The sequence below is a fragment of the Comamonas trifloxystrobinivorans genome, assembly GCF_043359985.1.
Classification (GTDB): domain Bacteria; phylum Pseudomonadota; class Gammaproteobacteria; order Burkholderiales; family Burkholderiaceae_C; genus Comamonas; species Comamonas trifloxystrobinivorans.
Genome location: NZ_JBHZGV010000004.1, coordinates 112534 through 167182, shown reverse-complemented (window position 1 = coordinate 167182; position 54649 = coordinate 112534). Strand labels below are relative to the sequence as shown.

The 54649-nt window shown below is 59.9% G+C and carries 56 protein-coding genes (2 of these 56 running past the window's edge); 26 read left to right on the top strand and 30 right to left on the bottom strand.

Annotated elements, in window-relative coordinates; genetic code table 11:
- Nucleotides 1-300: the 3' end of a flavin reductase family protein gene (locus ACFIQF_RS05645; RefSeq protein ID WP_393940944.1), read on the top strand. The gene continues 315 nt to the left of window position 1, outside the view; the window shows 300 of its 615 coding nt (coding positions 316-615); its start codon lies beyond the left edge, outside the window; its stop codon occupies nt 298-300.
- 32 nt (nt 301-332) lie between these two features.
- Here ACFIQF_RS05645 and ACFIQF_RS05640 read toward each other — a convergent pair whose 3' ends face one another.
- The 9 genes from ACFIQF_RS05640 to mnmG form a co-directional block, all read right to left on the bottom strand.
- Nucleotides 333-1076: an SDR family NAD(P)-dependent oxidoreductase gene (locus ACFIQF_RS05640; protein ID WP_393940942.1), complete on the bottom strand. Its 744-nt coding sequence runs from the start codon at nt 1074-1076 to the stop codon at nt 333-335.
- Nucleotides 1077-1206: 130 nt separating this feature from the next.
- Entirely contained in the window at nt 1207-1836 is a 630-nt protein-coding gene (locus ACFIQF_RS05635) for an N-acetyltransferase (protein ID WP_393940941.1), read from the bottom strand.
- A gap of 224 nt (nt 1837-2060) precedes the next feature.
- On the bottom strand, nt 2061-3104 hold the full coding sequence (locus ACFIQF_RS05630; protein WP_393940940.1) for a peptidoglycan-binding protein: 1044 nt from the start codon (nt 3102-3104) through the stop codon (nt 2061-2063).
- A 208-nt stretch (nt 3105-3312) separates the two neighbouring features.
- On the bottom strand, nt 3313-4230 hold the full coding sequence (locus tag ACFIQF_RS05625) for a ParB/RepB/Spo0J family partition protein (protein ID WP_393940938.1): 918 nt from the start codon (nt 4228-4230) through the stop codon (nt 3313-3315).
- A gap of 3 nt (nt 4231-4233) precedes the next feature.
- On the bottom strand, nt 4234-4791 hold the full coding sequence (locus tag ACFIQF_RS05620; RefSeq protein WP_393940936.1) for an RBBP9/YdeN family alpha/beta hydrolase: 558 nt from the start codon (nt 4789-4791) through the stop codon (nt 4234-4236).
- A gap of 205 nt (nt 4792-4996) precedes the next feature.
- Nucleotides 4997-5770: a ParA family protein gene (locus tag ACFIQF_RS05615; RefSeq protein WP_393940934.1), complete on the bottom strand. Its 774-nt coding sequence runs from the start codon at nt 5768-5770 to the stop codon at nt 4997-4999.
- An 18-nt stretch (nt 5771-5788) separates the two neighbouring features.
- Nucleotides 5789-6403 (bottom strand): LysE family translocator, encoded by a 615-nt coding sequence (locus ACFIQF_RS05610; protein ID WP_393940933.1) that lies wholly within the window; start codon nt 6401-6403, stop codon nt 5789-5791.
- A 148-nt stretch (nt 6404-6551) separates the two neighbouring features.
- Entirely contained in the window at nt 6552-7211 is a 660-nt protein-coding gene (rsmG, locus tag ACFIQF_RS05605; protein ID WP_393940931.1) for a 16S rRNA (guanine(527)-N(7))-methyltransferase RsmG, read from the bottom strand.
- Nucleotides 7208-9187 (bottom strand): tRNA uridine-5-carboxymethylaminomethyl(34) synthesis enzyme MnmG, encoded by a 1980-nt coding sequence (gene mnmG / locus ACFIQF_RS05600; RefSeq protein WP_393940929.1) that lies wholly within the window; start codon nt 9185-9187, stop codon nt 7208-7210. Before mnmG ends, rsmG begins: the two co-directional genes overlap by 4 nt.
- Nucleotides 9188-9430: 243 nt before the next feature.
- Between mnmG and gstA the strand changes: the two genes are divergently transcribed.
- The 3 genes from gstA (at nt 9431) to cueR (ending at nt 10908) form a co-directional block, all read left to right on the top strand.
- Nucleotides 9431-10033, top strand: a complete 603-nt coding sequence (gene gstA / locus ACFIQF_RS05595) for a glutathione transferase GstA (protein ID WP_393940928.1) — start codon at nt 9431-9433, stop codon at nt 10031-10033.
- 183 nt (nt 10034-10216) lie between these two features.
- Nucleotides 10217-10411: a heavy-metal-associated domain-containing protein gene (locus tag ACFIQF_RS05590; protein WP_393940926.1), complete on the top strand. Its 195-nt coding sequence runs from the start codon at nt 10217-10219 to the stop codon at nt 10409-10411.
- A 2-nt stretch (nt 10412-10413) separates the two neighbouring features.
- Complete coding sequence (gene cueR / locus ACFIQF_RS05585) at nt 10414-10908, top strand: Cu(I)-responsive transcriptional regulator (RefSeq protein ID WP_393940925.1); 495 nt, start codon at nt 10414-10416, stop codon at nt 10906-10908.
- A 69-nt stretch (nt 10909-10977) separates the two neighbouring features.
- On the opposite strand, the gene ACFIQF_RS05580 is transcribed toward cueR, so the two are convergent.
- Nucleotides 10978-12090 (bottom strand): recombination-associated protein RdgC, encoded by a 1113-nt coding sequence (locus ACFIQF_RS05580; protein ID WP_393940923.1) that lies wholly within the window; start codon nt 12088-12090, stop codon nt 10978-10980.
- A 281-nt stretch (nt 12091-12371) separates the two neighbouring features.
- Here ACFIQF_RS05580 and ACFIQF_RS05575 point away from each other — a divergent pair, with 281 nt between their 5' ends.
- The 3 genes from ACFIQF_RS05575 to ACFIQF_RS05565 all read left to right on the top strand — a co-directional run bounded on the left by ACFIQF_RS05575 (nt 12372) and on the right by ACFIQF_RS05565 (nt 14416).
- Nucleotides 12372-12890 (top strand): Spy/CpxP family protein refolding chaperone, encoded by a 519-nt coding sequence (locus ACFIQF_RS05575; RefSeq protein WP_393940921.1) that lies wholly within the window; start codon nt 12372-12374, stop codon nt 12888-12890.
- A gap of 156 nt (nt 12891-13046) precedes the next feature.
- Nucleotides 13047-13610 carry an acyloxyacyl hydrolase gene (locus ACFIQF_RS05570; protein WP_393940920.1) on the top strand — a complete coding sequence of 188 codons (564 nt, stop codon included), beginning with the start codon at nt 13047-13049 and terminating at the stop codon, nt 13608-13610.
- Between the two features lie 344 nt (nt 13611-13954).
- Nucleotides 13955-14416 (top strand): hypothetical protein, encoded by a 462-nt coding sequence (locus ACFIQF_RS05565; RefSeq protein WP_393940918.1) that lies wholly within the window; start codon nt 13955-13957, stop codon nt 14414-14416.
- A gap of 2280 nt (nt 14417-16696) precedes the next feature.
- Here ACFIQF_RS05565 and ACFIQF_RS05560 read toward each other — a convergent pair.
- The 3 genes from ACFIQF_RS05560 to ACFIQF_RS05550 all read right to left on the bottom strand — a co-directional run bounded on the left by ACFIQF_RS05560 (nt 16697) and on the right by ACFIQF_RS05550 (nt 18426).
- Nucleotides 16697-17059, bottom strand: coding sequence for an HPF/RaiA family ribosome-associated protein (locus tag ACFIQF_RS05560; protein WP_393940916.1), 363 nt, complete (start codon nt 17057-17059; stop codon nt 16697-16699).
- A 168-nt stretch (nt 17060-17227) separates the two neighbouring features.
- Nucleotides 17228-17824, bottom strand: a complete 597-nt coding sequence (locus ACFIQF_RS05555; protein WP_393940914.1) for a GNAT family N-acetyltransferase — start codon at nt 17822-17824, stop codon at nt 17228-17230.
- A gap of 131 nt (nt 17825-17955) precedes the next feature.
- A complete protein-coding gene (locus ACFIQF_RS05550) occupies nt 17956-18426 on the bottom strand; it encodes an FKBP-type peptidyl-prolyl cis-trans isomerase (protein WP_393940913.1) in 471 nt (156 codons plus the stop codon).
- A gap of 215 nt (nt 18427-18641) precedes the next feature.
- On the opposite strand from ACFIQF_RS05550, the gene ACFIQF_RS05545 reads away from it, so the two are divergent.
- Together ACFIQF_RS05545 and ACFIQF_RS05540 are read left to right on the top strand one after the other, a co-directional pair.
- Nucleotides 18642-19430, top strand: a complete 789-nt coding sequence (locus ACFIQF_RS05545) for a 3-hydroxybutyrate dehydrogenase (RefSeq protein ID WP_393940911.1) — start codon at nt 18642-18644, stop codon at nt 19428-19430.
- A 249-nt stretch (nt 19431-19679) separates the two neighbouring features.
- Nucleotides 19680-22382, top strand: coding sequence for a penicillin-binding protein 1A (locus ACFIQF_RS05540; RefSeq protein WP_393940910.1), 2703 nt, complete (start codon nt 19680-19682; stop codon nt 22380-22382).
- Between the two features lie 24 nt (nt 22383-22406).
- Here the strand turns inward: ACFIQF_RS05540 and ACFIQF_RS05535 are convergent, their stop codons facing one another.
- The gene (locus ACFIQF_RS05535; protein ID WP_393940908.1) at nt 22407-23105 is read right to left on the bottom strand and encodes a GntR family transcriptional regulator; all 699 of its coding nucleotides are present in this window, start codon (nt 23103-23105) and stop codon (nt 22407-22409) included.
- Nucleotides 23106-23217: 112 nt separating this feature from the next.
- Here ACFIQF_RS05535 and ACFIQF_RS05530 point away from each other — a divergent pair, with 112 nt between their 5' ends.
- The 12 genes from ACFIQF_RS05530 (at nt 23218) to ACFIQF_RS05475 (ending at nt 34642) form a co-directional block, all read left to right on the top strand.
- On the top strand, nt 23218-23973 hold the full coding sequence (locus ACFIQF_RS05530) for an SDR family NAD(P)-dependent oxidoreductase (protein WP_393940907.1): 756 nt from the start codon (nt 23218-23220) through the stop codon (nt 23971-23973).
- A 43-nt stretch (nt 23974-24016) separates the two neighbouring features.
- The gene (locus ACFIQF_RS05525; protein ID WP_393940906.1) at nt 24017-25228 is read left to right on the top strand and encodes an ABC transporter substrate-binding protein; all 1212 of its coding nucleotides are present in this window, start codon (nt 24017-24019) and stop codon (nt 25226-25228) included.
- 20 nt (nt 25229-25248) lie between these two features.
- Complete coding sequence (locus ACFIQF_RS05520; RefSeq protein WP_393940904.1) at nt 25249-26214, top strand: branched-chain amino acid ABC transporter permease; 966 nt, start codon at nt 25249-25251, stop codon at nt 26212-26214.
- A 28-nt stretch (nt 26215-26242) separates the two neighbouring features.
- Nucleotides 26243-27151: a branched-chain amino acid ABC transporter permease gene (locus tag ACFIQF_RS05515; protein ID WP_393940902.1), complete on the top strand. Its 909-nt coding sequence runs from the start codon at nt 26243-26245 to the stop codon at nt 27149-27151.
- A 15-nt stretch (nt 27152-27166) separates the two neighbouring features.
- A complete protein-coding gene (locus ACFIQF_RS05510; protein ID WP_393940900.1) occupies nt 27167-27970 on the top strand; it encodes an ABC transporter ATP-binding protein in 804 nt (267 codons plus the stop codon).
- 1 nt (nt 27971) lies between these two features.
- Entirely contained in the window at nt 27972-28691 is a 720-nt protein-coding gene (locus ACFIQF_RS05505) for an ABC transporter ATP-binding protein (protein WP_393940899.1), read from the top strand.
- Nucleotides 28692-28703: 12 nt separating this feature from the next.
- Complete coding sequence (locus tag ACFIQF_RS05500) at nt 28704-29471, top strand: SDR family NAD(P)-dependent oxidoreductase (RefSeq protein ID WP_393940897.1); 768 nt, start codon at nt 28704-28706, stop codon at nt 29469-29471.
- Nucleotides 29472-29483: 12 nt separating this feature from the next.
- On the top strand, nt 29484-31214 hold the full coding sequence (locus ACFIQF_RS05495; RefSeq protein WP_393940895.1) for an FAD-dependent oxidoreductase: 1731 nt from the start codon (nt 29484-29486) through the stop codon (nt 31212-31214).
- A 39-nt stretch (nt 31215-31253) separates the two neighbouring features.
- Nucleotides 31254-31859 (top strand): glutathione S-transferase, encoded by a 606-nt coding sequence (locus tag ACFIQF_RS05490; RefSeq protein ID WP_393940893.1) that lies wholly within the window; start codon nt 31254-31256, stop codon nt 31857-31859.
- A 583-nt stretch (nt 31860-32442) separates the two neighbouring features.
- Nucleotides 32443-33198 carry an ABC transporter substrate-binding protein gene (locus tag ACFIQF_RS05485; RefSeq protein WP_393940892.1) on the top strand — a complete coding sequence of 252 codons (756 nt, stop codon included), beginning with the start codon at nt 32443-32445 and terminating at the stop codon, nt 33196-33198.
- Between the two features lie 65 nt (nt 33199-33263).
- The gene (locus ACFIQF_RS05480; protein WP_393940890.1) at nt 33264-33914 is read left to right on the top strand and encodes an amino acid ABC transporter permease; all 651 of its coding nucleotides are present in this window, start codon (nt 33264-33266) and stop codon (nt 33912-33914) included.
- Nucleotides 33911-34642: an amino acid ABC transporter ATP-binding protein gene (locus ACFIQF_RS05475; protein WP_393940889.1), complete on the top strand. Its 732-nt coding sequence runs from the start codon at nt 33911-33913 to the stop codon at nt 34640-34642. The genes ACFIQF_RS05480 and ACFIQF_RS05475 overlap by 4 nt, the downstream gene beginning before the upstream one ends.
- Before the next feature lie 118 nt (nt 34643-34760).
- Here ACFIQF_RS05475 and ACFIQF_RS05470 read toward each other — a convergent pair whose 3' ends face one another.
- Together ACFIQF_RS05470 and ACFIQF_RS05465 are read right to left on the bottom strand one after the other, a co-directional pair.
- Nucleotides 34761-35603 (bottom strand): siderophore-interacting protein, encoded by an 843-nt coding sequence (locus ACFIQF_RS05470; protein WP_393940888.1) that lies wholly within the window; start codon nt 35601-35603, stop codon nt 34761-34763.
- 155 nt (nt 35604-35758) lie between these two features.
- Entirely contained in the window at nt 35759-36154 is a 396-nt protein-coding gene (locus tag ACFIQF_RS05465) for a GFA family protein (protein ID WP_393940886.1), read from the bottom strand.
- Nucleotides 36155-36222: 68 nt separating this feature from the next.
- On the opposite strand from ACFIQF_RS05465, the gene ACFIQF_RS05460 reads away from it, so the two are divergent.
- A complete protein-coding gene (locus tag ACFIQF_RS05460; RefSeq protein WP_393940884.1) occupies nt 36223-36384 on the top strand; it encodes a type II toxin-antitoxin system VapB family antitoxin in 162 nt (53 codons plus the stop codon).
- A 59-nt stretch (nt 36385-36443) separates the two neighbouring features.
- Here the strand turns inward: ACFIQF_RS05460 and ACFIQF_RS05455 are convergent, their stop codons facing one another.
- The 5 genes from ACFIQF_RS05455 to ACFIQF_RS05435 all read right to left on the bottom strand — a co-directional run bounded on the left by ACFIQF_RS05455 (nt 36444) and on the right by ACFIQF_RS05435 (nt 43117).
- Nucleotides 36444-37691 carry a hypothetical protein gene (locus ACFIQF_RS05455; RefSeq protein WP_393940883.1) on the bottom strand — a complete coding sequence of 416 codons (1248 nt, stop codon included), beginning with the start codon at nt 37689-37691 and terminating at the stop codon, nt 36444-36446.
- Between the two features lie 120 nt (nt 37692-37811).
- Nucleotides 37812-39527, bottom strand: coding sequence for an NAD(P)-binding protein (locus ACFIQF_RS05450; RefSeq protein ID WP_393940881.1), 1716 nt, complete (start codon nt 39525-39527; stop codon nt 37812-37814).
- Between the two features lies 1 nt (nt 39528).
- The gene (locus ACFIQF_RS05445; protein WP_393941194.1) at nt 39529-41016 is read right to left on the bottom strand and encodes a polyamine aminopropyltransferase; all 1488 of its coding nucleotides are present in this window, start codon (nt 41014-41016) and stop codon (nt 39529-39531) included.
- Between the two features lie 217 nt (nt 41017-41233).
- Nucleotides 41234-41455 carry a DUF350 domain-containing protein gene (locus ACFIQF_RS05440; protein WP_393940880.1) on the bottom strand — a complete coding sequence of 74 codons (222 nt, stop codon included), beginning with the start codon at nt 41453-41455 and terminating at the stop codon, nt 41234-41236.
- Nucleotides 41456-41557: 102 nt separating this feature from the next.
- Nucleotides 41558-43117 (bottom strand): DUF4178 domain-containing protein, encoded by a 1560-nt coding sequence (locus tag ACFIQF_RS05435; RefSeq protein ID WP_393940879.1) that lies wholly within the window; start codon nt 43115-43117, stop codon nt 41558-41560.
- Nucleotides 43118-43308: 191 nt separating this feature from the next.
- Between ACFIQF_RS05435 and ACFIQF_RS05430 the strand changes: the two genes are divergently transcribed.
- From ACFIQF_RS05430 to ACFIQF_RS05420, 3 genes are all read left to right on the top strand, one after another.
- A complete protein-coding gene (locus ACFIQF_RS05430) occupies nt 43309-43572 on the top strand; it encodes a DUF2061 domain-containing protein (protein ID WP_393940877.1) in 264 nt (87 codons plus the stop codon).
- 109 nt (nt 43573-43681) lie between these two features.
- Complete coding sequence (locus tag ACFIQF_RS05425) at nt 43682-44209, top strand: DUF4184 family protein (RefSeq protein WP_393940876.1); 528 nt, start codon at nt 43682-43684, stop codon at nt 44207-44209.
- Between the two features lie 89 nt (nt 44210-44298).
- Nucleotides 44299-44586, top strand: a complete 288-nt coding sequence (locus ACFIQF_RS05420; protein WP_393940874.1) for a hypothetical protein — start codon at nt 44299-44301, stop codon at nt 44584-44586.
- A 248-nt stretch (nt 44587-44834) separates the two neighbouring features.
- On the opposite strand, the gene ACFIQF_RS05415 is transcribed toward ACFIQF_RS05420, so the two are convergent.
- The 9 genes from ACFIQF_RS05415 to ACFIQF_RS05375 form a co-directional block, all read right to left on the bottom strand.
- Nucleotides 44835-45821, bottom strand: coding sequence for a 2-hydroxyacid dehydrogenase (locus ACFIQF_RS05415; RefSeq protein ID WP_393940872.1), 987 nt, complete (start codon nt 45819-45821; stop codon nt 44835-44837).
- Between the two features lie 14 nt (nt 45822-45835).
- Complete coding sequence (locus tag ACFIQF_RS05410) at nt 45836-46786, bottom strand: sugar kinase (protein WP_393940871.1); 951 nt, start codon at nt 46784-46786, stop codon at nt 45836-45838.
- Between the two features lie 30 nt (nt 46787-46816).
- Nucleotides 46817-47623, bottom strand: a complete 807-nt coding sequence (locus ACFIQF_RS05405; protein WP_393940869.1) for a sugar phosphate isomerase/epimerase family protein — start codon at nt 47621-47623, stop codon at nt 46817-46819.
- Between the two features lie 81 nt (nt 47624-47704).
- Nucleotides 47705-48460, bottom strand: coding sequence for an amino acid ABC transporter ATP-binding protein (locus tag ACFIQF_RS05400; protein ID WP_393940867.1), 756 nt, complete (start codon nt 48458-48460; stop codon nt 47705-47707).
- 52 nt (nt 48461-48512) lie between these two features.
- Complete coding sequence (locus ACFIQF_RS05395) at nt 48513-49304, bottom strand: transporter substrate-binding domain-containing protein (RefSeq protein WP_393940866.1); 792 nt, start codon at nt 49302-49304, stop codon at nt 48513-48515.
- A gap of 48 nt (nt 49305-49352) precedes the next feature.
- Nucleotides 49353-50006 (bottom strand): amino acid ABC transporter permease, encoded by a 654-nt coding sequence (locus ACFIQF_RS05390; RefSeq protein ID WP_393940864.1) that lies wholly within the window; start codon nt 50004-50006, stop codon nt 49353-49355.
- A gap of 26 nt (nt 50007-50032) precedes the next feature.
- On the bottom strand, nt 50033-50704 hold the full coding sequence (locus ACFIQF_RS05385) for an amino acid ABC transporter permease (protein WP_393940863.1): 672 nt from the start codon (nt 50702-50704) through the stop codon (nt 50033-50035).
- 116 nt (nt 50705-50820) lie between these two features.
- Nucleotides 50821-51906 (bottom strand): LacI family DNA-binding transcriptional regulator, encoded by a 1086-nt coding sequence (locus ACFIQF_RS05380; protein ID WP_393940862.1) that lies wholly within the window; start codon nt 51904-51906, stop codon nt 50821-50823.
- A 262-nt stretch (nt 51907-52168) separates the two neighbouring features.
- Complete coding sequence (locus tag ACFIQF_RS05375; protein WP_393940860.1) at nt 52169-53125, bottom strand: LysR family transcriptional regulator; 957 nt, start codon at nt 53123-53125, stop codon at nt 52169-52171.
- Nucleotides 53126-53520: 395 nt separating this feature from the next.
- Here ACFIQF_RS05375 and ACFIQF_RS05370 point away from each other — a divergent pair, with 395 nt between their 5' ends.
- Nucleotides 53521-54649: the 5' portion of an IPTL-CTERM sorting domain-containing protein gene (locus ACFIQF_RS05370; protein WP_393940858.1), read on the top strand. 2180 nt of this gene lie beyond the right edge of the window; 1129 of the gene's 3309 nt are visible here — the first part of the coding sequence; its start codon is at nt 53521-53523; the stop codon falls past the right edge of the window.

Genomic DNA, 54649 nt, shown 5'->3' with positions numbered 1-54649 from the left:
GACCTGGCGGGCCTCGCCACCGAACCCTCGGTAGCCGTGAAACCACCGCGTGTGCAAGCCAGCCTGGTGAGCATGGAATGCAAGCTCTCGCAAATTCTGCAATTGCAAGCGGCAGACGGCACACAGGTGCCCACTTGGCTGGTGCTGGGCGAGGTGGTGATGGTGCACATTGACGAGCGCTTGCTCAAAGACGGCATCTACCAGACCGCAGCGGGCCAACCGCTGTTGCGTGGCGGCGGCCCGGGCGACTATTTCAGCATCAGCGAAGCGCACAAGTTCGTGATGATGCGGCCGCGCTGAAGACGGCAGCTGCACGCTTGTTGGAGCGACGTTCAGGTAAGGTTCAAGCCGCCGTCGGACAGCAGCACTTCGCCCGTCAAATAGTCCGATGCCAACAGCATCGAAACGGCCTGCGCAATGTCTTGCGGGCTGGCGGCGCGGCGCATCGGCGAACGCTCACGCCACAGCTCTTGCGCTGCCGTCCAATCGGCTGTCAAAGGCGTGTCCACCAAACCGGGCGCCACCGCATTCACGCGAATGGCAGGCGCCAACGCGAGAGCTTGCAAACGCGTGACGTGGTTGAGCGCCGCTTTGGTGGCAGCGTACGGAATGGAAGCGCCTTTGGGCCGCACGCCTGCATGTGAGCTGACGTTGATGACGCAGGCCGGTTTACCGCTGGCAGCAGAAGCGCGCAAAGCCGATTCGGCAGCAGCCACCAAGCGGAACGGTGCCACCACATTCACCTCATACAGCTCGTGCCAGATCTCCGGCACCGCAGCAGCCATATCGGCATGCGCAATCACGCGGCTGATGCCGGCGTTGTTCACCAGCGCATCGAGGCGGCCCCAGGCAGCCACAGCCTCTTGCACCAGGCGCACACGCTCGGCCTCCACCGCCAGATCGGCTTGCACATAGACTGCCTGGCCCAGCTCAAGCGCCAAGGCCTGGCCCGTTTCTGCCGAGCTGCGCGAGTGCAGCACAACCCGGTAACCATCGCGTACCAGGCGGCGCGCAATGCCCTCGCCAATGCCTGAGGTAGAACCCGTGACCAGGGCGACAGGAGAAGTTGCAGACATGCTGAGCCCATGCGCCAGTAGTGAAACAGGCCGCCAGCCTAAAGCGCAATCCAGCCCGCTGTCCAGCACCAGGGTTGCTGTACGACCAACCGTGGTGACAGTGGCAGCGTGGCACTAAGGCGCTGATGGATCAGTCGATCTGCATGCGCGTGGCAGCAGCAAAACTGCCCAGACTCCAGCCCTTGCCGAGCAGGAACATGCGGGTGTTCAAATGGTCCAGCACCTCGGGCTCGACGGAGCTGCCGAGGTAGCGCATTTTCTTGTCGGTGATATCGACATAGCCCAGCCGGTAATCCGGTGCGAGCTTGTGCCACAAGGCGTGGGCGCCCGGCGATTGGCGCGCCCCGGTGACCAGGCACAGCCCGGCATCGAGCGCCCAGCGGTAGATGCACGAGGCCAAGCCACGGCGCTGGTAGGCCACGTCAAATTTCGAGTGGGGGCCGCGGATGATGCGGTCGGCGCGCTTGTCCAGCTCGATCAGGCGGCTGAACACGGTAAAGCCTGCAATGCGGTGCTCTTGCAGATCTTCGACGTAAACATAAAACTCGCCATCGGCCGCGCGGTAGCGGATGGCAAAACGCGGGTCCGACAGCGGGATCTCGGGAATCCCGTACAGGCGGTCGCCCGGGGTGTTGATGCGATCGTGGATGGAGGCGCATTCGCCTTCCAACTGTTTGGGTGGAATCGGGCTCACATCGATGCGCAACTCCACCGGTCGGTACAACCAGGATGCCCAAAAAGGCAGCATGGCGGTTTGCATGGCTTTCTCTCCTTGCCCGACCTGGCAGTGGTCGGTCAGCGTGAACAAAGCCCATAAGGTTAGCCCAGCACCTATATCGCACGCATAGGGTGCGATATGCCAATGGCTGCAAAACGCAGCAGAAAAGCCTCCAGCACGATTTTCTGCAATGGCTAATGCACCAGTGGCCTGGGCATGAAAAAACCCGCCGTAGCGGGTTTTGCAGCGAGCACTGAGCGCCGTGCTTATTCGGACAGCTGGCGCATCGTGGCCTGGTCCAGGCGGCCAGTGACCGGCAGGCCCTGGTCTTGCTGGAAAGTGCGCAGCGCGTTTTGCGTGCGAGGGCCGGCAGCGCCGTCGGGTGTGCCCACATCAAAGCCCAGCTCGTTGAGGCGCTGTTGGGCTTGCTTCATGCTCATGCGCACATTGCCCGATTTGGCACCGGGTGCCGAGGTCTGGCTGGGTGCAGCGGCGCCGTCCACGCTCAGGCGGCCACCACCGCCCAGGCCTTGGCCCTTGACCGACTGCGCCTTGTAGTTGCGCAGTGCTCGCACCATCTGGTTGTAGGCATCGACGAACGCAGCCGACACCACCTTGCCTTGCGAGGTGTTGGAGTAACCACCCATGCTGGCACCGGCCGAGCCACCGAAGAGCGAGCCAAAGCCGCCCCAGTCGGTGTTGCTGGCGTTACCGGTGGAAGAAGACACTTGCACGCCCGAGCGGTTGTCCACCAGGGTCAGCATGGCTGAGGCCTCGCGTGTCTTGCTGCTGGCCGCCACGTTACCGATGGCGCTGCCACCGCGGCCGCCCAGAATGCCGCCCAAGGCGGCACCAAAGCCACCGGCGTTGTCTTCGCTGAAGGTCACCTCAGGCGAGAGGCCGTAGTCCGAAGCCACGACCTGGCCCTTGCCGAAATTGCTGCCCTTGCGCATTTCGCCGTTGTCCATCATGGCGCGCTCGCGAGTCATGGCGTTCATGCCGGCGGCGCTGCGCTCTACCACCACAAAGCAGTTCGATTGCTGGATCAGCACGCGCAGCAGGTTGGCCGTGGGAGGCAGACGGTATTCGTTGCGCAAAATGGTGTACCAGCCCGCTTGCTGGTTCTCGACCAGCGAGACGGTGCCCACGGGAGAGTCACATTTTTCCAGCTGGCCATTCTCGCCCTGGCTGCTGCCGCCAGCTGCGCCCCCGGTTACGGTGTTGTTGGTGCCGCCGCCCAGCTTCATGCCAGTCGATTCGCAGCCTGCCAAAGCCAGAACGGCCAAAGCCGCCAGTGCCAGTTTTTTCATGTTTGCTCTCCCGCAAGTTTCAATGACTTTTCAACCTAGAAAGCCCAGGAGCACGGCCTGGGCTTCTTCCACAAAAATTTATGGGTTGGCTATCAACGATTGTAGAAACTTAAACATCTACCGCCATTGATATGGCTCCGATTCAGGGGTAAATCCGGATTATTTGTTGCAATAACAACAACTTTCCCCATCCCTGTGCTGGTTTGCATTATCCGCGTAATTTATCAATCAATCCATTGAGTGCATCCAACGAGCCAAACTGGATCACCAGCTCGCCCATTTCTTCGAGCTTGCCCGAGCGTTTGATGCGCTTTTTCACGCGCACTTCGACCTCGGCCATCAATAGGTCGGAGAGCTCTTCTTCCACCCGTTTGAGATCGCGCGATTTGGCGGGCTTGGGCTTGAGCGGTGTCTCGCCGGAGAACTCGGCGCTGACCTTTTTGACCAGGCTTTCGGCCTCGCGCACGCTCAGCTTGCGGGCATTGATCTGGTTGGCAGCGGTGATCTGTGCCGCGCGGTCCAAGGCCAGCAAAGCGCGGGCGTGGCCCATGTCCAGATCGCCGGCCATGAGCATGGTTTGCACCGGCTCGGCCAGGTTCAGCAAACGCAGCAGGTTGGAAGCGGCCGAGCGCGAACGGCCCACTGCTTGCGCGGCCTGCTCGTGCGTCATGTTGAACTCGCCCACCAGGCGCGCCAGGCCTTGCGCTTCTTCCAGCGGGTTGAGGTCTTCGCGCTGGATGTTTTCGATCAGCGCCATGGCGGCGGCGGCTTCGTCCGGCACTTCGCGCACCAGCACCGGCACCTCGGCCAGACCGGCAATGCGCGCAGCACGGAAGCGCCGTTCACCGGCAATGATTTCGTACTTGCCGGCGTGCTCACCCTGGCTCAGTTTGCGCACCAGGATGGGCTGCATGATGCCCTGCGCCTTGATGCTTTCGGCCAGCTCGTAGAGCGCGCCTTCGTCCATACGCGTGCGCGGCTGGTAAACGCCGGGCACCATGTCATCGAGCGCCAGCTGGTGCGGGTTGTTGCCAGCCGCTTCGGCAGCGGGAGCCACCGCCTCGACCTTGGGGCCGAGCAATGCTTCCAGGCCGCGTCCCAGGCCCTTGGGTTTTTTGGTTGCCATGGTTTATTTCACCTTTGTTGTATCGCCTGTCAGCTCGGCCAGCAGGCTTTGGCCCAGCGGCCAAAGCCCCAGACCCGATTCGGCATTGATATGACCGCAGTGGCCCTGGTCGACCCAGCGCGCACCCCAGCGGTCAGCCAATAATTGGGCGCGTTCTGCGCTGCAGAAAGGGTCGTTCTGGCTGCCCACCAGGATGGCGGGGAAGGGCAGCTTTTGCAGCATGATGGGCGACCAGCCCGGAATGTGTTCGGCCAGATCGGGCCGCTCCACATCACCCGGTGCCACCAGCAAAGCACCACGCACTTTTTGCGCAGCCAGCGGCGAGTGCGCAGCCCACCAGGCGGTCAAAATGCAGCCCAGGCTGTGGGCCACCAGCACCACGGGTTCGTGCGCGTCCACCACCACGTCCTGCAGGCGCGCCGTCCAATCGCCCCGCTTGGGGTGCAGCCAATCGTGCTGCTGCACGCGCTGGTAGCCAAAAGCGGTTTCCCACAGGGTCTGCCAATGGCCGGGGCCGCTGCTCTGCCAACCGGGCAGCACGAGAATTGACGAGGCTTGCATACTCTCTTTTTTATAGCTTGCAGCGCTTGCCAAGCAAACGCCCGCTGTCATTTATTTCAAAAATATCAACGCGCTTATTGTGCCTGATTGCCCGCTCTGCGCAATTTGCCCCAGTCACAGGCCCAGCACACAGGCACGGCACAACAAAAAAGCCTCCGCATGCGGAGCATCGGAGGCCTGGTGCAGAAGGCGGCCTGGCCGCGCTTTACTTCATCGATTTGATGCGTTTGACCATCTCTTTGGCAAACTCGACAAAGGCCTTGCTGCCCTTGGCCGAGGGGTCGAACACCACGCCGGGCAGGCCATAGCTGGGCGCCTCGGCCAGGCGCACATTGCGCGGGATGACGGTGTCGAACACCTTGTCGCCAAAGTGGTCCTTGAGCTGGTCGCTCACCTGCTGCTGCAAGGTAATGCGCGGGTCGAACATGACGCGCAGCAGACCGATGATTTCCAGATCCTTGTTCAGGTTGGCATGCACCTGCTTGATGGTGTTGACCAGGTCGGTCAGGCCTTCGAGCGCAAAGTATTCGCACTGCATCGGCACGATCACGCCGTGGGCCGAGCACAGGCCATTCAAGGTCAGCATCGACAGGCTGGGCGGGCAATCGATCAGCACAAAATCGAACTGATCGTTGGCCGCATCAAGAGCCGCCTTCAAGCGCTTTTCGCGCCGCTCCAGCTCCACCAGTTCCACCTCGGCGCCCGAGAGCTCGCGGTTGGCACCCAGCACCCAGTAGCCGCATTTGTCGGATTTGATGGCCGCCTCTGCGATCGTGGCCGACTCCAGCAACACGTCGTAGACCGAGGTTTCCAGCGCACGCTTGTCGATGCCTGAACCCATGGTGGCATTGCCCTGCGGATCCAGGTCCACCAGCAGCACGCGCTGCTTGACCTTGGCCAGGCCGGCCGCCAGATTGACGGCGGTGGTGGTTTTGCCCACGCCGCCTTTTTGGTTGGCGATACAGAAGATTTTTGCCATGAGAGCTCGCTATTCCACTTACTTGGTCAGGGCCAGCTTCAGGCCGAAACCGATCAAAAACATACCGGCCGTTTTCTCCAGCCATTTCACCAGCGCCGGGTTGGCACGCAGGCGCTCAGCCAAGGCCTTGGTGACCAACACCACACACGTGCAATACACCAGGGTGAGCAGTGCCACCGTAGCCGCCATCACCGCAAAAGTGGGCAGGCCGCGGTGCGTGGCGGGGTCGACAAACAGCGGGAAAAACGCCATGTAAAACACAATCGCCTTGGGGTTCATCAAGGTGATGAAAAAGCCTTGTTTGAAATAATGGCGCGGTTCAATATGGATAGCAGGCTTGTCGCCGGGCTTGGCCGTCAGCAATTTGTAGCCAATCCAGCCCAGGTAGACAGCGCCGATCCACTGCACAGCATGGAAGGCCGCCGGGTAAGCGGCCAGCACCGCTGCCACGCCAGCCACGGCCAACCACATCAGCACCTGGTCAGCGGCCATGCAGCCAAAGCAAGCAGCCATACCAGCCCGCACTCCGCCCTTGCCGGTGGAGGTGATCAGCGCCAGATTGCCCGGGCCGGGAATCATCAGAAAAAGGATCACGGCCACCACAAATGCGCCGTAGTCGGAAATGCCAAACATGCCCCACCCGCTGCGATCAAAGGTTTGAGTGTAAACGACGCCCCCGCTCGCAGGCCAGCCATTGCGCGCTGTTACGCGCCAAAACGTCAGCAAAAAGCCCCGAACTCGGGGCTGTTGTGGTGCTGGTGCAATGGCCTGGTGCTCGCAGCTACTGCGCGGGTGCGTGCTGCATCCAGACAATGCAGCGCTCAGCATCCAGGCCAGGCACTTGCAAGGCTTCGATGCGCAGCAGCTGTACGCTGGTGGGCAGTTGCGCCAGCTCGTCTTCCGGGTGCTTGGCTTTCATGGCCAGCCAGATGCCGTCGGGCTTCAAGGTCTGGGCCGACCAGGCGGTGAAATCCTGCAGGGCGGCAAAAGCCCGGCAGCTCACCACGTCGTATTGCTGGCTCAGTTGCTCTACCCGCGACTGAATGCCGCGCAGGTTGCGCAAGCGCAGGCTGGCCGCCACCTGCTGGATGAACGCCACCTTCTTGCCCACGGTGTCGACACAGCTCACATCGAGCTGCGGCACGCAAATGGCAAATACCACGGCCGGCAGACCACCGCCCGAACCAACATCGAGCAGCTTGGGCGCTGCCAGCGCCCGGCTGGCCAGATAGCTTTGCAACGGCGGCACGGCGGCCAGGCTGTCCAGCAAATGGTGGGTGAGCATCTCTTGCGGATCGCGCACCGAGGTCAGGTTGTAGACCTTGTTCCACTTTTGCAGCAGATCGAGAAAACCCATCAGCAGACTGATCTGGCTGTCGTCCAAACTCAGGCCCAGTTGCTGCACGCCAGCGCGCAGCTTACTCTCCAATGCAGCGCTCATGCCGTGGTCGCCTCTTGGGTGCTGGTGAATCCCTTGAAGCCGCCCTTCTTCAGGTGCACCATCAGCAAGGAGATGGCAGCCGGCGTGACCCCAGAAATGCGCGATGCCTGGCCCAGGGTTTCGGGGCGGTGCTTTTGCAGCTTTTGCCGCACTTCAATCGACAAGGCTGTTACCTGCATATAGTCCAGTTCGGCTGGCAGGCGCAACTGCTCGTAATGGGCAGCACGTTCTACCTCATCCTTTTGCCGGTCGATATAGCCCGAATACTTGGCACCGATCTCCACCTGCTCCAACACCGAGTCGCTCAACTCACCCAGTGTTTCACGTGAAACAGCGGGCGATTGGTAAGCACCTTCGTTCATGCTCATCAGCTTGTCGTAATCCACTCCGGGACGGCGCAGCAGATCGAACAGGTTGTACTCGCGCTCCATGGCCTTGCCCAGCACGCGCTCGGCTTCTTGCGCTGTAACGATGCGGGGGTTCACCCAGGTCGACTTGAGGCGCTCTGTTTCACGTGAAACAGCATCGCGCTTGCGGCTGAAAGCCTCCCAGCGCGCATCATCCACCAAGCCCATCTTGCGGCCCTCTTCCGTCAGGCGCATGTCGGCATTGTCTTCACGCAACTGCAGACGGAACTCGGCCCGGCTGGTGAACATGCGGTAAGGCTCGGTCACACCCTTGGTGATCAGATCATCAACCAGCACGCCCAGATAGGCTTCGTCTCGGCGCGGCAGCCAAGGGCCTTCGCCACGGCACTGCAGCGCCGCGTTCAAACCGGCGAACAGGCCTTGGGCCGCGGCTTCTTCGTAGCCGGTGGTGCCGTTGATCTGGCCAGCAAAGAACAGGCCCTGAATCTGCCTGGTCTCGAAACTGCTCTTGAGCGAGCGTGGGTCGAAGTAGTCGTATTCGATGGCGTAGCCGGGGCGCAGAATGTGGGCATTTTCCAAGCCCTTCATGCTGCGGACCAGTTCGTACTGAATGTCGAACGGCAGACTGGTCGAGATACCGTTGGGGTAGTACTCGTGGGTAGTCAGGCCTTCGGGTTCCAGAAAAATCTGGTGGCTTTCCTTGTCGGCAAAGCGGTTGATCTTATCCTCAACGCTCGGGCAGTAACGCGGGCCCACGCCTTCGATCTTGCCGGTGAACATGGGGCTGCGGTCAAAACCGCTGCGAATGATCTCGTGCGTGCGGGCGTTGGTATGCGTAATCCAGCACGGCATTTGCTGCGGGTGCATGGCCGCATTGCCCATGAAGCTGAACACTGGCACATCGCCCTCGTTCACGCCACCGGGCATGCCGTCGCCGGGTTGCTCGTCGCACTGGCTGAAGTCAATGCTGCGGCCATCAATACGCGGCGGTGTACCGGTTTTGAGGCGGCCCTGCGGCAGCTTCAGTTCCTTCAGGCGGGCAGACAGGCTGACAGCGGGCGGGTCGCCAGCACGGCCAGCAGCGTAATTGTTCAGGCCCACGTGGATCTTGCCGTCCAGGAAAGTACCGGCCGTCAGCACCACAGCACGGCTGCGGAAACGGATGCCGACCTGGGTGACGGCGCCAACCACACGGTCGCCTTCAACCATCAGGTCGTCCACCGCCTGCTGGAACAGCCAGAGGTTGGGCTGGTTCTCCAGCATCTCGCGGATCGCCGCCTTGTACAGAATGCGGTCAGCCTGGGCACGCGTGGCACGCACTGCCGGGCCCTTGGAGCTGTTGAGAATGCGGAACTGGATGCCGCCTTTGTCCGTGGCCAGGGCCATGGCGCCGCCAAGCGCGTCTACCTCTTTGACCAGGTGGCCTTTGCCAATGCCACCGATGCTGGGGTTGCAGCTCATCTGGCCCAGGGTCTCGATATTGTGGCTCAGCAGCAGCGTCTTGCTGCCCATGCGGGCAGCAGCCAACGCCGCCTCGGTGCCGGCATGGCCACCACCGACGACGATGACATCAAATTCTTGCGGATAGGTATAGGGGATCTGGCTCATACAGCCTCATTCCAGGGCTCGCGCAGCGCCAGGCGCTCCGCCGTGAATCAAGCCCTTCTGCAGCCCTTGGGCAGAAGCGGCGAATCTTGGTTTGGCCCAGTATTTTAGTGATTTGGGCCGGGCACGTTCCAGGGCATGGTATTGCTGCGTTGAATCCATAGCCGCAGCGATGGCCGCGCCTGCAAAGCCCATCGAAAAGGGCTAGCATGGCTGCTGGTTTTACCTGTCACAGGAGATCTGTTCATGAAGCTGTATTTCTCGCCCGGCGCCTGCTCGCTGTCGCCCCATATCGCCCTGGTCGAATCCGGCCTGCCCTTCAGCCTGGAGATGGCCAGCACCAAGACCCACCAACTCAAGGACGGCACCGATTTCTACAGCATCAACCCGCTGGGCTATGTGCCCGTGCTGGAGCTGGACAACGGCCAACGCCTGCGCGAAGGCCCTGCCATCGTGCAATACATTGCCGACCAGGCTCCTGCCTCCAAGCTGGCCCCCGCCAACGGTACATTCGAGCGCTATCAGTTGCAAGAGTGGCTGACCTTCATCGGCACCGAGATCCACAAGAACTTCTCGCCGCTGTTCAACCCCAACATGCCTGATGCCGCCAAAGACCTGGCCCGCGCCCAAATCGTCAAGCGCCTGACCTGGGTAGATTCGCAACTGGCCGGCAAGGACTACCTGATGGGCAGCCAGTTCACCGTGGCCGATGGCTACCTGTTCACCGTCTGCGGCTGGAGCAAGTTTGTCGGCGTCGACATCTCCGGCCTGCACGCACTGGCCCAATTCCTGGAACGCGTGGGCGCCCGCCCTGCCGTGCAAAAAGCCATCGCTGCCGAAAAGCAGTAAACACCCAGCGATCAGCGCACTGACTGCCAAGCCTGTTTCACGTGAAACAGGCTTTTGTTTTTATGCCTCTTGGGGCACGAAGCTCAGCCCAGCATCTTGGGGAAGATTGTTATTCCCACACGCTTGACCTTCACACCGTGTTAACTTTCAAGATAGCGTCACCAACCATAGAAAGGAAACACCATGCAAAACACATTCAACGTCCAAGGCATGACCTGCGGCCACTGCGAGCGCGCCGTCACCAACGCCGTGCAAGCAGTTGACGCCCAGGCCAAGGTGCAGATCGATCGCGCCCAAGGCAAGGTCGTCGTCGAGTCCAGCCAGCCTGCGGAAAAGATCGCCGCAGCCATTGCCGCCGAAGGCTACCAGGTGCAATAAACATGGGCCGCGCCAGCACCGCTAGCCCCACGCCCAGCGCACGCAAGGCGAAGGGCGCCACACCGGTTGTCTGGCCGGTGTCCATCAGCAAGGCCGCGCAACTGGCAGGTATATCTGCCCGCATGGCGCGGCACTACGAATCGCTGCAGCTGCTGCCCCATGTGGGGCGCACGGACAGCGGCTACCGCCTCTACTCCGAATCCGACGTGCACACGCTGCGCTTTATCCGCCGCAGCCGCGACCTGGGTTTTTCCATGGAAGAGATCCAGACCCTGGTCAATCTGTGGAACGACAAGCAGCGCGCCAGCGCCTCGGTCAAGGAGATTGCGCAAAAACACATCGAAGCGCTGAGCGAACGCATTGCCGCCATGCAGGCCATGCAACGCTCTTTGCAAGCCCTGGTGCACAGTTGCCACGGCGACCACCGGCCCGATTGCCCGATTCTGGACAATCTGGCGGAACCCGCCGAGGGTGACGGGAGCGCCTGCTGCCACTAACGCTGAGCGCTCATAAAAAAAGAGCATCCTTACCGATGCTCTTTGCTTTTTCAGGCCTGAAATGCCTGCTTAAAACGGTGCCGTGGCCGGGTCCTCGTCCACCGGCGCCTGGCGCGGGCCGGTATGGGCGCCACCGCTGGCGGCGCGGCGGGCAAAGTCGCCTTCTGACGCGTTTTTGGCAGGGGTAGCAGCACTACCCTGCCCCATGGCCTTTGCGGCTGCCACAGCGCCGCCTGAAGCGCTGGCTGGTGCATGGCCAGCGCCTTGGCCGCGGTCGGGCAGCTGGCCCAATTCGGTTCGGCCTTCGCCGCCCAGTGCCTCGATCAGCTCAGGGATCAGCTGGCTGAACTCGCCGGTGGCAATGGCCACATCGGCATCAAAGCCGGCGTCGTCCTGGCTCTGGCCTTCCATCACCACATCCAGCAAAGCCACTTTCTTGAGCTGCAGGCCTTCGGTCAGCACAAAGCTCACGCGGTCGTCCCAGGTCATGGCCAACTTGGTGGGCAGCTTGCCCTGGTCGATGTGCTCGCGGATTTCGTCGATATCGAGCGGGTGGCGTGCGTAACGCACCACGGCCTTGGATTCGTCAGCGCTTTTGAGTTCGCATTCGCGGTCGATGCTGAAACCGGCTGGCGCCTCGTGGCTGTGCAACCAGCCCGCCATGGCCGCTTGCGGGCTGGTTTGGGTGTCGATCAAAGCCACGGCAAAACCTGGCGAGGCCTCTACCAGCATGGTCACCACCTCATCGGCACGGCCTTGGCTGCTGGTGTCGAGCACCAGCAAGCGCGCCTGCGGGTCGATCCACACCCACAGCCCGCCCTGCTTGGTAAACGCCATGGGCAGCAGATCGAGCTTGCACTCGTCCTTGAGCTCCTGCTTTTCCTTCTTGCCGGGCTTGCGCCCTTCCTTGGCTTCGATCTGCGCGAGCTTGTCATTGAGCTTGCGGTTGAGCACGCTGGCGGGCAGCATCTTGCTCTCGCTCATTAGGCGCAACATCCACTGGCCGCCCACCGATTCGACCATGGCGCCGTTGTCTTCGCCGCGCGGCGGCACCCAGCCTACCGATTTCTCCTGCGTAGCGCCGCACTCCTCAAACTGCTGCTTGGCCAGCGCCTCGTCGAGCTGGGCCCAATCGGCTTGCCAGGCTTCGGAGATGCGGTAGACGATCATGTTCTTGAACATGCAATTCCTTTGTTCTGTGGGGCAGGAGAGCGCATGGCCCGGCCCTGGAAAAACACCAGGCGGCCGTTGCCAGCCGCCCTCTTCTGTCACCCATTGTGCCGCGAATCCGGTGCACTGCGGCCGGTGTGGCGAAGCCCGTGCAGCCCTGACAGCAACAAGAAAATTGGCAATTCTTTACACAGCCATACCAAGCACGCACAGCGCTCTTACATCGCGGCCAGACACTGATATCCATCGCAGTGCTTCCACTGCTTTTGCCCACTTTTGAGAAAGGACACACCATGTCTCTCCTGCAACGCAGCGCCATCGTGACCGCCATGCTCGCCGCCCTCGCGGTACCCGCCTTTGCCCAAACTACCAGCGCCGATGCTCCTGCGGCATCGGCCCCGGCCGCTGGCAAGCGCCATGGTCCCAGCCCAGAGCAGCGCCAGGCGCATTGGGAAAAGCGTCTGCAAACGCTCAAAACCGCGCTCCAACTGAACGCCAGCCAGGAAGCTGCCTGGGCCACGTACACCACGGCGATCCAACCCCAGCGCCCTGCCCCCGGCGAGCGCCCAGACCGCCAGGCTTTTGCCAACATGACCACGCCTGAGCGCATCGACGCCATGCAAGCCCTGCACAACAAGCGCCATGCCGAGATGCAAGCGCGCATGGAGCAACGCAACCAGGCCACCAAAACCTTCTACGCAGCGCTGAACGCCGAGCAGCAAAAAACCTTTGATGCCCAAACGCTGAAGATGCATAGCGGCCCGCGCGGTCACCACCCTGACGGCAAGCGTCAAGGCCCAAAACCAGAATAGTCTGTTGCACAAACCATGCAGGTGCGGCAACAAGCCCTGCCCACCAGCCTCAGCCCTCCTTGCGAGGGCTTTTTCATGGCCAATGCGGTTGCCAGTAGCCGACACATCAACTTTTGCTGACACCTCCAGCTATTGACAGCATGTAACATCCGTTGCATGGCATATCGTACCCTGATCACCGCCGCTGGCCTGTGCGCTCTTCTCGGTGCCGGCAGCGCTGCGCATGCGCAATTTGCAGACATGCGCCAATCCCCTACCCTCTATGTCCAAGGCGGTTTGGCCGAACGCAGTGCGCGTACGCTGACCGTGGGCTCCACCATCCCGCTGGGCTGGAACACCTATTGGTGGGGCCACGCCGTGACCACGCACTGGGACATGAGCTTGTCGATGTGGAACTCCGAGCGCGAGTTCGAATCGGGCCGCCGCAATATCGCGGTACTCGGCCTCAAGCCCGTGCTGCGCTTTCACAGCAAAAGCCAGTACCCCTGGTTTGTGGAAGCCGGTGTCGGCGGCTATCTGTCCAACCACTTGTACGAAAGCCGCGACAAGCATTTCTCCACCGCCTTCAACTTTGGCACGCACATCGGTGTGGGCTACTTCACCGGCATGAAGCGCGAGAACGAATGGATGCTGCGGGTCGAGCATGTCTCGAACGCTTCCATCAAAAAGCCCAACCCCGGCGAGAACTTTGTCCAGCTGCGCTACGCGCGCCATTTCTGAGTCCGGGCCAAGCGGGCAAGTGCAGCTATCGCCCTCACCTGCCCGCCGTTCTTCTTATTCCAAGCTACCGCCGTTCTGGCGGTATTTTTTTGTCTGCTGCCCGGTGCTGACAGGACGAGGCAAATACAGACCGCTGGTGAGCTTTAGAGACTTTAGCCAGCCAACGGCCCTACTCCTGCCATTTCAAGGCGTCTGCGCGGGTTCTGGCGCGGTTCAGCAAGCGGCTTGTCGCAATGCGCGCAACTGCTCCAGATCAGAAGCAAGGTGCTCACGCAATCGAATGGAGGGAGGCTTCATGGTGCAGCACGGCAAGAAGGCGTTCAAGCCATCTTCGCCGGCATTCAATGGGAACACAGTTGCGCAAGCGCGGATCTGTGTTCTTCCAGGCCAAAGAACAAGGCTTTTCAGACAAAAAGCTGCCTCTTCTCTCGTCTCCCGCTGCACTTTCCCAGCCCCGGTTGTTTCCGACTGACTATGCCGGTTTTCCGCTATTGCGCAGACCGAGAAAAACACGCAAGCTCAAGATATACAAGGAAAAAACGAAATCAAGGTTCCGGCCAAAACAGGCCGTTATAGATTTTCTTAATACGCAATGTGCGCGAAAGCACAGGGCAAAAAGCCTGTTTTTCAAGCCTTCCGGGGCCTCTCAGCAGCTGGCTCCCAGCCATTGGACATCGCCGTTCTCAGGCACTTTTCTCGCGCTCTTCGCCCCCCAGCCTTTCTCAGCCCTTTGGCTTCATCCCCTTCTCCAGCCATTGAAACACGTCAAAACCGCGTTCTGCCTCTGCGTTCTTCCCGTAATCTGAAATTTTTCATGAGATGAAATTTCTGGAGACTTGGATGTTTGTTTTTCCTTTAAAGTTTTTAAAAGAATAGTAGGTAGTAGTAGAAGACTGGCTGTTTCTGTGGATAAGCCAGATTCTCCACAAAAATTCAATATCTTGCATTCCTCATATCCATGTGCGCCAGGGCAGGCTGCTGCTGTCAGTGATAAGTGGATAACTCTGCTTTGGGGCCCCGTCTTGTGCATAAGTGCCATACCTTGCCTGGCTTATGCACAGACAAAGCCCGGCGCCTCTTTACTGCAAGTCATTGAATATAAACACTTATTATTGATTGACGAAATGCAGCTTAAAAAATAGGCAGCGCTAACGCGATGGATCACGGGCTGGACGTGGGGTGGAAGCTTATCCACAAGCGGATGCAACCAAATGATAGGCGTGGCTGGCAGTTCATCGACGGGATGTTGCTGTGGATAAGTATTTTGTCTCAGAAAAATCAACCGCTTGCCAAGAACGGGCGCTGTGTGCCCGTTGGCTGATGGGCTGTGGATGACTCAGGCATAGTTTCACCAAAATGCCCAGGTCTGTGGATAACATCGCATTTATTCCTTGCTTATCCAAGATGTTATCCACTGATTCCCTTATTTACCCTGGAAAAAAACTGGAAACCAGCCTCTCGTGGCTGGGTAACAGCGGCTGATGGGGTTGCGCGGCCGGGTTGGCGGCTCGGCAGCGTTCAGGCCTTTCTGGCGGGCCTGAACGCTGGCCTGGCGTGAGGCCCAGGCCAGCACTGTTTCTCGGCCTCCCGGCTGCCTCCATGGGCGCTGTGCGGCTGCTTTTGCATGAACTGCTGCGGCTCCGCGCGCGGCACTTGGCCTTTGCGCGGCATAGATCCGCCTGTCTTGCACGGGCTCGTGGCCGGCTTGGCACTGGAAATCAGCCCGCCTTGGGCGGGAGCAACGGCCAAGCAGCAGTTTTTTAGGAAAAAGGGCCTGGTTCGGTCTGAAACCTCGGCTTGGCCAAGCCAATCCCCCTCTAACGCCGCATGGAGTAGGCGCCAGGCGCTTTGGAGGCGAGGCGGAACAGGCGCTTTTCGAACATCGTCCGTGCCCACAGGCTGCTTGAAGCGGAGGGCGGGGCGTTTGTCGCGCCGATTTTCCACAAAAAACGGCAACGAAGCCGCCTCAGCCGTGGTTTTGGCCGGGGCTGCAGGCTGGCCTGGCAAATTTCTTTGCCAAAAACTATTCAAATAATTTGAATTAAACAGGCCAAAGCTTCCATTTCTAATACAGCCTGTTATACCAAAGCATTTCTGAAATTGATCAAAAAACAGGCATGAGCTAGCCAAAAAATGGCCATCCCATCAACAAGTTATCAAATGCCAAGCTTGTGGATATATTTTGTAATGCAAAATATTTCGTGATGTGAAATTGCAGTTGATACCAAGCTATCCACAAACCAAAAATAGAGAAACCAGAGGACTATCGCTGAAAAATGTGGACAAGTAAAGCCCCAAGAGATGCTTGTTGTTAACAGCTTTCAGCATCAAAACTTATCCACATTTGCATAAAGTTGGGCCAAGTGGCAGGCGAAGCCGGACCAAAGCGCACGTGCATAAAGATGTTGATAACATTTTAATAAAATAAATCCTTTTAAAATCAAATATATAGGTGGTACTAAATAAGTTATCAACAGAAAGATGTTGGAAAAAATGTGTCAACACAGAGATGTGATTAACATCTTTAAGCAATTGATTTTTAATAAATTGAAAAAATGACAACCTGTGATGAAATGTACGCTCGTTGCTGCTTGCTGAGAAAAATTTAACCGAGAAATGTCCGTAATTTTATGGAATTACCACTAAAAGACATAAGTTATTAACAAAAGCGCAAGGAAGATGGCGTAGTCTGATCTGTTGATAACTTTGTTGGTATCTGTCTATGGTTGTTTTGTACAGCAATTTGTTGATAAGCTGTAGATAAAATCAAAAATGATAGCGCGACATGCTGATGCTTAGTGCTGCAGCTGAAAGCAGTGCCAAGAAGGCTGTGCTGGCACAGTCGTTCAACAGGCTTGAACCCAAGGCTGGTTCAGCGGCATGGCCGCCTCGGTTGTTGGGAATGGGATGGGCGGCGCCTTGCCGCAGGGCGACGGCGCAGGGCGCGCCATGCCGGTGGCACCATGCCACCAGCCCGGGCTGGGATCAGGCGGGGAGGCCGCCTGGCGTTGCGCTTGCCGGCTATGCGCCACCGGGGGCAAAAAAAAGCACCGCGTTGCGGTGCTGGGGGAGGAGGGGGCGAGAGCTCAGGCTTCGCTGTCTTCGGCCGCTCCGGCTCGGATGGTGTCGCGGTTGCTCTTGTCGCGCATTTTGGCAATGTCGGTGTCGAGGGCCCGGTGCAGTTTTTCGAGGGCGGCGTTGAAGGCTTCGGCCACTTTTTCCGCCTCGGCGTTCACGGCGAGCGGCTGGCGGCCGGTGGCTCGGGTTTCCATGACGCAGCGTTTGCCTTTTCCGCCATTTTTCAGGGCATCGACGTCGGTCAGATAGACCTCGACGCGGGTCACATATTCTCGAAAGCGCGAGAGCTTGGCCTGGACCTCGGTTTGCGCCCATTGCGCCAGCGAATCTCCGCCCTGAACATTGTCACCTGCGTGCACTTGTACTTGCATGGATGTGCTCCTTTCTCGACAGTGCCGGGGCCTTCCCCGGCGTTGGCAACCAGTGCTGTCAAGCAGTGCGCCTGTCAGCACCTTGCGCACCATCCTAACCTGCAATTGCACTGCCGCCGAAGTGCGCACATCCAATATGGGTATAAGCCCTGAGTTTTCTCAAATGTCCTACAGAGTCGCCATTTTCCCGGCATGGGTGGCAAATGTAGCCGCGCTGATGCGATAGAGCACATGGGCCTTGAGCGGGTGATCGCCGGGCAGGGCCGGGTGGTCAAAATCGCCGGCCAGATCGCGCGCCATGCCCAGGCGCTGCATTACGGCTTGTGAGGGCTGGTTGCTGACGGTGGTGAAGGCCACTATCTCTGGCAGTTGCAGTTGCTCAAAGCCCAGCTGCAAAGCGGCGCGGGCCGCTTCGGTGGCAAAACCCTGGTGCCAGGCATGGCGGGCCAGCCGCCAGGCGACCTCGACGCAAGGCATGAACGGCAGCGGGTCTTGCGGCACGTGCAGGCCGACAAAGCCGATAAAGCGCTGGTCGGCCTTGCGCTCTACGGCCCAAATGCCCCAGCCGCGCGCGGCCAGCAGTGCCTCGCATTTGGCCACCATGGCGTCGCTTTGCGGCCGGCTGAGCGGTGCGGGGAAATAGCGCATCACTTGCGCATCGGCCGACATGGCGGCAAACGGCTCCCGGTCAGCTGCACGCCATTGGCGCAGCTGCAGCCGCTCGGTAGATGGCTCGTACAGCACAGGGGGCGAAGGCGTTGTCATGTCGTTGTCGGCTCCAGAAGAGTGCAAAGAAAAGGCATGCAGCGCTTATGAAGAAAGCGCTGCATGCCTTTGCATTCTGTCCCTGGACACGGGTGCCTGGCTGCAGCCAGTGCCCATGCCTTTAACAGTGATCAGTGGTGGTGGCCATGTGCACCGTGCACGTGGCGGTGGGCGATTTCATCTTCGCTGGCGGCGCGCACATCGAGCACCTTGCCGCTGAAATGCAGGGCCTGGCCGGCCAGCGGGTGGTTGCCATCCAGATGCACTTCGGGGCCCTTGATTTTCTTGACGTAGTAAACCTGCGGCTCGCCCTTGTCGTTGGCGCCGCGCAGCTGGCCGCCCACCTTGACGCCGGGAGGGAACTCGCCCTTGGGGATGACGCGCACCAGGCTTTCGTCGCGCACGCCGAAGGCGTCTTCCACCGCCAAGTCGATGTTGGCGCTGAAGCCCTTGGCCTGGCCGTCAAAAGCGGCTTCCACCTTGGGGAAGATGTTGTCGTAGCCGCCATGCAGATAGGCCAGGGTGCCGGCGTCCACCGGCTTGCCCTGGGCGTCGGTGACTTTGTATTGCAGGGTGACGGCGCTGTCTTTGGTGATGTTCATGCTGGTGTCAAAGAGTCTGGCAAAACTGCAAGTGTAGGGGCTGGCCGCCGGGCTGCAGGTTTGCGCTGCCACAAACCCTGGCTTTGACAGGGCGCAACATGGCCTGCTCTCCTACGGAACGTGGTTTTGTTGCGGCGCAAGATGGGGAATGTCTGGCGCCTGCCACGGCTTCTCCTGGCGGGCGCCAGCCCGTTTTTTGTGAAAGGAAACACAGCATGTCCGAACAACTCGCCGGCAAGGTGGCTTATGTGACGGGAGCCGCCAGCGGCATTGGCAAGGCGATTGCCGATCTGTACGCCAAAGAGGGCGCGAAAGTGGTGATTGCCGATCTGAAACAAGACGCCGCCGATGCGGCCGCCCAAGACATCCGCAGCCGTGGCGGCCAGGCCCTGGGCGTGGCGGTGGATGTGACACAGGAAGCGCAGGTCGACGCCTCGGTGGAAGCCGCGGTGAAAGCCTTTGGCGGTATCGATATTCTGGTGAGCAATGCAGGCATACAGATCGTCAAGCCGGTGCAGGATTTCAGCCTGGCCGAATGGCAAAAAATGCTGGCCATCCAGCTCGACGGCGCTTTTTTGACCACGCGCGCCTGCATCAAGCACATGTATGCGCAAGGGCGGGGCGGCAGCATCATCTACACCGGCTCGGTGCACTCCAAAGAGGCCTCCAAGCTGAAAGCGCCATATGTCACGGCCAAGCACGGCTTAGAAGGCCTGGCCAAGGTGGTGGCGAAAGAAGGCGGCCCGCAAGGCGTGCGCGCCAACGTGATTTGCCCAGGCTATGTGCGCACTCCGCTGGTCGACAAACAAATCCCCGAGCAGGCGAAGGAGCTGGGCATCAGTGAGGAAGAAGTCATCAAAAACGTGATGCTCAAGGAAACGGTGGACGGCGAGTTCACCACCTTGGACGACGTGGCACGGGTAGCACTGTTTTTTGCCGCTTTCCCCACCAATGCGCTGACCGGCCAGTCTCTGGTGGTGAGCCACGGCTGGTTTATGCAGTAAACCATGCCGTAATGCGTGTGGGCGCCGCTTCAGCCTTTTCTGGCGGCGTTGCCAGTGCCTGCCAGCACTGAAAGCGCGCATTCCCCTTATCTGGCGGGTGCTTGCTGCTATTAAAAATACTGCGCTCAAGCTGCACCGCCAGAAACTGCTTACATCTAATACCGGTTGCAGCGCTTGAGGGCGTGCAAGGTCCGGCCGTCCTGCCGCACAATCGCGGCTTGGTCTGTTGACAACTCCCTCTATCAGGCGATGCCTCTTTTCTCTGTTGTGCGAACTTTTTTGGCCCGGCTGCTGCAAGCCCTGCTGGGCGGCCTGCGCCGCGTGCAAGCCTGGCTGGCTGCCCGCAGCAAAAAACAATGGGCCCTGGCCGTGCTGGCCTTGCCGCTGGCGCTGCTCTTGTATGTGCTGGTGTTGATACCGCTGACCCCGTCGATCAGCGACATCAAAAAAGCCAAGGTCGAGGCACCGACCCAGCTGATGTCGGCCGATGGCAAGGTGCTGGCGCAATACAAGCGCGCCAACCGCGAATGGGTGGCGCTCAAGGACATCTCGCCCAATGTCATCAACGCGCTGATCTCTACCGAAGACCACCGCTTCTACGAGCACGGCGGCATGGACTGGCGCCGCACCCTGGGCTCGGTCGTGCACACGGCCATGGGGCGGCCGCAAGGCGGCTCCACCATCACGCAGCAGCTGGCGCGCAACATGTTCCCTGAGGAAATTGGCCGCGCCCGCTCGCTCAACCGCAAGCTCAAAGAGGCGGTGACGGCGTACAAGATCGAATCGGCCTACACCAAGGACGAGATCCTCGAAACCTACCTGAACACGGTGCCCTTTTTGTACAACGCCTTCGGCATTGAGATGGCGGCGCGCACCTATTTCGACAAACCGGCGAGCAAGCTCAACGTGATCGAGGCGGCCACCCTGGTGGGCATGCTCAAAGGCACCAGCTACTACAACCCGGTCAACAACCCCGAGCGCGCGCAAAACCGCCGCAACACCGTGCTGGCGCAGATGAACAAGCACGACAAGCTCAGCGACAAGGATTTTGAGACCCTCAAAAAACGCCCGATCAAGCTGGATTTTGAGCGCCAGGACGAGGCCATTGGCATGGCACCGCACTTTGCGCAAGCGCTGCGCAAATGGCTGATCGACTGGGCCGACGCGAACGACTACAACATCTACGCCGATGGCCTGGTGGTGCAGACCACCATCGACTCGCGCATCCAGCAATGGGCCAACCAGGCCGTCAGCAAACACGGCCGACAGTTGCAAGTGACCGCCAATGGTTTGTGGAACCCGCGCAGCAGCTTCTCCGGCAAGAACCCGCTGGTGCTAAGCCTGGTGCGCGAGAGCAAGGTTTATCGCCAAGCGGTGGAAGGCGGTGAAGACAAGGACGAAGCGCTCAAACGCCTGCTGGCCGACGCTGATTTCATGGCCGATCTGCGCCAGGACAAAGTGCGCGTGCAAGCCGGCTTCATGGCCATGGACCCGCGCAACGCCCATGTGCTGGCCTGGGTAGGCAGCCGCGATTTCGCCATCGACCCGTTCGACCATGTGGCCCAGGCCAGACGCCAACCGGGCTCTACCTTCAAGCCCTTTGTCTACGGCGCAGCGCTGCTGAACGGCGCCTTGCCCACCGACCAGTTGATGGACGAAGCGGTCAGCATCCCCGTGCCCGGCAGCGCGCCTTGGCGCCCCACCGACGGCGGCCCGCCCTCGAACCAACCCATGACACTGGCCGACGGCCTGGCGTACTCCAAAAACACCATCACCGCGCAGGTGATGGCCAAGGTGGGACCGGCCAAGGTCGCCAAGCTGGCGCGCAGCCTGGGTGTGCGCGAGAGCAAGCTAGAAGAAGTGCTGTCGCTGGCGCTGGGCACCAGCCCGGTCACCTTGCAGGAAATGGTGACCGCCTACGCCAGCTTGGCCAACGGCGGCGCTTACCGCGCGCCCATCATGGTCACGCGCATCACCAATCGCGAAGGTAAAGTGTTGGCCGAGTTTGAGCCACCCGAGGCCGAGCTGGCGCTGGACAATGGCGTGGACTACGCACTGATCGACATGATGCGCGGTGTCATCACCAAAGGCACCGGCAAAGGCGTGGCGCGCTACGGCGTGAGCGGCGACTGGGCCGGTAAAACCGGCACCACGCAAGACAATGCCGACGGCTGGTTCATGCTGATGCACCCCGACTTGGTCGCTGGCGCCTGGGTGGGCTTCAACGACAGCCGCATCACCTTGAACGACTACTGGGGCCAGGGCGCGCACAGCGCTTTGCCCATCGTGGCTGATGTGGCCGCCGCTGCGCAGCGCACCAAGCTGGTCGACGCCAAAGCACGCTTTGAACCGCCGGCCGAAAACAACACCTTTGTGCAGCGCCTGCGCAGCTGGCTGCTGGGTTTTGGCAGCAACAAAGAACCGATCGATCCCTTCGAGCACCCGCCTGCCGTAGAAGGCAACGACAACGGCCAGGGCGGACAGCCACCGGTGATCGAAGACCCGGAAGCCCGCCCCGTTGGCACACCGCCGCAGCCCGACCACGGTATGCGTGGCCCCAGCGGCGAAGGCGACTACCCGGTCTACAACGGCGAGGTAGTGCCACCCTCGGGCGCGCCGCGCCCCAACGATCCCGTGCGCCCGCAGCCCGGCGTGGTTGTGCCCGGCCCTGGCAGCGCAGCGCCTGCAAGCCCAGACGGCGCACAGACCGGGCCTGCCGTTGCTCCACCGGCATCTTCCATGCCCGGCGGCATGTCGCCTGCCAACATGCCCCGCAACAACCCACCGCCTATCGAGCGCGGCGTTGTGGTCTCACCTGTTGCGCCAGGCACGCCTTCCGCGCCAGTACAGCAAGCCCCGGCGGATGGCGACGTGGTCTGGCGCCGCGCATCGCCGCAACCTGCGGGACAAGCCGGAGAGGCAGGGATTTCTGCGGGGGAAGTGGGGCGTTGAGGCGGGGTGCGAGGGTAGCCGCTCTCAGGACTTGAGAGGTGGCGCTTCTCGCTGACGTTGGCGGAGGCTTTCTTCGTAGTTATCCTTGAGGATGACCCCGGCATAGTAAATATGCTCTCGCATCAGCTGTTCGGCACGGGTGCAGTCGCGGTCCATGATGGCTTGCAAGATGCGATGGTGGTCATCATGCGATCGGGCAATGATGCGGTGGTCGTGCCAGAGCATGACGCGATCCGATGCAAACGCCAGTGCCTGGGCCTGTATGGCAAAGCGCTCTGCGACCGAGTTTTGGGCGCTCTGGATCAGCGTGTTGTGGAAGCGTACGTTCATCTGCCGGTATGGCTCCAGATCCATCTCTTGCAGCGATCCTTTGGCGAGAATTTGGTCGCCAATCGCCAAACATTCGAGCAAGCAGGTCTGCGCCTCTTCCGTCAGACCTTTGAGGGCGGTGTGCCGACAGACTAGGCCTTCCAGCACTGCCCGAACCTCATAGGTCGGCATGATCTCGTCTATCGAAAACGTCCGAATCACGTAGCCCCGCTTGGGCATGTGATCGATCAGCCCTTCGTTTGACAGCGTTGCCAGGGCAGCGCGGACAGGGGTTCGCGAAACCGACAAGCGTTCGGAAAGCGGTATTTCTTCAATTCGGCTGCCTTGCTCGAATTCCCCTGCAAGAATCCAGTTCCGCAAGATGTCGGTCACTTTTTGGGCCAGTGTATCCATGCCTTCAAGTATACATGAGCCATGAAAATTGACATTAATCAGGGTATGTACGCATGAAAAATAGATGCCATGTATACACAATGGCGGTATTCATCAAAGACGACGGAGGCAGATGGTGCGTATTGCATTGGTTACAGGTGGCGGGCAAGGTATTGGTGCTGAAGTGTGCAAACAGCTGGCGGAAAGTGGCTTGAGGGTCGTCGTGACAGATATCAATGAGGCAAATGCGAAGCAGTTGGCTGCCTCGTTGGGAAGCGGGCATGTATACAAGCATCTGGATGTGTGTGACGAGCAGCAAGTCAAGCAAGTATTTGCCGAAGTGGAAAAGGAACTCGGCCCGGTGTCGGTTCTGGTCTGCGTGGCCGGCTTGCTGATTCATGACCATGGAGACCGCATTCCATTCCATGAGATGAGCACGGATAACTGGGAGCGAACCTTTCAGGTCAATGCTCGCGGTGTGTTTTTCTGTGGGCGAGAGTTGTTGGCGTTGCGCCAAGACGGCAAGGCCCAGCAAGGACGAATCGTTACCTTTGGCTCGGTGGCGGCTCAGTTGGGGGGATACCGCTCAAGTTCCAGCTATATCGCAGCCAAGTCAGCCGTTATGGGTTTGACCAAAGCTATGGCGCGTGAGTCTGCACATTTGGGGTTTACCGTGAATTCGGTGGCGCCAGGTTTGATCGATACCGAAATGCTGCGTTCCACCGTGCAAAGCAGTGGCGCCTTGTCGACCGCTGCCTCGAATATTCCACTGGGTCGCATTGGCACGGTAGCCGACGTGGCCAACGCAGTGAGCTATTTGGTCTCCGAGCAGGCCAGTTACATCACGGGTGGTGTGATAGACGTCAATGGCGGCTATCGCATGCAGTGACGGGTGAAAAAGAGAAGTTCAAAAACCATCAAGGAGACAAAAAATGAAAGCGAAATTGGTAGCGAAAGCAGTATCGGTCATGCTCATCAGCTTGTCGTCGGCGGCCTGGGCACAAAGCGAGCCTGGAGTCACCAAGGACACCATCAAAATCGGAATGTTTTCGCCTTTGTCGGGAGCGTCGATGGCCTATGGTTTCGACGTCATCAATGCGGCGAAGATGTGGTATGCCAAGACTAACAAGGAAGGCGGCATACACGGGCGGAAGATCGAGCTGGTTGTGGAAGACGACCGCTGCAATGCCAACGATCTGCTCGCTGCTGTTAAAAAACTGACTGAGCAGGACAAAGTGTTCATGCTCAATGGCGGCTCTTGCTCTGCAGCCGTGGTGGGCGCTCGTGAATACATAGAGCGCTCCCAAATCCCTTTGGTGATGCTCAACGCATCAGCAGACGGAGCGCTGTATCCGCCATCCAAATATATCTATGGCGCGTTCTCGATCACTCAGCGAACGCTCGGCGGCTCTTCCGTGCAATTCGCCTTTGACCATGTGAAAGCCAAGAAGATTGGCTATATCAACCATGACGATGCCTATGGTGGCTGGAATCTGGAAGGCGCCAAGGCACAACTCGCGGTCATGCCTGGAGCGTCTCTGGAAGTGCAATCGGTCAACCCGAACATCACGGACGTCACCGCGCCCATGATGAAGCTGCGGGCTGCCAATCCCGATGCGCTGGTCATTACCACCTATGCCAGACCTGCCAGCCTGATCATCAAGCGTGCTTTTGAACTGGGCTTTAATAAGCCCATCATCATCACCGTGACGGCAACGGCAGACTTGAAGTCTCTGGTCGAAAACGTGGGTAACAAGGAAGCGTTCAAGAACGTCTATGTTCAGGATGTGTTGGCAGACTTCCCCGGCAGCCCCAAGCTGAAGTGGGTGTACGACATGTACAAGGAATACTACCCAGAGCTGGCTGCCAAGCCCGGTCATCCGCAAAACTACATGCCTTATGGTTTGGCGCCCGCCATGACAGTGGTGAATGCCTTGAAGGCTGTTGGCCCTGAACCCACGCGAGAGAAGGTACTGGCAGCCATGTCCACCATGAAGTTTGATTCGGGTGTGCTGGCTACGCCGATCGAGTTCTCGCCGACGGACCATGCTGCTCAAAAAGCCGCTATTTACCTGAAGTTTGATGGTCAGACGCAAACCATGATTCCAGGTAACTACAAGGCTGTCTGGACCTACAAGCCCTAAACCTGCAACTTTTCCCCGCCTTGAGCGCCGCACGCAAGTGCCAGGGCGCGGGGATTCTGCACCCTCACAGGAGGGAATTGAGAATGAGTATTTCTGATATCTGGATGTTTCTGCAGCAAGGGGTGCTGTCAGGATTGGTGACAGGCAGCGTGTACGCATTGCTGGCAATTGCGATTGTGATTGTCTTCAAAACCACCGATGTACCAAACTTCTCGCAAGGCGAGATTTTCATGTTCGGCGGCTATGTGGCTTTGTTCCTGCTGAGTGTTTGGAACTGGAGCTATTGGCCCGCCGCAGTGGCAGCCATTGTGGTGACTGCGGTGGTCGCTGGTTTGTTCCAGCGTGTGGTGATGCAAAAAGTGGTGGAAAGCAAGGGCGTTGGTGTGCAGATGGTAATTGCGACGCTGGGATTTGCCTATTTGCTTAAAGGCCTCGTGCGCAAGACGGGCTTGGGAGATACCCCCCGCTCACTGCCATCGGTCGTCTCGCAAGACACGGTGTTGATCGGACAAGCGGCATTGACCAAGCTGGATTTGGCTATTTTTGTGACCGCTTTGGTTGCCATGGTGGCCCTGTGGTGGATGTTCACCAAAACGCGGACTGGCAAGGCCATGCGTGCGGTGGGTATGAACCCCCGTGGCTCGCAGATTGTGGGAGTCAACCTGGCCAAAATTCGCACGCAAATCTGGTGCCTCACTGGCGTTTTGTCTGCGATCTCGGCGTTGCTGATCACTCCCAAGATTTTGATCACGCCGGACATCGGCCACATCGCCATTGTGGCTTATGCGGCTGCGATTGTCGGAGGCTTCACCAGCCTGCCCGGTGCCGTTTTGGGTGGATTTGTCATTGGTGTGTTGGAAAACCTGGTGGGTTTGTTCATCTCGTCCAATGCCATTGTCGTAACCCCATTCGTGGCCATCATGGTGGTGCTGTTGTTCCGACCGCAGGGGCTCTTGGGCGGTAAACCGCAGACCAAAAAAGTCTAGAGAGGGCAGCATGTTGAATACGAAAAAAATGGATGCTGGCCTGCTTCTGGGTTTGCTGGCTGTGTTGGTGGTTCTTCCGTTTACCGCCAGTGGCTATGTGTTGTACCTGGTCAATCTCTTAATGGTTTTTGTGGTGCTGGCGCTAGGCATGCATCTGGTGATTGGTGAGACGGGCCAGTTCGCCCTTTCACACGCTGCCTTCTTTGGCATTGGCATCTACACCGCTGGCATCATCAACAACCATTGGTCGCCGCCATTCGTGGTGTCCATTGCCGCTGCTGCTGTTGTGGCTGGCATCGTGGGCTATTTCATAGGCCTGCTGGCACTGCGTGTTCGCGACATCTATTTGGCTCTGTGCACGTTTGCGTTCGGAGAGGCCATGCAGTGGGTGTTCTTGAGCTGGGACTCAGTCACCAATGGTTCCAACGGTCTGCGGATGAAACCAGCGTCCATTCTGGGCTTTCAACTGGTTTCCGATTTGAATGCTTATCCCTTTGTGGTGGCCATAGCAGCCATCATGCTGTGGGCCACCGTCAAGATTTCTCGCTCACGCCTGGGCCATGCGTTCAGAGCTACGCGTGAAAGCGATGTCGCAGCCATTGCCATGGGCGTCAACACCAAGGCGATCAAGGTGTCTGCATTTGTTCTGTCGGCCATTTTTGCCGGTGTGGCTGGCGGTATGTATACCTTGTTTGTCTCGTTCATTCATCCGGAGAGTCTGGGCTTTCAAACCACCATTTTGATTTTGACCATGGTGGTAGTGGGAGGTATGGGCTCGGTGCGCGGCGCGATTGTCGGAGCCATCATTTTTGGCTTGCTGTCAGAGCTGATGAGGCAAGTTCCGTCGTACCAGGAAATTATCTATGGCCTCGTGCTGATGGGCTTCATGATGTTTTTGCCCAAGGGCTTGGCGTCTTTGATCAAAGCCAGAACCTAAGCGAGGAAGTACACCATGACGCAACACCAGACCATGCTGAATGTATCCAATATCAGTGTGGAATTTGGCGGACTCAAAGCCGTCAGCGATTTCTCCATGCAGGTGAAACAAGGGACTATTCATGCACTGATCGGTCCCAATGGCGCGGGCAAGTCGACCGTTTTCAACTGCATCTCCCGCTTCTACACACCCAACCAGGGCAGCGTGAAATTCATGGGGGAGGATTTGATTCCTCTTCCTGCATCACAGATGGCTGCGCGCGGAATTGCACGGAGTTTTCAGAACCTGGAGCTGTTCTCTGAATTGACTGCGCTAGACAACGTGCTGCTGGGTACACACGCTTTGCAAAAGCAGAGCGTGTTGACGCCGATGCAGAAGTTGTCGCGGCTGTTCACTACGCCAGACAAGCCCGCTACCGAGTTCGCGGAGAGTTTGTTGGAGCGAGTGGGGCTGGCCGATGCGCGCCATGTACTGGCCAAGGATATGAACTTCGGCCACCAGAAGCTGTTGGAACTGGCCCGCGCCATGGCGATTCGACCCAAGTTGCTATTGCTCGACGAGCCGGCCGCTGGTCTGCGAAATAGAGAAATTGAAAGCTTGGATCGAATTCTCAAAGAGATGGTGGCCAAGGACGGGATGACTGTTTTGTTGGTAGAGCATGTGATGCAACTGGTGATGTCAATCTCGGACGAAATAACAGTCTTGGCATTTGGAAAAAAGATTGCCGAGGGCGTGCCCAAGGAAGTCGCCAACAATCCTTTGGTGATTGAAGCTTATCTGGGAACAGACGCAGTCGCGCAAGCGAAAGGGGCGCAATAAGATGCAAGAGATTTCGCTCGAACTATCCTCAGTCAGTGCAGCCTATGGCTCGATTCAGGCGCTGTCCAATATTTCCTTGCAAGTGCCAAAGGGCGAAATTGTGGCTTTGCTTGGCAGCAATGGTGCGGGCAAGACCACGACGCTGAATGTGATCTCGCGCATGGTCCGGCAGACCGCTGGCGAGATCAAGTTTCAAGGTCAGAACATTGGCAAACTGCAATCCGACGATCTGGTGCGCCAGGGTTTGGTACAGGTGCCAGAAGGGCGTCAGGTATTCAAAGACATGAGTGTGTTGGAGAACCTGGAGCTAGGTGCCTATCTGCGACGCGACCGGAACAACTTTGCCAGTGATTTGGACCGCATCTACGACATCTTCCCCAGGTTGTCAGAGCGTAGAAAACAAATGGCCGCCACATTGTCCGGAGGCGAGCAACAAATGCTGGCCATTGGCCGAGCCATTATGGCGAAGCCTCAGGTCATGCTTTTTGATGAACCATCCATGGGGCTGTCACCGCTGCTGGTGCAACACATGTTCAAGGTGATAGAGCAACTGAACCAAACCTACGGCATCACGATTTTGCTGGTGGAACAGAACGTCAAGCTGGCCCTGGGCATATCGTCTTATGGCTACATCCTGGAGAACGGCGAAATTTCGCTGGAAGGCAAGGCGTCCGATCTGGCTAGCAATGAGGCGGTGCGCAAAGCGTACTTGGGGATTTGATGGCACGAGTGCATGGGCATTCTGACCGGGAGTGAGAAGATGAGTACCAGAAGCGAGAAGAGATATGCCTTGGTCACCGGCGGTGCCAGCGGCATGGGTTTGGCCATTGTGGAGCGTTTGGCAGCTGAGGGGCTGCATGTCTATCTGGTTGACAGAGACGAGGCTGCAGCGACTCGCGAAGCCTCTAGGTTGGCGAATGCAGGCTTGCAAGTGGAGGCAAAAATCCTGGATTTGATGGACGAAGCCGCGTCGCGCGAATTGATTGCTGAACTGCCTGCACTGCAGGTGCTGGTGAACAATGCAGGCATTTTTGATGAGCGGGGCTTCTTTGATGTGACCGCGGCTGATTTCCAGCGCATGTACGCAGTAAACATGTTGGCAGTAGCAACCCTTACCCAGGCAGCGGCTCAAAAAATGGCGCCAGGCAGCCGCATCGTCAACATCGCTTCTCGCGCATACCTGGGAGCTAAAAATCATCCTCACTACGTGGCTTCCAAAGCGGCGCTCGTAGGCTACACCAGAGCCTGTGCGATGGAGCTGGCGGCCAAAGACATTCTGGTCAACGCCATCGCTCCTGGCCTGATAGATACGCCACTGCTGCAAGCCCTTACCCCCGAGCGACGTGCCGCCCAGCTTGCGCTGCAACCATCCGGTAGAGCCGGCACGCCTCAGGAAATTGCGGAGGCGGTGGCGTTTTTAGCATCGCCTCGGATGGGGTTCATTACCGGACAGGTCCTCTTTGTCGATGGGGGCAAGTCACTGGGCGGAACGTACGCATAGCAGGGGCCATCTATGAACAGTTCGCAAAAGGCGGAGGCGTCCGTCTACGATGTCATCGTTGTGGGCAGCGGTGCGGCGGGAATGGCGGCAGCCATCACCGCTTGTCTTGAAGGTTTGTCAGTTCTGCTGCTGGAGAAGACGGAGCATATTGGCGGTTCAACCGCTATTTCCGGTGGTGCTATCTGGGTGCCCATGAACGACCAGGCTGAGAAGCTTGGCCACCCTGATTCTGAAGCGAAGGTATGGGAGTACCTGGGAAATGTTCTGGGAGACATTCCAGACCGAGGCCAGATGCAAGCCTATTTGCAGCAAGGACCCCAAGCGCTGGCGTACTTGGAGAAAAACCAGGCGATCCGCTTGAATGGTCGGAGCTATTCGCCTGATTACTATCCGGACCGCGGTGGCGCATCCATGGGAGGGCGGGCTTTGGATCCGGCTGAGTTTGACGCCAGGGCACTGAAACAGCATTTTCGCGAACTCAGAAACCCGCTGCCAGAGTTCACGGTCTTGGGCGGCATGATGATCACGTTGACCGATGCCAAACATCTGCTGCGAGTCACCAAATCACTGGAGTCTTGGCGGCATGGGGTCAAGCTGGTGCTGAGGTACTTTTCTGATCGTTTGAGAGGCTATCACCGGGGCACCAGAACCTTGTTGGGCAACGCCTTGGCGGCTCGCATGTTTGCCCGCCTGTTGGAGCTGAAGATCCCTTTTCGAACCCATGCCAACGTCAGTCAGCTTTTGCAAGATGACAGCGCTGTTCCTGGGCGAGTGACGGGGGTTGAACTGCAAGTGGTGGCAGGCAGGGAGCGGATCCATGCGCGCAAGGGCGTGGTTTTGGCGACAGGCGGATTCCCCTGGAATCCGGCCATGCGTGAAGCCCACTATCCCCACCCTACGGGACCGTACTCCATGTCGCCGATGGGGAACACCGGTGACGGGATTCAGATGGCGCAACGCGTTGGCGGCCACTTGGGGCAAAGCAACAGCAGCCCCGCATTCTGGGCACCCATCTCGGTACTCAAGCGCGCGGACGGTAGCGAGTTACGCTATCCGCACCTGGTTTGGGATCGGGCCAAACCAGGTTTGATCGCAGTGAACGCAGCGGGTTTTCGCTTTGTCAACGAATCCACTTCGTACCACGAATTTGTTTTGGCAATGTACGCGGCGCATAAGCAATCGCCATCCATTCCAGCATTTTTGCTGTGCGATAGCGACTTTGTTGAGACCTGGGGACTGGGGCTGGCGCTTCCCGGGGGGCGCCCTCGCGATCACTTGGTGAAAGCAGGTTACCTGTTCAAGGCTGAGAGTCTGGATGCGCTGGCTGCTAAAGCTGGCATTGATGCGCAAGCCTTGCAGGTAACGGTTCAGCGCTACAACAGTGGAGCGCAGATGGGCGAGGATCCGGATTTTGGCAAAGGCAGTACTGCATATAACCAGTATTTGGGCGATCCGGAGCATCAGCCCAACCCTTGTTTGGCGCCGGTGATGAAAGCGCCGTTCTATGCAGTCAAGGTCTACCCCGGCGATATTGGTACTGCGCTGGGTATTCAGGCGGATGCACATGCCCGAGCTCTGGATGCGTATGGGAAACCCATCCCTGGTTTGTACGTGGCCGGCAATGACCAAAACTCGGTGATGGGGGGCGCTTACCCAGGGCCAGGTATTACCTTGGGACCGGCGTTGACTTTTGGTTGGGCTGCTGCCATGCATATGGCACATGGTTCAACGGAGAAAGCCTGAACTCAAATTCCTCATTTTTACGCTCAACAGGAGACACTCATGAAGATTTATTTTTCACCTGCCTCGCCCTATGTGCGCAAGTGCTTGGTCGTTGCCCATGAGCTGGGCATTGCCGATCAGATCGAAAAGCTGCCCAGCAACGCGCATCCTGTGAATCGAGATCGCGTCATCATTGCTGACAACCCGTTAGGGCAGGTGCCGACGTTCTTCACCGACGAGGGCGCGGTGATCTATGACAGCCGAGTCATTTGCGAGTATCTGAATGCCAAGGCCAATGGCGAACTCTTTCCCGCGGACGGAGCGCTGCGTTGGGATGTATTGACCCAGCAGGCGCTGGCTGACGGCATGCTGGGCGCGTGTTTGATCGCGCGCTATGAAGATGTGGCACGCCCAGAACCGCTACGTTGGGCAGATTGGCGTACCGCTCAATTGGACAAAGTGACTACAGGGCTGGCCTGGATGGAGGCGCATCTGGCTTCGCTCCAAACCATCCAAATCGGCTCCATCTCCTTGGCCTGTTTGCTGGGTTATCTGGATTTCCGCTTTCCCGATTACGCCTGGCGCGCCAATGCGCCTCAAACTGCCCAGTGGTTTGCACAGATGAGCGAGCGAGCTTCTTTCAAAGCGACATTCCCGCACGTTTGAAACTGCATTTCCAAACTCCCGTGAACGCCACCGAAACAAGGTGGCGTTGGTCTTTGTGGCGATCGTCGAGCGGGTGTTGCAGGTTGGAAGAGGCGAGGTTCCGACTAATGGAGTTCAAATCCAATCTCCACGGGGCTTGGAGTTCAGTTGTGGTTGAAGTGGAGTGATCTTTGGACGGAATGAGTTTGTCAATTGACGTTTTCATCTCCGGGTAAACGCCGTATTTTTGCCTGCTAACCAAAAATAGCGCAGCGGGCGCACATGTGAGAATCCTGTCCGTCGTAAGGCTAGGAGATAAGGCATGCAAATTCGCTGCTTGATCTCTCGGTCGTCGCCATTTTGCTGTGTCTGCCGGGCGCTATGTCACTGCTCCTGGCGTGCGTCGAGGTTGGTGGCGTGGATTCGTATCGTCGATACACGCTGCAATGTAAGCCTTAATGCGTTGTTATCACGCATTTTGTCGCCTTGGCGTAACTACCACTTCTTGATCGGCTCAAACATACTCGGCTGGCGCGCTGCCGCAGGAGTGGTGCGCACGGCTGTTTCTATTCTTTTCTATTCATCATCTAGTTGGGGTACCACCATGAAAGCATTGTTTCGAGTAGCTGGCGCGTGGCTTGCTGCATCCATGTTGATCGCGGGTTCGGCGCAGGCGCAGAACACCACGCTGAAAGTCGGCTCAACCACGGCGGGTGCGCCCTTCACCTTTCTCAATACCAAAACCAACCAGATCGACGGTTTGATGGTCGATGTCACCCAGGCCATCAGCAAGGAAGCGGGCTTTGGCGTGCAGATCGAGCCCATGCAGTTCTCTACGCTGATCGCATCGCTCACTTCCAAGCGCATCGACATGATCTCGGCGGCCATGTCGATCACGCCTGAGCGCCTGAAAGTGATCAACTTCTCCAACAAGATCTACAGCTATGGCGAAGGCATTGTCACCACCAAGGCTGACACCAAGGCCTACGTGAGCTGGGACGACATGCAGGGCAAGACCATCGGCGTGCAGGTTGGCTCGTTCTTTGTGGACCCGGTGCAGAAAAGCGGCAAGTTCAAAGAGGTCAAGCTCTATGACTCGGCGGCGGATCTGATGCGCGATGCCAATGCCGGCCGTGTAGACCTGGGTTTGATCGACTACCCGATCGCTGCCTACGCCATTGCCCAAGGCAATTTCCCCAACCTGCACCTGGTGCAAAGCTACAAGCCGACGCTGATGAACAGCGTCGGCATTGGCGTGCGCAAGGACGACGCGGAGCTGATGAAAAAGGTGAACGCCGCCATCGACAAGCTGGTGGCCGATGGCACGGTTGCCAAGCTGGTTGCCAAGTGGGGTCTGTGATCGTCAGCCTGGGCGGGCAGCAGCTGGCTGCCTGCCCAGTCCATGACTTGTCTGGGTATTAAGCCATGTCTGAGTTTTTTAGCAATGCAGCGGAGTTTTTGCCCATCCTGCTGCAAGGTGCCAAGCTGACGGTGCTGGTGACCTTGGGATCGCTGGCGCTGTCGACCGTGCTGGGTCTGGTGTGGGCGGTAATGCGGGTTTCGGGCATCAAGCCGCTGGTGTGGATTGCCACCACGGTGGTGAACGTGGTGCGCAGTATCCCGATCATCGTGATCCTGTTCTACATCTACTTCGTGCTGCCTGATACCGGCATCTCGTTGACCGCTTTGCAGGCCAGTATTCTGGGCTTGGGCGTGGCGTATTCGGCTTACCATGCGGAGAACTTCCGCGCCGGTATCGAAGCCATCGACAAGGGCCAGATGGAAGCGGCCCAATCCATTGGCATGGGCTGGGGCCTGGCCATGCGCCGGGTGGTGTTGCCGCAGGCGCTGAAGATCGTGCTGCCGCCGTACGGCAACATCATGATCATGATGCTCAAGGATTCGTCCCAGGCATCGACCATCACGGTGGCAGAGCTGGCGCTGCAGGGCAAGCTGATTGCGACCTCCACCTTCCAAAATGCCACCGTGTTCACGCTGGTGGCGCTGATGTACATGGTGATGTGCGTACCGCTCATTTTGCTGGTTCGCTATCTGGAAAAGCGAAACGCCAAATGATCAAAGTCGACAATCTGCGCAAAGCCTATGGCGCGCACGAAGTGCTCAAGGGCGTGAACCTGGAGGTGAAGGCCGGCGAGGTGGTTTGCATCATCGGCCCTTCGGGCTCGGGAAAATCCACCATTTTGCGCTGCATGAACGGGCTGGAGACTTACCAGTCCGGGCTGATTACCATCAATGGCGATGAGGTGCACGCGCAATCCAAATCGATCCAAGCCATCCGCATGGAAGCGACCATGGTGTTCCAGCGCTTCAATCTTTTCCCGCACCGCACGGTGTTGGAGAACGTGATTGAAGGGCCGGTTTACGTCAAGAAAGTGCCGCGAGACGAAGCGGTGGTGCAGGCCAAGCAACTGCTCGAAAGCGTGGGCCTGGGCCACAAGACCGACGCTTATCCGCCGCAACTCTCGGGCGGGCAGCAGCAGCGCGTGGCCATTGCACGCGCTCTGGCGATGAAGCCCAAAGTCATCTTGTTTGACGAGCCAACCTCTGCCCTCGACCCTGAGCTGGTGGGCGACGTGCTGGGCGTGATGCGCGACCTGGCCACTACCGGCATGACCATGGTGGTCGTCACCCACGAGATGCAGTTTGCGCGCGAAGTGGCGGACCGGGTGCTGTTTATCGACGGTGGCGTGATCGTCGAGCAAGGCCCTTCCAAAGAAGTGCTGGGCAACCCGCAGCACCCGCGTACGCAAGACTTTTTGCGGCGCGTGCTGCACCCGATGTGATCGGGTAGCGATCAAATGATCAAGCGATGGGCATGCTGGGCATGCCCATTTTTTTGCCCATTTCTGCGCTGACTGCGAAGCTGCAAGCCAGCCTTGCAGTCGAGGCTGCCAGCCGCTATTACTCCTCAATCACCTCATGCACCCCTACGCTGCCACGTTTCCAGTAGGCGGCGGCCTTGGTCCATTTGGGGTGGGCGGCGTATTGGGTGACGAGGGCAGCGCGCAGCGCTTTGGCGGCGCTGGCTTCCAGGGCGACCCAGCAGTAGTAATCGCCTGCTGGAGCGTCGAGTTGCGCCAAGGCTTGCAGCAAGCCCTCGGCCTCGCCAGCGGCGCGGCCATTGCGGTGCACCCAGTGGATTTGGGCGTCTGTGGCGCTGCTCAAGGCCTGCTCGTCAGCAGCGCTTTCCACTTCTACCAACGCGATGGCGCGGGTGCCTGCGGGCAGCTCGGCCAGGCGGCGGGCGATGGCGGGTAGCGATGCGTCGTCGCCGATCAGCAGGTGGCCGTCAAACGCGGTGGGGATGATGAAAGAGCCCCGCGGCCCTGCAATGCCCAGCGGTTGGCCAGGCGCGGCTTGCAGCGCCCAGGCGGTAGCGGGGCCGGCTTCGTGCACGGCAAAGTCGATGGTCAGGGTGTTGGCCTGGGCGTCGTACTGGGTGGGCGTGTAATCGCGCATCTTCTCGCGCAGCTCGGGCGGCAGGCCTTCGCTGCCGGGCGCGGGCAGCTGTAGTTGGCCGCTGGCATCGGGGAAAAGCAGCTTCATGTGGTCGTCAAAACCCAGGCTGGTAAACCCGGCCAGGTCTGGGCTGTGCACCACTACGCGCACCATATGCGGCGTGATGCGGGTGGCCGATTGCACGGTGGTGACGCGCAGTTTGATGTCGTGGCGCGCACGCTGGGGCGTGCGGGCAGCCAGCAGGTCAGCGGAAGCGGGAGTAGGCAGGCTCAGTTGCAAGGGCATGGTCGTCTCGTGTCAAATTAAGATATATCTTAATAATAATTGAGAATCATTCTTGTTTCTGGCGGAGAGCCTGCATTCCCTTGCCTGCAGATGGGTTTATGGAAGGGCTTGCCAGGTAGCGCGACTTGTGCGCAAAAGCAGGTCGTCGCGCAGGTTCAGCTTTGCGGGTGTCCAGCAAACTGTGGGGCGTCGTCGCCGATGCAGAACCAATTGGGCTTGTCGGAAACAAACTCGTGAAATTGGTTGCGCAGGCCCAGATCGTCGTCAAAACAGTGCGCAGCAACGGGAAAGCTGTCGCTGCTGGATGTGACTTCGCCCAGTGCGCTGCCGCAATGTTTGCAAAAACAGCGCTTGTACTGGTAAGGGGCCTCAGGTGCGTAGGTGGTGATGGCGTCTGCTCCGCGCAGCAAGGTGAATGCCTCGCGTTTGACAAAGACAAAGGTGCTGGCGCCAGATTTGCGGCAGCGTGAGCAGTGGCAGGTCCCCATCATCGTGGGTGAGCTCGATAGCGTGAACTGGACAGCCTGGCAGCAGCAGCTTCCTGTGAGCATTTGGACTCCTGATAGTAAAAATAACTACTGTATATAAAAACAGTATATTTGGCAAGGAAACAGCAGCAGTGCGTACAACAGTAACGATTGACGATGCGCTCTATGAAAGGGCGCTGGAACTGGCCGATCCGGGCGTGGACAAGGCAGATTTGTTCAGCGAAGCGCTCAAAACTTTTGTGCGTGTTCGAGCAGTCCGGGAGCTTGCAGCTTGGGGTGGTACGTCCGTCTGATGTTCAGGAGCTGCCAAGTGGCAGTGGCACTGAACGTGAGCCATGAGCCTGCTTGGCTTTCACCACGTTGACCATCTTTCTTCGACGTGGACGCGCTCTTTGCCAAGCCAACTTTGCAATGCTGGTGCCAGCCACTGGCGAGCGTCGCTTTCCGGTCTCAACAATGGGCCATCGATTTTTTGCTGCAGTTCCAAGCCGCTGTGCATGCGCACGATGATGCGTCCAAATGGCATGCGTGGAATGCGCATCAGCTGTACGCTCTGCACTTGCGAGGTCTGTACTGCCAAGCGTTTTGCGTCAGGGTTGAAATCGAGTTGCAGCAACAACACGCCGTCTTTGCATTGCGCCAGTGGCAGGCCGCGCTCGCCTAGCAAATGGGAAACTTGTTTTCGCCGCACGACTCCATAGCAGCCTATAGCGACGAGCAGCACGACCATCGCCAGCAGTGGCCAAGGACTCCATGCTTTCATCAGCGGGCCCGCCACAGGTGTTAGCCAACCCACCGCCATGACAGCGAGGGCAAGGAGCAGGTAGAAACGAAATGAAGGCAATCTGGCTGGCAGCCTCTGCTGGTCTATGTAAGCCCGAGGTGTTGGATGGGCTTCGTTGGCGCTGGGGCGGTAGATGCCTTGCTCGTTGCGATAAACACTTTGCAATGGTCTTGGTTTGCTGGGGGGCACGGTAGTGCTGGCGGGACGAATGTCGGTCTGAATTGGCTCCAGTCCAGCCGCCGTGCGCTGTGCCTGTACCAGGTCCAACCAGCTAAGAACTGCGGGCTCCAGATCCACCCATTTCTCGCCTATCCACTGGACCAGTTTTTGCTCCCTGACTTCACCTGAGCGCAGTAGCAATCGAAGACAGCGGTCGTTGCTGGCACCTGTCAGCTGCACGGCAGCGATGTCCGCTGTTGAGGCGCAGGCGAGGGCTTCGTCGCGACACGCCAAGTTCAGCAACCATTGTTGGTTGACACCTGCACCTTGTTGAGTCAGCAACCAAATGCTGGTATTGCGCCACCGAGCATGCATGAGCCAGTGGCTGATGCCACCAATGACCAAAAGCAAGGCGGCGCTGATATACCAGCCATAGCCAGCAAATTGAGGTGAGACCGTCCCCGCCAGGATAACTAAGAAATGGAGAGCATCATGCTGCCACAGGTGCTGTTGCGGTGCTATGCCATCCAGGCGAATGCCTTGTGCATCGATTTGCAATACCGGTCCGGGCTTGGTTTTGTCCAATGTCAAGGTCTGCACAAGGGTGCTTGGGCTGTACGGCGTGGCGAATAGCAGAGGGGAGAAAGACTGGCTCACACGGCTCCTAGCTTCTTGCACCTAAGGTAGTTGGGGTGAATGCTCTTGGTTGTAAGCCATTCACCGATACCGCTCTGAACCAGTGCGGAACTCGTGGGCAGTCAGACCATGTAGTCGGCTCTAGACGGCCTGTAATCCCGCAAACCACCCCCGCGTAAATGCCTCTTCAAATACTGAATAGCCCGACCAGTCGCTGTGCGCGAAATGCAGGCGGCGTGTGCTGGGCGTGGGCAGGGCGGTGGTGCGTTCGCCGTTGATGGTCTGCGGGCGCGGTTGAGTGGCAGTGCTGTGGCCTATCTGGCTCAGAACGGTTTGTGCACCCGGCTTGGGGATGGCCATGGCGTGGCCGTAGCGCATGGTGTCGACGCGGGTGGTTTTTTCGTAGATGTCGGCGTGGGCGCGGGCCAGGGTGGCCAGGGTTTGGTCGCGCAGCTGGGGCCAGCTGGCGCTGAGCAATTGCTGGCGTGCGGCGCGTGCCGTCTCGCCTTCGCTGGTGCCGCCCAGGGCGCGGTAGCAGGTGAGCACGGTAGGCAGTTGCTGTTGGGCGTTCAGGCGTTGGTGGCCGGCGTTGACGTAGCCGAGGCCGCCGTTGGCCACATCGTCGTAAAGCACGTTGTCCCAGGCCAGTTCGGCACCGGGGCGGTCGCGCAATGGCTCGCGGATGTGCACGTTGCTGACCAGCCAGGGCGCCCAGTCGAGCGCACGCACGGCAGCGTGTAAAAAGTCCGGCGCGTTCTGCACCACACGCGCGGCAATAAAAGTGGGCAGCGCCACGATGCAGTGCGCTGCTTGCCAACGCTCCATGCTTTGCGTGGCGTTGTTGTAGCTGTCGATGACCACGCCGGTCGCTTCTTCGGCAATGCGCAGCACGGTGTGGCCGGTGTGCAGCCAGCCCGCTTGTTGGGCGGGCGCGGCCAGTTGCTCGGCCAGCCAGCCATTGCCTTGCGGCCAGGTGAGCACGCTTTCGTGCTGCTCGTCCTGCGCACCGGGGGCTTGGAAGCCGTGGCGGCTGGCAAAGTAGTGCAGGCCAGCCCAGGCGGAGACATGGGCGCAGCCAGCGCCAAAATCGTCCAGACAGGCGTAGTCCAGATACCAGCACAGATGGGCGTCGTCCAGCTGATGCTGGGCCAGCCAGGCGGCAAAGCTGATGGCATCCAAAGCCTGGTGGGCAGGCGCCAGGCCTTGCTGGAGCCGCCAACTGCGCATGACCGGCATGCTGAAGCGTTGCTCTCGCATGGCCTCTGCCACCAGTTGCGCAAAGCGCTGGTACTGGGCCAGCGTGCTGTCGGCCACATCGTGCACCGGCAGCAGGCCTTCGACCCATTCGCCCTGAAAGAACAAGCGCTCCTGCGGGCTGAAGCACAGGTATTCGTCTTTGTATTGCCAGCGGCCGGCCACGCGCTGGCGCACGCCCAGTTCTTCGAGCAGGTCTTGCACTTCGGGTGCGTCATCGCCGGGCACGGGCAGGTAGTGTGCGCCCAACGGGCAGCGCAGGCCAGCCACACTGCCGCCTCGGCTGTTGCCGCCAGCGCTGTCTTCCAGCTCCAGCAGCGCCGCATCGCTGACGCCTGCCATGCGTAGCGCACGCGCTGCCGACAGCGCGGCAATGCCGCCGCCTGCTATCAGTACCTGTACTTTGTGTGTGCGGCTTGGTGCTGGCAGCGGCAGGCCTTGCTGCAAGCGGTCGCGCATGGCGTGGCCGCGGTCGAGAGATTGGCCGATAAAGCCGCCCGTGATGTGCGCCGTCGACTGGCTGGGTGCAGCGGGCTTGCAGCCTGCTAAAGCACTGCTGGCTGCCAACGCGGCTGCGCTTTTCAGTACGGTGCGGCGTTGCATATCAATGAGAAATTTTTCCCCACTCGCGCTCATAGGTATGCACCAGCACCTGGTTCGACAAGCGGTTTACCTCGGTCGGCACGCGTGCCATGTCCAGCGGAAAATCAAACAGCAGCGGCAGGCTGGGCAGGCTCAAAAAGCGCATGCCTTCGGGCAGCGTGGTGGGCAGGCTCCAGGGGCGGCGGCTGGCGATGACAAAGCCCCATTCGCCAAAGCTGGGCACATGGGCGTGGTAGGGCGTGGCGCTCAGACCGACGGATTCGATGGTGTTCACCACGGTCCAAAAACTCTCGCGCGCAATCAGCGGCGAGGTGGTCTGGATCACCGCAAAGCCGCTGGCTGCCAGGTGTTGGCCGAGCTGGGCGTAAAAGCTGTTGGTGAACAGCTTGCCCACCGCAAAATTGCTGGGGTCGGGGAAGTCCACGATGATCACGTCGAACACCTCGTCGGTCTGCTGCACCCACTGGAAAGCGTCGGCGTTGATGATCTTGACCTTGGGGTTGTTCAGCGCATTGCTGTTGAGCGCCTGCATGCTCGGCACGTTCTGGAACAGATCGGTCATCGCCGGGTCCAGCTCTACCAAGGTGACTGATTCGACGGATGGATACTTCAGCACTTCGCGCACGGCCATGCCGTCGCCACCGCCCAGCACAGCCACTTTGCGGGGCGCGCCGTAGCGGCTCATTACCGGGTGGACCAGGGCTTCGTGGTAGCGGTATTCGTCGCTTTGCGCAAACTGCAGATTGCCGTTGAGGTACAGGCGCGTGCCACGCTTGCCTTGGGTGACGACAATGCGCTGGTAAGGCGTGCTGCGCGTCAGCACGATGGGTTCCTGGTAAAAGTGGTCTTCGGTCAGCGACGTCAGTTTGTCCGCACCCAGCAAGCCTGCCAGCAAAGCGGCAATTACCACCACGCAGGCCAGTACATGGCTGGCATAGCGACGCAGCTCGTGTTTGAAGAGAAACAGCGCCCACACGGCGACCAGCGCGTTCATCAGGCCGAACACCAGGCCGGTGCGGATCAGCCCCAAGTGTGGCACCAGCAGCAGCGGGAAAGCCAGCGAAACGGCCAGTGCGCCCAGGTAGTCGAAAGTGAGTACTTTTGAGACCAGATCGCGCAGCACCACGTTGCGCTTCAAGATGCGCATGACCAGCGGAATCTCCAGCCCCACCAAGGTGCCCACCACCAGCACGCTGCCGTACAGCATCCAGTGGAAAGCGCTGGGCACATAGGCGTTGACCAGCGAGAGCCCGGCAGGCAGCGCGCCGCCCACCAAGGCCACCATCAGTTCGATGCGCAAAAAATGCGCGGGCAGCTCGCGCACCAGGTAGCGCGAGAGCCACGAGCCAATGCCCATGGCGAACAAATAGGTGCCGATGATGGTGGAGAACTGCAGTACCGAATCGCCCAGCAGGTACGAGGCCAGCGCTGCTGCGGCCAGCTCGTACAGCAGGCCGCAGGCGGCCACCACGAACACGCTGAACAGCATGGCTATCTCCAGCGGGCTGGCGCGTTGCGGTGCCTGTTGGGGCGAGCTAAATTCAAGCGTTGCGCTGGCAGTATCGCTGGGCGGGTTAGCAGGAGTGATGGAAGACACGGTGGCGCGGGCCCGCCTGGTGTAGCCAAGCCCTTTGGGGTTCAAAAAGACAGCGCTGCTGGCGCCTGGTAAGCCAGCGCCCGCAGCCCAGAGACAGGCAGCAGAGCGCTTAGCCTATGGCGGCAGCCACGATCAGGCTGATGCCCAGGCACATGGCCGCCACCACCACGCCGAGTGCGAGATTTTGCTTTTCCACAATCTCGTTCCACATGTCGACGGGGGTGATTTTGTCGATGATGATGAAGCAGATCCAGAACACTGCCACACCAATCAGTGCGAACAGGATGGAGCCAAAAAATGCCGCGGGGCGAAACCATTCCAAATCGAACATCGTCACTCTCCTTTTGCTGTGCGCTGCCTTTGCAGCACTGCGTCCATTGCCATGGGCAGGCCGGTAGCACCAGTGGCGCCCGCGCCTGCCAAAAATACCTTGCTATTTGTGGCTGCCGCCGCTGCTGTAACCGCCCCAGGAGCCGCCTGACGAGCGGCTCGAACTACTGCTGCTGCACTTGCTGACATAGCTGGGGTCGGCTGCCATTTTGCGGCGTTCTTCGGCCGCATCGCAACCACTGGGCCAGAGCCAGACCACGAGGAAGAACAAGATAAGCAAGCCGATCACGATTGGCAGGCAGCCCAGTTTGGGCAGCGAAAACTCCGAGCTGCTGGGCTTGAACAGCGCGAGCTGGTCTGTCATGCCGAAAGCGGCGGCCACTGTTTCGGGCGCCAGTTTGCGGCCCATGGACCAGCTCACTTCGCGCCGGTTTTGCTCCATATTGAGCAGCTGCGCCTGCGTGTCGCCACGGGCAAAGTCCACATTGTCCGTTGTGTCGCCGCGCACCACGGGCCAGTAAAACTCGCCCAGCACATAGGTGGTCTCGGCCCGGTAGCGGTAGAGCTTGGTGTAGGTCTGCTTGTTCCAGGTGACCGTGTTGCCGTTGCGGTAATCAGGTGCGCCGGTCAGCGTTTTGACCAAACTCCAGCCGTCGTTGCTGTTCACCAGAAACTGGAAGCCTTGCTGCGCGTGGTAGAGCAGGTACTCGTCCCAGCCAAAGTGTTCGTCGTCGCCCACCTCCACGCCTATGCGGTGCTGAAAACCCACCACCTGCCAGCTGCTGCCAGAAAACTTGCCGCGCTTGCCCAGCGCGATCAGCGGTTTGACGGGCTCGTCCTGCTCGGCCGCGCGCAGCTCGCCACCAATGCCTTGCGATACGTCGATGATGGAGCCGCAGCTCGGGCAGGTCAGGCTTTGCGTGGTTTGCAGCTTGATCTCGATGCGCGCCGCGCAGCGCGGGCAGTTGAAGTGGCGGCCTTTTTCCTTCTTGGCCGATTTGTCTTTGAGCCCGGCAATCTTCAGCGTGTCCAGGCGAATCGGTGCGCCCAGGTAGATGGCTGGCTGCGCTGCGCTGTAGTCGATGGACAGCACCTGGTCGCTCTGGCTGCGCAGCTCCACCACGGTGAAGGGCTTGCCCAGCTCGGGCTGGTGCGGCATTTCGCCTTCGGCCGCCATCAACTGGGCCTGCACCACGCTGGCCACCGAATACTGCACGCCACTGATGGCCACGTTCTGGCCGGGGTGCCAGCGGCCGGCGTCGGGCAGATTGCTGGCGGGCGCCTGGCTTTCGCGGCTCAGTACAAACTGGCCGTTGTCTTCGCTGATGACGGCTATCTCGCCCGCATCAGTGAGCGCCTGCCATTCGTTCCAACTGCCCGCCTCGCCCTGGTACTGAAGGCGGCCCACCAGGCGAAAGCCTTCAGGCGAGCCTTTTTTGCCTGCTTGCTTGGGCAGCTCGCCGGTCTGGCCGAGTTTGAGCGGGCTGTAATCGTTGAAGACCTCGGCCATCTTGCCGATGCGCTTGAGCACCTCGCCGCTGCGCACGATCGAGCTTTGGCAATACGGGCACACCGCGTAGGCCGATTGCGCGCTGGCAAATTCCACCGGCGCACCACAACCCGGGCAGGGTGCGGTGTAGCTGCGTTGCTGGTCGGAGGTCATGTTTTTTTGTTGCTTGTCACCTGCGCTGGCTTTGCCCCTCGCTCAGCCCTGCGCCTGGCTCGCATCATAGCGGGACTGTCTCTTGCATATAGCGCGGCTATGGCAAATTTTGCAACGATCAATTAGACCTTGTTGATGAGAATTACTATCATTTACCCATTGATACCACCCCGCCCAGCGCCCTGATTGCCATGTCCAAAATCCGCAGCATCGTCCAGAACAACCGCCAAACCCTGAGCAAAACCGCCAGCTACTACGTCATCCACATCACGGTGGCAGCTTTGGTGGCTTATGCGGTCACCGGCAATTTGATCGCCTCGCTCACGCTGAGTCTGTTGGAGCCTACGGTGCAGGCCTTTGCCTTCTTCTTCCACGAAAAAGCCTGGCAGCGCTGGAACGCCCGCAAGCAAGCCGCCGCTGACGAAAGCCATGTGGGCATAGCCCATGCAGCCTGAACAACCTCAGCGTTGGTACGACTGGGCATTGCAAAGCCTGGCTGCCATGGCACAAATCGCGTAGTGATTGTGACAAGAGGTAACGCAATTTCGGGTTAGAGTGCGCGCCATGCCGTTTACCCCTTTCCACATGGGCGCCGCCCTGGTGCTCAAGCCCGCCGCCCGTCAGCACTTCAGTTTGTTCGCTTTTGGCGTGGCGCAGATCGTCATGGACATGGAGCCCTTGCTGGGCATGCAGCTGGGCTGGGAGCGCTTGCATGGCTGGACGCACACCATCTTGGGCGCCTTGTTGCTGGCGCCGCTGGCCGTGCTCCTCACCCGTTTGCTTTACCCGCCGATTGCACGTTGGTGGAACCGGCACATGCAGGCTCATCGCCTGCAGTGGCTGGGCATGCCGCTGCCTTTGGTGAGCAAGGCGGTATGGCTGGGCGCAGTGATTGGCACGCTCAGCCATGTGCTGCTCGACGCCTTGATGCATACCGACCTGACCCCGTTTGCCCCTTTCTCCAGCGCCAATCCGGTGCTGGGCTGGGTGTCCATGGACCATGTTTACCAAGGCTGTGCATTGGTAGGCGCCGTGGGCGCTGTGGTGTGGTTGCTGCAGCTGTGGCTGGGCCGCAAAAAAACTGGCTGTTGAGGCGCTGCGCCGGAATACCTTTGTTTGCAGCTAGCGCGCGCCGCTTTGTGCGACAGTAGCGCATCTGTTCTGCCTGTGAAGGAATCTCCATGCCCGCCAAGTCTTTTCGCCTGATGACTGTGCCCGCCTTGTGTGCTGCCGTGCTGGCGCTGCAAGGCTGCGATGTTGTGGGCCCCATCAGCACCAATGCAGTGTTGAGCGACCAGGTGATTGCAGAGAAGACGGCGAACTATTTCAGCAGCACCGAGGCACATGTGCAGGTGTTCGGCTTTGACCGCCAGCGCGAATCCACGCGCTACACGGCGACCTTCCAAGGTAATCGCTACTACTGCAGCATCTACATGAACCAGGTGCGCTGCGATCCTGCGGGGCAGTAAGTTAGATCTCTGGGATTCTTGAGTGCGTAGATGGCGCACGAACTTGGTGCCTGTGTTTGCGTTGAGAGTTTTCGTATTTAGGTGGCGACAGAGCCGCTCATGCTTTGTTGCCAAGTCTTGCCGTACAGGTGTACTGTCTGCGCCTTGGCGTCGCGCCGGATGGCCGGCCCCCTGAGCGGCTCTCTCGCCATTGCGGTTACCAGTTCAGGCATTGCGCGCTCTGCCAAGATCGCCGCGCCTTGCGGCGATTAAGCCTTGCCCAAATTAAACCACCCGGCAGGCCGCGCACCCTCCAGCACTTGCAGCAAATTCGTCGTAGCCATCTCGGCCATGGCATGGCGTGTTTCGTGTGTGGCGGAGCCGATATGCGGCAAGGCCACCACCTTGGGATGGGTGCGCAGCGGAGATTCCAACGGCAGCGGTTCGGTGGCAAAAACGTCGAGGCCGGCGGCGCGGATCTGGTCGGTGTCCAGCGCATGCAGCAAGGCGGCCTCGTCCACAATCGCGCCGCGTGAGCCGTTGATGACGATGGCGCTGGGCTTCATCATTGCAAAGGCTTCGGCGTTCAAGAGGTGCTTGGTTTCGGGCGTGGAAGGCAAGACGGACACCACAAAATCCGCTTCGCGCAGCAAAGTATCTCGCTCCACATAGCGCACATGGCCGGCCAGTGCGCCCAGCTCGGTATCGGGCACCACGCTGCGGTTGTTGTAGAGCACGGGCATGCCAAAGCCCAGCGCGGCGCGCTTGGCCAGTGCCAGGCCGATGCGGCCCATGCCCAGAATGCCGACGGTTTTGCCGTGCACGTCCCAGCCAAACAGCTCTTCGCCAATATTGCGCTGCCATTGGCCCGAGCGCACAAACAGCGCCAGCTCGGGGATGCGGCGGCTGGTGGCCATGAGCAGCGCAAATATGGTGTCGGCCGTGGTTTCGGTCAGCACGCCGGGCGTGTGGCACAGCGCAATGCCCCGTTGTTGCAGGCTGGCGAGCGGGTAGTTGTCCACACCCACGGAGATGCTGGAGATGACGCGCAGCTTGGGCGCCTCGTCCAGCAGTGCATCGGTGATCGGGTAGCTGGAGCCGATCAGCGCCTCGGCCCGGGGCAGAGCAGCAAAAAATGCCTCGCGTTGCGCAGGCACGCGCGGGTTCGCAATGCTTACCTCGTGCACGGCCTGCAGGCGGGCCAACTGGTCATCGGGCAGTTCGCGGAAGACGACGACATTGCGGCGCGTGGACATGGCGGCTCCTCGGTTCAGTAACCGGCGGCAGTCAGCGCTGCGCGAGTGGGCAGGCCTTCGGAATCGCCCAGCACCTGCACTTGCAGTGCGCCAATCCAGCAGCCGCGTTTAACGGCTTCGGGCACGCTCTTGCCATCGAGCAAGCCGCTGATCACGCCTACTGCAAACGCATCGCCAGCGCCCACGGTGTCCACCACTTTTTCTACCGGGCAGCCTTCCACATAACCGGTGCCTGCGCTGGCGTCGTCGTAGTACGCGCCGGCTTCGCCGAGCTTGACGACAACCAGCTTGGCGCCTTGGTCGCGGTAGAACTTGGCAACCGCTTCAGGCGTCTTGTGGCCGGTGAGCAGTTCGCCTTCGGCGAGGCCGGGGAAGACCCAGTCTGCACCGGCTGCCAGCGCGTTGATTTCGCGGCGCATGGTGGCTTCATCCTTCCACAGTGTGGGGCGCAAATTGGGGTCGAACGAGATGCTGCTGCCAGCAGCGCGGGCGATTTCCAGCGTGCGTTTGGCGGTGGCGAGGCTCGTGTCGGAGATGGCGGCAAACACGCCGGTGGCGTGCAGGTGGCGGGCCGATGCGAGCCAGGGCTCGTCAATATCGGCCGGGGTCATCAGGCTGGCGGCCGAGCCTTTGCGGTGGTATTCGACCTGCGGGTCGCTGCCGTCGTCGCTGCGGCCTTTGATCTGGAAGCCGGTTTTCTGCGCCGGGTCGAGCACCACGTGCTCGCAGTGCACGCCTTCGCTCTTCATTTGTTGGATGAGGTAGCGCGCCATCGAATCTGCGCCCAAGCGGCTCGCCCAATGGGTGTTGAAGCCCAGGCGCGCCATGCCGGTAGCCACATTGATCTCGGCGCCCGCAATGCGCTTGGTGAAGAACTCGGCGTTCTCCAGCGGGCCGGGCCGATCGGCGATCAGCAGCATCATGGCTTCGCCGAAGGTCGCAACATCAAAGGTCTTGGTGGTCATGGCTCGGTGTCTCTCTCGTGGGTGTTGTCTTTAGTCGTTTTGTTGTGCGGTCGCGTCGCGCAACACGGCCAGTTCGTGGCGGGTGACGGCCAGCAGGTCGTCGCCGATCAGCGGGTATTCAATGGCGCGTGGCACATCGCCGGGCAGCGCACGCAAGATGGCGCGCCAGGCGGCCGCCGATTCGGCCAGCGGCACTGCTACCCATTTGGCGGGCAGGCGCTGTACGCCCTTGGTGTGCACATAGCCCACGCGGCCGGCAAACAGCTGTGCGGCTTGCAGCGCGCATTCGCCTTGGTAGTGCCAGTTGCCCATGTCAAACGTCATCGGCAGTTGCAGGCCCGCAGCATCAGCGGCGGCAAAAAAGCGCTGCAGCGCTTGCACGGTGCCGGCGGCTACGGTCTGGTCGTTCTCGATCAGCAGCGTGATGTGGGCCGCCTCAATGGCTTGCTTCAAATGGGCAAAGCCTTGCGCCGAGTGCGCGACCGATTGCTTGGCAAAGCCGCCGATCGACATCTTCAGCCAGCTGGCGCCCAGGCTTTGGCTGGCGCTGATGGCGTGTTGCAGCACAGCGGTGTCGAGCTGGCCGTCCATGGCAAACAGCGGTTGCGGGCAGGAGTAAACCACGTCGAGCTGGTGCTCGCGTGCGAAAGCGGCCAAGGCGGGCAGTTCTTGCGCGGCATTGTTCAGCAGCTCTTCGCGCACCTCAAAGCCGTTCACGCCGGCGGCGTGTGACAGCTGGGCAAAGTACAGCTGGCCGTGGCGGCGCACTTCGGCATTGCCGAACGAGGTGAGCGAGATGAGCGCCGGAGCGCCCGCGTTTTGCAAAGACAAGGCCATGGTGTGGGTTCGGGGTGTGGCCGTTGGCGCCCATCTACCAAGCGCAAGCAGCTATCAAAACAGTAGTATCAGGACCAGCGATCAGTGGTTACTCAAGATCTGGCCGAGGAACTGCTGGGTCTTGGGATTCTGGGGGTTGTCAAAGAACTCGGCGGGCGGGCCTTGTTCGATGATCTTGCCGTCGGCCATGAAGATCACGCGGTCGGCCACGCTGCGGGCAAAGCCCATTTCGTGGGTGACGCAGAGCATGGTCATGCCGTCTTCAGCCAGGCCGATCATGGTGTCGAGCACTTCCTTGACCATCTCGGGGTCGAGCGCGGAGGTGGGCTCGTCAAACAGCATGATTTTGGGGGCCATGCACAGCGCACGCGCAATGGCCACGCGCTGCTGCTGGCCGCCCGAGAGCTGGCTGGGGTATTTGCCGGCCTGGTCGGGGATGCGCACGCGAGTCAGGTACTTCATTGCGCGTTCTTCGGCTTCGGCCTTGGACAGACCGCGCGAGCGCATCGGCGCCAGCATGCAGTTTTCCAGAATCGTCAGGTGCGGAAACAGGTTGAACTGCTGGAACACCATGCCCACTTCCTTGCGGATGGTGTCGATGGCTTTGCTGTCGCCTGTCAGGTCGGTGCCGTCCACCGTGATCTTGCCTTTTTGGATGGCTTCGAGCCGGTTGATGCAGCGGATCATCGTCGACTTGCCCGAGCCCGAAGGCCCGCAGATGACGATACGTTCCCCGGCGCGCACGTCGAGGTTGATATCGGTCAGCACCTGAAAGTTGCCATACCATTTCTCCACGCCTTGCAGGCGAATGATGGGCTGGTCAGCAGGGGTGGTCATGGTCTAACTCCGCGGGGTTTTCAGTTCAAATCAGGCAGACAGCAGGGCTTGCTTAGTCCAGCTTCGGCAGGTCAGCGCCGAGCCACTTTTGGTACAGCTTGTTCAGCTCGCCGTTGGCGGTGTTCTTGGCGATGAATTCGTTCACCGCTGCTGCCACTTCGTCCTGGCCGGGGCGCAGGGCCACAGCCATGTTTTGTTGCAGCAGTTGGAACTTGCTTTCGAACTGGCCAGCAGGTGCCCGCTTGGCGATTTGGGCTGCCACGGTGACCGAGCAGCCGATGGCGTCGACCTGGCCCGACAGCAGGGCTTGCATGGCCGATGCGTCGTCGTCAAAGCGGCGGATTTGCGTGCCTTCGGGCGCAACCTTGGTCACAGCCACGTCTTGCGTGGACGCACGGGCCACGCCCACGCGCAGACCCTTGAGGTTTTCTGGGCCCTTGATGGCCGTCTTGGTGGCGCCGTACAGCACGATCGAAGCGGCCGAGTAAGGCTTGGAGAACAGCACCTGCTTGGCGCGCTCGGGCGTGATGGCCAGCGAGGCGATCAGCATGTCGACCTTGTTGGTCAGCAGGAAGGGAATGCGGTTGGGGCCGGTCACGGGCACGATCTCGGCCGTCACGCCCCATTCCTTGGCCAGCAGCTTGGCCACGTCGGCGTCGTAGCCGTCAGGCTGGTTGCTGCTGTTCAAAATGCCGTAGGGCGGAAAGTCGACCAGCATGCCGATGCTGATCTTGCCCTTTTTCTTCAGATCGGCCAGCGATTGGGCCGAAGCGGTGAGGGGCAGCAGGGCGCTGGCGGCCAGGGCAGCAGCGGCAGAGGTGAAAGTGCGACGAGAAATTTGCATGGCGATGTCTCCTTCGGGGTTAAAACAGACAAGTACGAACAATAAAAATCAACGTGCCGTTGCCTTGGCGTTGCGCTTTTCCAGGCGGCCTGCCCACAGCGACAATGGCCAGCACAGGATGAAGTACACCGCGCCCACCACGCCGAACACCAGCATTGGCTGGAAGGTGGCGTTGTTGATGATCTGGCCGGCGCGTGTCACCTCGGTAAAGCCGATGATGGCGGCGAGCGAGGTGCCCTTGATGATCTGCACCAGGTAGCCTACGGTGGGCGCGACGGCAATCTTCATGGCTTGCGGCAGCACGACATCGCGCATGCGGTCAAAGTACGACAGCGAGAGCGCATCAGCCGCTTCCCACTGGCCGCGTGGTACGGCCTGGATGCAGCCGCGCCAGATTTCGCCGAGAAAAGCGCCGCTGTTCAAAATCAACGCGGCGGCCGCTGCCACCCAGGGGTTGATCTCAAAGCCCAGAATCGGTGCGCCAAAGAACACCAGAAACAGCTGCAGCAACAGCGGCGTTCCCTGGAAAATTTGGGTGAAAAACGTGGCGATGCCGCGCGCGAGCTTGTTGTCAGACGTGCGCGAGAGCGCCACGATCAAACCGACAATCGCACCGCCCACAAAGGCGATGGCCGACAGCGCAATCGTCCACTTGGCTGCTTCTACGATGAACCACAGCTCGGGCCAACCAAAAGCACGCATATCTTGTTCTCCTTATGGTGGCGGGTTCAGCGACGGTCGGGGTAGTTCAGGAACATCTGGAAGATGAGCTTGAACAGCAGGTTGAAGGCCAGCGACAGCGCCAGATAGATGATGGCGACGACGATGTAGACCTCGAAACTGCGGAAGGTTTCGGACTGGATGTTGGCGGCCACCGAGGTCAGGTCGTCGGCCGAGATCACCGACACCACGGCCGAGCTCAGCATCAGCAAGATGAACTGGCTGGTGAGCGCGGGGTAAATGGTTTTGAGCGCGGGCTTCAGGATGACGAAGCGGAAGATCTCCCAGCGCTTGAGATCGAGCGCCAGGCCGGCCTCGATCTGGCCCTTGGGAATGGATTCGATGCCGGCGCGGATGATCTCGGTGGCGTAGGCGCCCAGGTTCACCACCATGGCTACCAGGGCGGCCGTTTGGGGCGACCAGCGCAGACCGATGGCTGGCAGCGCAAAGAAGAAGAAAAACAGCTGCACCAGAAACGGCGTGTTGCGGATCAGCTCGATATAGGCGTTGATGACAAAGCGCAGCGCTGCCGGGCCCGAGGTCTTGCCCCAGGCGCAGAAGATGGCCACCACCAGGCCCAGGGCCATGGCCAGAAATGACAGCTGGATGGTCACCCAGGTGCCTTGCAAAAGCTGCGGCCAGGCGGCCAGCACCTGGTCGAATTGGAACGTGTAGTTCATGGCGATGCGTCGCTTTGAAACCGGTTTCAGTGCCAGGCAGTGTAATCGCAGGTTACGGATTGGTTACTAGGGTTTGCCCTAGTTTGGTGCGTAACCGGGTTTTTTCTGTTGAGAAATCAAGCTTTTGCAGCGGCAGTCGAGCCGCGCACAATGATGGTGCCCGGTAACTCGACTTTTCTGGCCGGGCTTTGCAAGCCCTGGATGCGCTCGATCAGGCAGTTGGCGGCGGCCTGGCCCAGCGCGTCGGTGGGCTGGGCCACCGTGGTGAGGCCCGGGCCCACCAGCGCGGCCCAGTCGGTTTCGTCAATGCCGATCACGCCCAGCTCGCGCCCGGGCACCCAGCCCAGCGCATGTACGGCGGTGGCCACGCGCAGGCTGGCAACGCCATTGCTGGTTAGCACAGCTGGCCGGTGGCCAGACTGCAGCGCCGCCTGGTGCCATTGCTGCAATTGCAGTTGTAGATCGGCAGCATTGCTGGCCGTGCTTTCCCACACGGCGCCACGCATGGCGTTGGTTTGTTCCAGGTAACGCAAAAACGCCTGTTGGCGCGCGGTGCGCGAGCTGACGCTGGCAATCGGCTCGGTGACCAGCAGCACATCGTCAAAGCCCTGGGCTTGCAGATGCTCCATGGCGAGCCGGATCACGCCGGGGTTATCCACAGACACGAAATCGGCGTTCAGCCCGTCTTGAAAACGGTCTACCAGCACGATGGGCTTGCCGTGCAACTGCGCGTCTTGCCACAGCTGGGCGCCGGTGTCGACGCGGTTCAAGATCATGCCGTCGAGCTGGTAGGCCGACAGCGCATGCATGGCGTCGCGCTCGCGCCCGGCCTCGTTGCCCAGGTTGAACAGCACCAGCAGGTAGCCAGCGGCCTGGCAGGCTTTTTCTGCGCCTTGCAGCACGGCCACCGAGAAAGGGTTGGTCACATCGGCCACGGCCAGACCGATCAGGCGCGTGCGCCCGTGCTTGAGCGCCTGCGCCATGGCGCTGGGGCGGTAGTGCAGCTTGGCAATGGCCTGTTGCACGCGCTCCACCATGTCGGGCGTGAGGATGTCGGTGCGGCCGTTGAGGTAGCGCGACACCGTGGCCTTGGATACCTGGGCCGCCTCTGCCACATCGGCAATCGTGGCCCGGGCTTTGGCGCGAGGCGCTGCGGGGGCGGTTGCGCCTGAGCGTGGGCTGGAGTGGGAGGAGAGAGGCACGGACGGTTCCAAACAGAGGTTTCCAGGCGCTGCATGCGCCATGGCTGCGATGGTAGCGCCGAAAGCCGGGCAGCGCTGCATGCGATGGTTGCAGGCGCAGCCAAATTCGTCGCCTGCGCGGCAGCCGAAGCGGCAGGCAACGCTGTGGATAATTTTGTGCAATGTTGGGGCCGTTGCGCTGTCAACTCCCTACGATCTTCCTCTGGCGGAGAAATTCACACCGGGAACACGGTTTCTGTGGATAAGTTAATTTTGTAGCAACTTAGTCAAGTGTTGCGTGGGCTTGCAGCAGGCAGTCGATGAAGGCCTGCGCCACCCGGCTCGGAGCGGGCGACAGGCGCCACATGGCCACAAATTGGCACTGGTAGTGGAACTGCTCGGGCCGGATGGCCTGCATCAGGCCTTGCTGCTCGAAACGGGCCGCATAGTGGTCGGGCAAAAAGCCCAGAAAGCAGCCCGAGAGGATCAGCGTGGCGATGGATTCCTGGTCAAAACCAGTGGCGGCACGCGGCAGGCGCACGCTGTGCGACAGCTCCATATTGGGCGAGTGGTAGCCCAGGCCGGCAAACGGGTAGCGGCGCAGCTGCTCCCAACTGAGTTGGCTGTGCTCGGCCTGCCACAAGTCATGGCCGGCGGCGCAGTACAGCAGCATGTGTTCGCCAAACAGATCGCGGTACACCAGGCTGGCCGAGCTGCGGTGCGCGGGGATGATGCCGATGTGAAAACGCCCGTCCATCAGCCCGCGCTCGATGGCGTTGATCGAGCTCACGTGCAGCTGCAGGTTCACATCGGGCGCCTGCTGGTGGAACTGCGCAATGGCGCGGTGGATCTGCGCTTGCGGGTTGCTCACCGTTTTGTCGAAAACCGCGATCTCCAGGTTGCCGCCCATGCGGGCGTGGATGTCGTCAATCCGGCTGCGAAACAGATCCACGCCGCCCAGCAGTTGCAAGGTGGCCTCGTACACCTGGTGGCCCTCGGGCGTGAGCGCAAAACCGGCGCGGCCCCGGCGGCACAGCACCATGCCCAGGCGCGTTTCCAGGTCCTTCATGTGGCGGCTGAGTGTGGAGCTGCCAATGTTCAGCTCCAGCTCGGCGGCCGACATGCCGCCGCACTCGACCACGCTCTTGAAGATATGCAGCAAGCGCAAATCCATATCGCTGAGCTGGCCCAGCACGGCGCGAGCACGGGTTTTGGCGGGCGAAGGAGTGGGGGCAACCATAGCGCCAGAGCTTAGCGGCTTTTGGGCGCTGTGCGGGCGCGGTGGCGCGCTGTGTCGGCGAGCTCAGAAATACCCCCAGGTGGTTGCAAGGACATGGCTGGAGGGCGAGGGGTCTGTTAACAGTTTGCGACAAGCAAGCTGGTGTCTGTTCACTTTCGCAGCGTGGCAAAGCGGGAATGGTCGAGGCCCGAACACAGATTTCCGGTCGTTGAAAACAGCAGGTAAAGCCAGCGCTCTTGCTCTGTAGGTGACAAAATATATTGATATGAATCAATACAATTGCTTGCAAATAAAAGCGTAATCAATCTCAATCACCGCATTTATCAGCTCAAAGGAAAATCTAACAACAGCCGGTGAGAGGTGTGCTTCGGTCAGTTTCCTTCTGTTTCCAAACTATGCAATTCACTACAAAAAAATCGGCTGCGCGCCAGCGCTGGCTGCGTTGTGCTGTGGGCGCGGTGGCCGCTGCCAGCTGGGCGGCAGCGGCGCAAGCGCAAACCTTGTTTCTGGATGATTTTGGCTCGTCCACCGAGCGCACCACCTCGCCCTATGTGCCGCAGATGTATTTGCCGGCGCAAGGCATGGATGACAGCAACCAAATATTCACCCACGGCAATCGGTTCTACAAGTTTGCCCAGCCATACAACCCCAGTACCTCGACATCGGAGCAGCACAGGAGCAACGATATTGAGAACGGCTACTACGCAGTTGCCAACCCTGATGTTTTCATCAAGGATGCGACCGTCACTTGGGATCCGGGCAAGGCCAACTATTGGTTCAAGGTTCCCGCATCGGGTGGCGACTTCTCGGGCGAAGCCCAAGGCGCAACGCCGGGCTCCCATGGCGCGGTGTTGGCGGTCAATGCTGGCATGGTGCGTAACGAGTACTATCGCCGTTCGGTGGACCTGGAGCGCGGATCGACCTATGAGCTGAGCGCTGCTTTTTATATCGTCAACAGCGGAGCCTCTTCGCGCTTTGAAGTGCAGCGGTCGGCATCCGGGGAAATTCTGGCCAAGTCTGCGGATTTTGGGGATTGGTACAGCCCACCCAACGAGGTCAAACCCAAAACCTGGACGGTGATGCGTATGCAGTTCACTATCCCTTTGGGGTGTGGTGCTGACGAAAACTACAGCATTGCTTTACGCAATCTGATCAAGTCCAACAGCAATAACGATTTCTACGTCGACGACATCCAGCTTACCAAACTGAGCTCGGCGCCAGCAGGCGCTATCGCGATGGCCTGCCCCACCACGGCCGCTCCCTCGATCACCGCACAAAACGACGGCACCTGGACCGTCTACGCCGGCGAGGCCAGCACCGACAGCGTGCGCGAGAACGACTCGATGAAACTGGCCGATGGCAGCTCGCCAGCGCTCACCAGCTCCAACACCACGATCACGCAGACCAGCACCGTGGCCGGCGTCACGCTGCGTGACGACGGCTACATCGAGGTAGCCAGCACCACGCCGCCAGGTACTTACGAAGTGCCGTACCAGATCTGTATTGCACCTGCGACCAAGCCTT

Excerpts from the sequence above, each read along its gene's own strand:
- ACFIQF_RS05510 (WP_393940900.1), top strand. The coding sequence starts at position 27,167 with ATGACGCAACACCAGACCATGCTGAATGTATCCAATATCAGTGTGGAA.
- ACFIQF_RS05565 (WP_393940918.1), top strand. The coding sequence starts at position 13,955 with ATGGGAACACAGTTGCGCAAGCGCGGATCTGTGTTCTTCCAGGCCAAA.
- ACFIQF_RS05640 (WP_393940942.1), bottom strand. The coding sequence starts at position 1,076 with ATGTCTGCAACTTCTCCTGTCGCCCTGGTCACGGGTTCTACCTCAGGC.
- ACFIQF_RS05490 (WP_393940893.1), top strand. The coding sequence starts at position 31,254 with ATGAAGATTTATTTTTCACCTGCCTCGCCCTATGTGCGCAAGTGCTTG.
- ACFIQF_RS05515 (WP_393940902.1), top strand. The coding sequence starts at position 26,243 with ATGGATGCTGGCCTGCTTCTGGGTTTGCTGGCTGTGTTGGTGGTTCTT.
- ACFIQF_RS05445 (WP_393941194.1), bottom strand. The coding sequence starts at position 41,016 with ATGCTGTTCAGCGTGTTCGTGGTGGCCGCCTGCGGCCTGCTGTACGAG.
- ACFIQF_RS05475 (WP_393940889.1), top strand. The coding sequence starts at position 33,911 with ATGATCAAAGTCGACAATCTGCGCAAAGCCTATGGCGCGCACGAAGTG.
- ACFIQF_RS05560 (WP_393940916.1), bottom strand. The coding sequence starts at position 17,059 with ATGCAAGTACAAGTGCACGCAGGTGACAATGTTCAGGGCGGAGATTCG.
- ACFIQF_RS05465 (WP_393940886.1), bottom strand. The coding sequence starts at position 36,154 with ATGCTCACAGGAAGCTGCTGCTGCCAGGCTGTCCAGTTCACGCTATCG.
- ACFIQF_RS05400 (WP_393940867.1), bottom strand. The coding sequence starts at position 48,460 with ATGACCACCCCTGCTGACCAGCCCATCATTCGCCTGCAAGGCGTGGAG.
- ACFIQF_RS05395 (WP_393940866.1), bottom strand. The coding sequence starts at position 49,304 with ATGCAAATTTCTCGTCGCACTTTCACCTCTGCCGCTGCTGCCCTGGCC.
- ACFIQF_RS05545 (WP_393940911.1), top strand. The coding sequence starts at position 18,642 with ATGTCCGAACAACTCGCCGGCAAGGTGGCTTATGTGACGGGAGCCGCC.
- ACFIQF_RS05480 (WP_393940890.1), top strand. The coding sequence starts at position 33,264 with ATGTCTGAGTTTTTTAGCAATGCAGCGGAGTTTTTGCCCATCCTGCTG.
- ACFIQF_RS05505 (WP_393940899.1), top strand. The coding sequence starts at position 27,972 with ATGCAAGAGATTTCGCTCGAACTATCCTCAGTCAGTGCAGCCTATGGC.
- ACFIQF_RS05615 (WP_393940934.1), bottom strand. The coding sequence starts at position 5,770 with ATGGCAAAAATCTTCTGTATCGCCAACCAAAAAGGCGGCGTGGGCAAA.
- ACFIQF_RS05620 (WP_393940936.1), bottom strand. The coding sequence starts at position 4,791 with ATGCAAGCCTCGTCAATTCTCGTGCTGCCCGGTTGGCAGAGCAGCGGC.
- ACFIQF_RS05630 (WP_393940940.1), bottom strand. The coding sequence starts at position 3,104 with ATGAAAAAACTGGCACTGGCGGCTTTGGCCGTTCTGGCTTTGGCAGGC.
- ACFIQF_RS05635 (WP_393940941.1), bottom strand. The coding sequence starts at position 1,836 with ATGCAAACCGCCATGCTGCCTTTTTGGGCATCCTGGTTGTACCGACCG.
- ACFIQF_RS05575 (WP_393940921.1), top strand. The coding sequence starts at position 12,372 with ATGTCTCTCCTGCAACGCAGCGCCATCGTGACCGCCATGCTCGCCGCC.
- ACFIQF_RS05555 (WP_393940914.1), bottom strand. The coding sequence starts at position 17,824 with ATGACAACGCCTTCGCCCCCTGTGCTGTACGAGCCATCTACCGAGCGG.
- cueR (WP_393940925.1), top strand. The coding sequence starts at position 10,414 with ATGGGCCGCGCCAGCACCGCTAGCCCCACGCCCAGCGCACGCAAGGCG.
- ACFIQF_RS05420 (WP_393940874.1), top strand. The coding sequence starts at position 44,299 with ATGCCCGCCAAGTCTTTTCGCCTGATGACTGTGCCCGCCTTGTGTGCT.
- rsmG (WP_393940931.1), bottom strand. The coding sequence starts at position 7,211 with ATGAGCGCTGCATTGGAGAGTAAGCTGCGCGCTGGCGTGCAGCAACTG.
- ACFIQF_RS05405 (WP_393940869.1), bottom strand. The coding sequence starts at position 47,623 with ATGGCCTTGTCTTTGCAAAACGCGGGCGCTCCGGCGCTCATCTCGCTC.
- ACFIQF_RS05625 (WP_393940938.1), bottom strand. The coding sequence starts at position 4,230 with ATGGCAACCAAAAAACCCAAGGGCCTGGGACGCGGCCTGGAAGCATTG.
- gstA (WP_393940928.1), top strand. The coding sequence starts at position 9,431 with ATGAAGCTGTATTTCTCGCCCGGCGCCTGCTCGCTGTCGCCCCATATC.
- ACFIQF_RS05530 (WP_393940907.1), top strand. The coding sequence starts at position 23,218 with ATGGTGCGTATTGCATTGGTTACAGGTGGCGGGCAAGGTATTGGTGCT.
- ACFIQF_RS05535 (WP_393940908.1), bottom strand. The coding sequence starts at position 23,105 with ATGGATACACTGGCCCAAAAAGTGACCGACATCTTGCGGAACTGGATT.
- ACFIQF_RS05390 (WP_393940864.1), bottom strand. The coding sequence starts at position 50,006 with ATGCGTGCTTTTGGTTGGCCCGAGCTGTGGTTCATCGTAGAAGCAGCC.
- ACFIQF_RS05540 (WP_393940910.1), top strand. The coding sequence starts at position 19,680 with ATGCCTCTTTTCTCTGTTGTGCGAACTTTTTTGGCCCGGCTGCTGCAA.
- ACFIQF_RS05450 (WP_393940881.1), bottom strand. The coding sequence starts at position 39,527 with ATGCAACGCCGCACCGTACTGAAAAGCGCAGCCGCGTTGGCAGCCAGC.
- ACFIQF_RS05425 (WP_393940876.1), top strand. The coding sequence starts at position 43,682 with ATGCCGTTTACCCCTTTCCACATGGGCGCCGCCCTGGTGCTCAAGCCC.
- ACFIQF_RS05415 (WP_393940872.1), bottom strand. The coding sequence starts at position 45,821 with ATGTCCACGCGCCGCAATGTCGTCGTCTTCCGCGAACTGCCCGATGAC.
- mnmG (WP_393940929.1), bottom strand. The coding sequence starts at position 9,187 with ATGAGCCAGATCCCCTATACCTATCCGCAAGAATTTGATGTCATCGTC.
- ACFIQF_RS05485 (WP_393940892.1), top strand. The coding sequence starts at position 32,443 with ATGAAAGCATTGTTTCGAGTAGCTGGCGCGTGGCTTGCTGCATCCATG.
- ACFIQF_RS05410 (WP_393940871.1), bottom strand. The coding sequence starts at position 46,786 with ATGACCACCAAGACCTTTGATGTTGCGACCTTCGGCGAAGCCATGATG.
- ACFIQF_RS05570 (WP_393940920.1), top strand. The coding sequence starts at position 13,047 with ATGGCATATCGTACCCTGATCACCGCCGCTGGCCTGTGCGCTCTTCTC.
- ACFIQF_RS05375 (WP_393940860.1), bottom strand. The coding sequence starts at position 53,125 with ATGGTTGCCCCCACTCCTTCGCCCGCCAAAACCCGTGCTCGCGCCGTG.
- ACFIQF_RS05500 (WP_393940897.1), top strand. The coding sequence starts at position 28,704 with ATGGGCATTCTGACCGGGAGTGAGAAGATGAGTACCAGAAGCGAGAAG.
- ACFIQF_RS05385 (WP_393940863.1), bottom strand. The coding sequence starts at position 50,704 with ATGAACTACACGTTCCAATTCGACCAGGTGCTGGCCGCCTGGCCGCAG.
- ACFIQF_RS05590 (WP_393940926.1), top strand. The coding sequence starts at position 10,217 with ATGCAAAACACATTCAACGTCCAAGGCATGACCTGCGGCCACTGCGAG.
- ACFIQF_RS05435 (WP_393940879.1), bottom strand. The coding sequence starts at position 43,117 with ATGACCTCCGACCAGCAACGCAGCTACACCGCACCCTGCCCGGGTTGT.
- ACFIQF_RS05525 (WP_393940906.1), top strand. The coding sequence starts at position 24,017 with ATGAAAGCGAAATTGGTAGCGAAAGCAGTATCGGTCATGCTCATCAGC.
- ACFIQF_RS05470 (WP_393940888.1), bottom strand. The coding sequence starts at position 35,603 with ATGCCCTTGCAACTGAGCCTGCCTACTCCCGCTTCCGCTGACCTGCTG.
- ACFIQF_RS05580 (WP_393940923.1), bottom strand. The coding sequence starts at position 12,090 with ATGTTCAAGAACATGATCGTCTACCGCATCTCCGAAGCCTGGCAAGCC.
- ACFIQF_RS05550 (WP_393940913.1), bottom strand. The coding sequence starts at position 18,426 with ATGAACATCACCAAAGACAGCGCCGTCACCCTGCAATACAAAGTCACC.
- ACFIQF_RS05610 (WP_393940933.1), bottom strand. The coding sequence starts at position 6,403 with ATGTTTGGCATTTCCGACTACGGCGCATTTGTGGTGGCCGTGATCCTT.
- ACFIQF_RS05495 (WP_393940895.1), top strand. The coding sequence starts at position 29,484 with ATGAACAGTTCGCAAAAGGCGGAGGCGTCCGTCTACGATGTCATCGTT.
- ACFIQF_RS05440 (WP_393940880.1), bottom strand. The coding sequence starts at position 41,455 with ATGTTCGATTTGGAATGGTTTCGCCCCGCGGCATTTTTTGGCTCCATC.
- ACFIQF_RS05430 (WP_393940877.1), top strand. The coding sequence starts at position 43,309 with ATGTCCAAAATCCGCAGCATCGTCCAGAACAACCGCCAAACCCTGAGC.